This window comes from Parabacteroides sp. AF18-52 (assembly GCF_003479145.1).
Lineage (GTDB): Bacteria > Bacteroidota > Bacteroidia > Bacteroidales > Tannerellaceae > Parabacteroides > Parabacteroides faecis.
The window spans coordinates 173,015-230,685 of sequence record NZ_QUGR01000006.1 but is presented as its reverse complement, the minus strand read 5'-3'; the positions used below and the strand labels follow the sequence as shown (position 1 = coordinate 230,685).

Annotated in this window: 34 protein-coding genes and 2 pseudogenes (1 of these 36 cut by a window edge); 21 read left to right on the top strand and 15 right to left on the bottom strand. The window is 42.6% G+C overall.

Going from position 1 to position 57,671, the window contains the following annotated elements; translation table 11 throughout:
• Positions 1-177 precede the first annotated feature (177 nt).
• From DWX23_RS12460 to DWX23_RS12440, 4 genes are all read right to left on the bottom strand, one after another.
• Positions 178-1,029: a sugar phosphate isomerase/epimerase gene (locus tag DWX23_RS12460; RefSeq protein WP_122374730.1), complete on the bottom strand. Its 852-nt coding sequence runs from the start codon at positions 1,027-1,029 to the stop codon at positions 178-180.
• Positions 1,030-1,050: 21 nt separating this feature from the next.
• On the bottom strand, positions 1,051-2,562 hold the full coding sequence (locus DWX23_RS12455) for a Gfo/Idh/MocA family protein (RefSeq protein WP_122374729.1): 1,512 nt from the start codon (positions 2,560-2,562) through the stop codon (positions 1,051-1,053).
• Between the two features lie 334 nt (positions 2,563-2,896).
• Positions 2,897-4,189 (bottom strand): tyrosine--tRNA ligase, encoded by a 1,293-nt coding sequence (gene tyrS / locus DWX23_RS12445; protein ID WP_122353656.1) that lies wholly within the window; start codon positions 4,187-4,189, stop codon positions 2,897-2,899.
• A gap of 103 nt (positions 4,190-4,292) precedes the next feature.
• Positions 4,293-4,943, bottom strand: coding sequence for a TatD family hydrolase (locus tag DWX23_RS12440; protein WP_233587595.1), 651 nt, complete (start codon positions 4,941-4,943; stop codon positions 4,293-4,295).
• Between the two features lie 167 nt (positions 4,944-5,110).
• On the opposite strand from DWX23_RS12440, the gene DWX23_RS12435 reads away from it, so the two are divergent.
• Both DWX23_RS12435 and DWX23_RS12430 read left to right on the top strand, forming a co-directional pair.
• Positions 5,111-5,557, top strand: coding sequence for a hypothetical protein (locus DWX23_RS12435; RefSeq protein WP_122374727.1), 447 nt, complete (start codon positions 5,111-5,113; stop codon positions 5,555-5,557).
• Positions 5,558-5,668: 111 nt separating this feature from the next.
• Entirely contained in the window at positions 5,669-7,852 is a 2,184-nt protein-coding gene (locus DWX23_RS12430; RefSeq protein WP_122374726.1) for a hypothetical protein, read from the top strand.
• A gap of 15 nt (positions 7,853-7,867) precedes the next feature.
• Here DWX23_RS12430 and yidD read toward each other — a convergent pair whose 3' ends face one another.
• The 4 genes from yidD to DWX23_RS12410 are packed head-to-tail and all read right to left on the bottom strand — an operon-like array spanning position 7,868 to position 9,957.
• Positions 7,868-8,089 (bottom strand): membrane protein insertion efficiency factor YidD, encoded by a 222-nt coding sequence (yidD, locus tag DWX23_RS12425; protein ID WP_122353659.1) that lies wholly within the window; start codon positions 8,087-8,089, stop codon positions 7,868-7,870.
• Positions 8,089-8,475 carry a ribonuclease P protein component gene (gene rnpA, locus DWX23_RS12420; protein ID WP_122374725.1) on the bottom strand — a complete coding sequence of 129 codons (387 nt, stop codon included), beginning with the start codon at positions 8,473-8,475 and terminating at the stop codon, positions 8,089-8,091. The genes yidD and rnpA overlap by 1 nt, the downstream gene beginning before the upstream one ends.
• Positions 8,465-9,232 (bottom strand): uroporphyrinogen-III synthase, encoded by a 768-nt coding sequence (locus DWX23_RS12415; RefSeq protein ID WP_183670590.1) that lies wholly within the window; start codon positions 9,230-9,232, stop codon positions 8,465-8,467. Before DWX23_RS12415 ends, rnpA begins: the two co-directional genes overlap by 11 nt.
• Positions 9,229-9,957 carry a DUF4271 domain-containing protein gene (locus DWX23_RS12410; protein WP_122374775.1) on the bottom strand — a complete coding sequence of 243 codons (729 nt, stop codon included), beginning with the start codon at positions 9,955-9,957 and terminating at the stop codon, positions 9,229-9,231. The genes DWX23_RS12415 and DWX23_RS12410 overlap by 4 nt, the downstream gene beginning before the upstream one ends.
• 79 nt (positions 9,958-10,036) lie before the next feature.
• On the opposite strand from DWX23_RS12410, the gene DWX23_RS12405 reads away from it, so the two are divergent.
• Positions 10,037-11,266, top strand: a complete 1,230-nt coding sequence (locus tag DWX23_RS12405) for a zinc-dependent metalloproteinase lipoprotein (RefSeq protein WP_158607074.1) — start codon at positions 10,037-10,039, stop codon at positions 11,264-11,266.
• Between the two features lie 77 nt (positions 11,267-11,343).
• Here DWX23_RS12405 and lpdA read toward each other — a convergent pair whose 3' ends face one another.
• From lpdA to DWX23_RS12390, 3 genes are read right to left on the bottom strand one after another with little or no spacing between them, the layout of a single operon-like run.
• Positions 11,344-12,690, bottom strand: a complete 1,347-nt coding sequence (gene lpdA, locus DWX23_RS12400; protein ID WP_122374723.1) for a dihydrolipoyl dehydrogenase — start codon at positions 12,688-12,690, stop codon at positions 11,344-11,346.
• Between the two features lie 21 nt (positions 12,691-12,711).
• Positions 12,712-13,137, bottom strand: coding sequence for a PH domain-containing protein (locus DWX23_RS12395; protein ID WP_122374722.1), 426 nt, complete (start codon positions 13,135-13,137; stop codon positions 12,712-12,714).
• Position 13,138: 1 nt separating this feature from the next.
• A complete protein-coding gene (locus DWX23_RS12390; RefSeq protein ID WP_122374721.1) occupies positions 13,139-13,525 on the bottom strand; it encodes a hypothetical protein in 387 nt (128 codons plus the stop codon).
• Positions 13,526-14,634: 1,109 nt separating this feature from the next.
• Between DWX23_RS12390 and DWX23_RS12385 the strand changes: the two genes are divergently transcribed.
• The 3 genes from DWX23_RS12385 to DWX23_RS12375 all read left to right on the top strand — a co-directional run bounded on the left by DWX23_RS12385 (position 14,635) and on the right by DWX23_RS12375 (position 21,668).
• Entirely contained in the window at positions 14,635-17,835 is a 3,201-nt protein-coding gene (locus tag DWX23_RS12385; RefSeq protein ID WP_122374720.1) for a TonB-dependent receptor, read from the top strand.
• Between the two features lie 11 nt (positions 17,836-17,846).
• A complete protein-coding gene (locus tag DWX23_RS12380) occupies positions 17,847-19,871 on the top strand; it encodes a RagB/SusD family nutrient uptake outer membrane protein (RefSeq protein ID WP_122374719.1) in 2,025 nt (674 codons plus the stop codon).
• Positions 19,872-19,979: 108 nt separating this feature from the next.
• The gene (locus tag DWX23_RS12375) at positions 19,980-21,668 is read left to right on the top strand and encodes a DUF4091 domain-containing protein (RefSeq protein WP_122374718.1); all 1,689 of its coding nucleotides are present in this window, start codon (positions 19,980-19,982) and stop codon (positions 21,666-21,668) included.
• A gap of 206 nt (positions 21,669-21,874) precedes the next feature.
• Here the strand turns inward: DWX23_RS12375 and DWX23_RS12370 are convergent, their stop codons facing one another.
• The gene (locus DWX23_RS12370) at positions 21,875-22,570 is read right to left on the bottom strand and encodes a hypothetical protein (protein WP_122353670.1); all 696 of its coding nucleotides are present in this window, start codon (positions 22,568-22,570) and stop codon (positions 21,875-21,877) included.
• Between the two features lie 201 nt (positions 22,571-22,771).
• Here DWX23_RS12370 and nadB point away from each other — a divergent pair, with 201 nt between their 5' ends.
• From nadB to DWX23_RS12320, 10 genes are all read left to right on the top strand, one after another.
• Positions 22,772-24,346, top strand: a complete 1,575-nt coding sequence (gene nadB, locus DWX23_RS12365; RefSeq protein ID WP_122374717.1) for an L-aspartate oxidase — start codon at positions 22,772-22,774, stop codon at positions 24,344-24,346.
• 90 nt (positions 24,347-24,436) lie between these two features.
• On the top strand, positions 24,437-25,852 hold the full coding sequence (locus tag DWX23_RS12360; RefSeq protein ID WP_122374716.1) for a sialate O-acetylesterase: 1,416 nt from the start codon (positions 24,437-24,439) through the stop codon (positions 25,850-25,852).
• A 38-nt stretch (positions 25,853-25,890) separates the two neighbouring features.
• A complete protein-coding gene (locus DWX23_RS12355) occupies positions 25,891-26,742 on the top strand; it encodes an SGNH/GDSL hydrolase family protein (RefSeq protein ID WP_122374715.1) in 852 nt (283 codons plus the stop codon).
• Between the two features lie 216 nt (positions 26,743-26,958).
• The gene (locus tag DWX23_RS12350) at positions 26,959-27,903 is read left to right on the top strand and encodes a FecR family protein (RefSeq protein ID WP_122374714.1); all 945 of its coding nucleotides are present in this window, start codon (positions 26,959-26,961) and stop codon (positions 27,901-27,903) included.
• Positions 27,904-28,105: 202 nt separating this feature from the next.
• Positions 28,106-31,423: a TonB-dependent receptor gene (locus DWX23_RS12345; RefSeq protein WP_233587594.1), complete on the top strand. Its 3,318-nt coding sequence runs from the start codon at positions 28,106-28,108 to the stop codon at positions 31,421-31,423.
• Positions 31,424-31,434: 11 nt separating this feature from the next.
• Positions 31,435-33,066 (top strand): RagB/SusD family nutrient uptake outer membrane protein, encoded by a 1,632-nt coding sequence (locus tag DWX23_RS12340; RefSeq protein ID WP_229800935.1) that lies wholly within the window; start codon positions 31,435-31,437, stop codon positions 33,064-33,066.
• Between the two features lie 167 nt (positions 33,067-33,233).
• On the top strand, positions 33,234-36,518 hold the full coding sequence (locus DWX23_RS12335; RefSeq protein ID WP_122374712.1) for a glycosyl hydrolase: 3,285 nt from the start codon (positions 33,234-33,236) through the stop codon (positions 36,516-36,518).
• A gap of 77 nt (positions 36,519-36,595) precedes the next feature.
• Complete coding sequence (locus DWX23_RS12330; protein WP_122374711.1) at positions 36,596-39,877, top strand: glycosyl hydrolase; 3,282 nt, start codon at positions 36,596-36,598, stop codon at positions 39,875-39,877.
• A 3-nt stretch (positions 39,878-39,880) separates the two neighbouring features.
• Entirely contained in the window at positions 39,881-43,102 is a 3,222-nt protein-coding gene (locus DWX23_RS12325; protein ID WP_122374710.1) for a glycosyl hydrolase, read from the top strand.
• 8 nt (positions 43,103-43,110) lie between these two features.
• Entirely contained in the window at positions 43,111-45,138 is a 2,028-nt protein-coding gene (locus DWX23_RS12320; RefSeq protein WP_122374709.1) for a beta-L-arabinofuranosidase domain-containing protein, read from the top strand.
• A gap of 88 nt (positions 45,139-45,226) precedes the next feature.
• On the opposite strand, the gene DWX23_RS12315 is transcribed toward DWX23_RS12320, so the two are convergent.
• Both DWX23_RS12315 and DWX23_RS12310 read right to left on the bottom strand, forming a co-directional pair.
• Complete coding sequence (locus DWX23_RS12315) at positions 45,227-45,775, bottom strand: RNA polymerase sigma-70 factor (RefSeq protein ID WP_122353680.1); 549 nt, start codon at positions 45,773-45,775, stop codon at positions 45,227-45,229.
• 293 nt (positions 45,776-46,068) lie between these two features.
• Positions 46,069-47,295, bottom strand: a pseudogene (locus DWX23_RS12310) (response regulator); the annotation flags it as partial.
• A gap of 30 nt (positions 47,296-47,325) precedes the next feature.
• Between DWX23_RS12310 and DWX23_RS12305 the strand changes: the two are divergent.
• Positions 47,326-49,623 (top strand): annotated as a pseudogene (locus tag DWX23_RS12305) (two-component regulator propeller domain-containing protein); the annotation flags it as partial.
• 30 nt (positions 49,624-49,653) lie between these two features.
• Here the strand turns inward: DWX23_RS12305 and DWX23_RS25310 are convergent.
• Entirely contained in the window at positions 49,654-50,010 is a 357-nt protein-coding gene (locus DWX23_RS25310; protein WP_370450094.1) for a two-component regulator propeller domain-containing protein, read from the bottom strand.
• 418 nt (positions 50,011-50,428) lie between these two features.
• Here DWX23_RS25310 and DWX23_RS12295 point away from each other — a divergent pair, with 418 nt between their 5' ends.
• The 4 genes from DWX23_RS12295 to DWX23_RS12280 form a co-directional block, all read left to right on the top strand.
• Positions 50,429-53,578, top strand: coding sequence for a SusC/RagA family TonB-linked outer membrane protein (locus tag DWX23_RS12295; protein ID WP_370450089.1), 3,150 nt, complete (start codon positions 50,429-50,431; stop codon positions 53,576-53,578).
• Positions 53,579-53,590: 12 nt separating this feature from the next.
• On the top strand, positions 53,591-55,573 hold the full coding sequence (locus tag DWX23_RS12290) for a RagB/SusD family nutrient uptake outer membrane protein (protein ID WP_122374707.1): 1,983 nt from the start codon (positions 53,591-53,593) through the stop codon (positions 55,571-55,573).
• Positions 55,574-55,676: 103 nt separating this feature from the next.
• Positions 55,677-57,128 (top strand): sulfatase, encoded by a 1,452-nt coding sequence (locus tag DWX23_RS12285; RefSeq protein ID WP_122374706.1) that lies wholly within the window; start codon positions 55,677-55,679, stop codon positions 57,126-57,128.
• Between the two features lie 64 nt (positions 57,129-57,192).
• Positions 57,193-57,671 carry the 5' end (the start) of an alpha-L-fucosidase gene (locus tag DWX23_RS12280; protein WP_370450093.1) on the top strand. 853 nt of this gene lie beyond the right edge of the window, so only the first 479 of its 1,332 coding nucleotides appear in the window; its start codon is at positions 57,193-57,195; its stop codon lies beyond the right edge, outside the window.

The following is a 57,671-nucleotide window of genomic DNA, read 5'->3' as shown; positions in this document are numbered from 1 at the left end:
AAATATATTAGTTCCTCAAGAACTTCATACCAATACCTAAAACGGGGGAAATAACCGGAATCCTTTAATTTATATAGCCTGGAGAAACAGGCATAAAAAATGAGATACAAAGACTATAACAAAAATAGCTTTGCACCTCATTTTTTATGTGAATGGGATATTATTCTATATCCTTACTTATTCGGTCAGTTCATTGAAATATCGGATGCACTCTTTTATATCCGGCACGGAATTTTCCCAGTTGTATTCGTATTCAATAGAGAAAACACCTTTAAAATGTTGCCGTTTCAGTTCCTGCAACATTCCTTTTACATCGAGGATACCGGTTCCCCAAATGACGTCATGCTGTTCTGCTTCTCCCGCCTGTTTGGAGGCAATGTCCTTAAAATGCAGGGAGATGATACGGCCTTCCAGTTTTTTCAGGCAATCCAACTGGTTCAAACCTTCCCGGCGCCAATGTCCGACATCGGCACAGGAACCGATCATTTTACTACGTCCGTCGATTGCTTTCAGCAGATTATCCGGGGTCCAGTAATCGGAAGGTTTGGGATGATTGTGGACGGATATTTTTATGCCATACTGCTTGACCAGCTTCTCTACCAGGTCCCAGTCATCCAGAGCCGGTTCGCACGTGATGAACTCCATGCCCATCCCTTTGGCAAACCGGAACATCTTTTCCCAGTCTTCCGGCTTTTCCGCCACATATACCCCAGTAGCGATGATCTGTATGCCTTTGGAGGCGGCCAGTTCTTTCAGTTCTTTCTGCGTCCGGGCATCCAGGTTAAAATCGAAAACCTTCTCACCCCATTTTCCTCCCAGCTTATGGCCCGGATATACTTCTATATACTTCACACCCAGCTCCCGGGTCTTATCCAACGCCTCCGTCAACGGAAAGAGATGGAAGGTATAAGATTGGATCGCTATCCTCCAATCCCGTTTTCCGGTCTTTGCCTGTTCCCCGGCAGATAAAAAATACGTAAAGAACAGGCAGCAAACGATTAGCAACAGTATTTTATTCAGTCGTTTCATCTTATTACACTTTATCGGTTATTAAGGCATATCAGGTAAAGAGAATCCGTTCTCATACGTATGTTTGATCCATTCGGCAGCCATTTCAGCCGCATTGAAATCGGCATAACGGCGGTCGAAGCGCGGATCTCCGTCGATCACTTTGAAATCGTCTGTCGTCACGATCTTTATCTTGTCGTTTGGTGAGATATTGGTAAAACGCATATTCTCGCCATCCCATTGCAATTCACGATGCAACCCGTACAAGCCGGAGAGGCGCACGGCCAATACACCCATCACGACCATTTCATTGAACGGACCGGAGAACTGAAAATTAGACGAGGCTTCCGTCCTGTTCGCAGCCGATTCCTTACAAGCGCGAATCCAGTCCTGTTCATGTGCATTCGTATTCCATATATCGCCATTGCCGCCTTTGATGCGGGGTATGGTCGGTTTGGGCTGGTTGAAATTCTCCATGGCAGAGAAGGGTAACAAAGTCGGATTCATGCCGTAACAACCGGTCATGATCTTGCCTTTCGTACCGATAAAGATGATACCGCCGTTCTCATCACCCATCATTTCACCGTCCTTCAATTCTTCCGGACGGGGAGGAACCAGGCCGCCATCATACCAATAGACCTTTACTTCCGGCATTTTCACGTTCCCTTTCGGGGGACGGGCCGGGAAAGTATAAGTCACCACCTGGGCATGAGGAGGAGAATACAGGTTGCTAAGGGTGGAGCTTCCAATCACACTCGTAGGATATTTCAGGTCCAAGGCCCAATAGAGCGGGTCCATGATATGACAGGCCATATCGCCCAGGGCTCCGGTTCCGAAATCCCACCAGCCGCGCCAGTTCCAGGGAGTGTAAACCGGATTGTACGGACGTTTCCGGGCAGGACCGATAAACAGGTCCCAGTCCAGCGTCTTCGGACATTTCACGGCCGTTTTCGGTTCCTGCAGACCCTGCGGCCAGATAGGACGGTCGGTCCAGCAATGCACCTCATATACATCTCCTATTATGCCGGATTGTATCCATTCGGCTATCTGGCGGCACCAGTCAAACGAATTGCCCTGGTTACCCATTTGAGTCGCCACCTTATACTTCTTTGCCAGGCGGGTCAACAGACGGGATTCGTAAACAGAGTGGGTAAGCGGTTTCTGGGTATAGCAATGTTTCCCCAACGTCATCGCATGAGCTGTCACCCCTGCATGGGTATGGTCGGGAGTAGCCACCATCACGGCGTCGATCGAATCGCCCATCTCATCGAACATCACCCTCCAGTCCTTAAACTTACGGGCATTCGGGTAATCATTAAACGTCTTCCCGGCATACTGCCAGTCGATGTCGCAAAGGGCCACGATATTCTCCGTATTCATGTTCGCCAGATTGCGGCGTCCCATTCCACCGACCCCGATCCCTGCAATATTCAGTTTATCACTCGGAGCGGTAAATCCGAAATTACGCCCCAATACATGTCCGGGAACGATGGTAAGACCGGCGGCGGCAAAGACCCCGGTCTTTAGGAAAGTTCTTCTTGAAATGTTTGTCATGATACTTTGGTATTTATACTAGAAACACTTACAACAAGAAATTTTACTCAACTTCACTAAAGAAAAAGATAGATTAGATAAAGCTTTAATCTTTTTTAATAAAACAGATAAAACAAAGGTAAATAACTTTTATAAGAAGGGTATTTATGAAAAAAGGTCCGAGACATAAGTCTCAGACCTCTTCACTCTGTTGTCCCACGAGGACTCGAACCTCGTCAGACAGAACCAAAAACTGTAGTGCTACCATTACACCATGGGACAATCCGGCGCTTTATCTAAAGCGATGCAAAGGTAAGAATAAAATCTTACCCTGCAAGCGTTTTTCTTATTTTTCTTACTTTGCGATCAGCAGGTAATAGTTCTTTTTACCTCTCTGAACCAACAGATATTTTTCATCCAACAGGGAAGAACAGTCGATAACCGTTTCTGCATCAGCCAGTTTTTCCTTATTCAGACTGATACCGCCACTCTGTACCAATTTACGCATCTCACCTTTAGACGCAAAAACGGCAGCCTTTTCAGTAAGCAAGTCGATTGCCTTTACACCGGCACTCAACTCATCACGGCTGATCTCAAACTGCGGAACGCCATCGAATACAGCCAGCAACGTATCTTCGTCAAGCTTCTTCAATGCTTCGGAAGTTGAATTGCCGAACAGAATATTGGAAGCTTCAACAGCTGCTTCGTAATCTTCCAGAGAGTGAACCATTACAGTGATTTCTTTTGCCAGACGTTTCTGCAAAGGACGAAGATGAGCGGCAGCAGCCTGTTCTTCTTCCAGGGCAGCGATCTCTTCTTTGCTCAAGTCTGTGAAGATTTTGATATATCTTGCTGCATCGGCATCACTTACATTCAACCAGAACTGGTAGAATTTATAAGGAGAAGTGTAACGACGGTCCAGCCATACGTTACCCGATTCAGTCTTACCGAACTTACCACCGTCGGCTTTCGTGATCAACGGACAAGTAAGGGCAAATGCTTCACCACCCGTTTTACGGCGGATCAGTTCCGTTCCGGTAGTGATGTTACCCCATTGGTCGGAACCACCCATCTGCAAGCGGCAACCTTCGTTCTGATACAGGAACAAAAAGTCGTACCCCTGCAATAACTGATAAGAAAATTCAGTGAAAGACATCCCTACACTCGATTCGGAGCTAAGACGCTTCTTTACCGAGTCTTTCGACATCATATAGTTTACAGTCAAATGCTTACCGATATCACGGATAAAGTTCAGGAAGGAATAATCCTTCATCCAGTCGTAGTTGTTCACCAACTTGGCTGCGTTAGGAGCATCCGAATCGAAATCCAGGAACTTAGCCAACTGTTTCTTTATACTGTCCTGATTGTGACGAAGTGTTACTTCATCCAGCAGATTACGTTCTGCCGACTTCATTGAAGGGTCTCCGATCATACCGGTGGCACCACCGACCAGAGCGATAGGACGGTGTCCGGCACGCTGCAAATGCTTCAGCATCATTACACTAACAAGGTGTCCGATATGTAATGAATCGGCCGTCGGGTCAATGCCTACGTACGCAGAAGTCATTTCTTTCTGTAACTGCTCTTCTGTTCCGGGCATCATATCATGAATCATGCCCCTCCATCTTAATTCTTCAACAAAATTCATCGTTTTAATTATTCATTATTATATAGTTAATACGGGCAAAGATACGACTTTATGCGGATACACAAATTATAAAGTGAACATAAACGCAACATAAAAAGAACATTCATTTAACCAGAAACAAGCGACGTATTGTTTGTTCTACTTGCCTACTTAATTCTTCAACAGACACTTGGAGAGTAAAAGCAATACGTTGATAAATAGTCTGTATAGGGTAAGACGATTCATCTGTTTCCATCAACAGATGATCAGGCCATGCTTTTCGTAAAGCCGATTCCTGAAAATGTTCCCCAAAAGACAGATAAAAACCCTGTTTCAACAATTGTTCTGCCAAGTCTCCTTTCTTCCGGAAACCATGAATAATCCAAGGCATCGAGGGATTGTGCTTTTTACGAATTACGATCAATTCATCCCATGCCTTGACACAATGGATTATCAGAGGTTTTTTCAATTCTTCAGAAATAAGAATCTGCTCTTCAAAGACTTCTATCTGTAAATCTAACGATAAGGATACTTGCTTGTCCAAACCAGCCTCTCCAATCATGACAACCTGTTCATTACAGACTAATTCCCGTAATAGTCTTACCTGTTCCTCTATTGTATCCGCCTGAATATACCACGGGTGTATACCACAGGATACCAGTTGGCCAGAGTGTATATTTAATGAACTATCTTTTCCTACAGCTATATTGTAAACAGTCATAACTTCCTCCGAAACAGTAGTCTGCTTCGAATGAGTATGTACATCGTAATACATAAAAATCGATGGTGTTGTCAATCTTGTCATTATAAGAAACAAAAATAATGAATATTTTGAGCAAATAAAAAACCAATTTGTTTCATTACAAAAAATTCATAACAACATTATTTATATCTAAACAAATGTGTATATTGTGCTAATTAATAACTAATAATATTATATCTATGAAAAAGTTGGGACATTTTTATTTAATTTCAGTTTTGTTATTTGTGTCATTTTATGCACAATCACAAAATATTAAATGTGGACAACAAGAGACTTCAACATCTAGTCTTGTAAAGCCCCTCGGTGATATACCAACATTTTTTATTGGAGCTGAGAGCTATATTATCACTGAACCCGAATTTAAGTATAGTGGAACTATTCCTTTAAATTATGGACAAACTATGAATATAGGGCTACCTTTTGCTGCCGTATCCATAAGTGGCAACCACCTTAGTTTTACAATTAGTAATGAAGAGTTTATGCAGAAACTTTACAAATCCCCACATAAAGAAAATGGCTTTTTTGATGTCCAAGTTAATATTTCTGATAATATGTGGTCTGGATCAGGGTATATACCCTATCTAGTTAGAATTGGAATTATACGAATTATTTTCAAAGAATATTAGATTATGTATAAACTTGTATTGATATTAATTGGGTTATGCTGTTTACAGCTTGGTTCTGCCCAGACTTTTCGGGCAGAACAGATTTTTCTGTCACCAGAAAGAGAAAGTTGCATGCCAGGCGACACACTACGAGTTAGCGGACAGTTACTCTCAACAAACCATCAGGATTTTTATCCCTATAGCCGATATATCTATTTGGAATGTATCGATCAGAAAGATTCTCTTTTACTCCGGCAGAAAGTAGCATGCGATGAAAGAGGATATTTTTATACAGCAGTTCCGACACAATTCGAATGGGAATCAAATATCTGCTATTTACGGGCATATACCCGATTGATGCAAAACTATTCCATAGAAAGTTTTGCTGTAGCTCCTTTTCTATTAGGAGCCATACATCCGAAAAAAAAAGACATTACTCAAGATATTCATGGCGTCTTCTATCCTGAAGGTGGTAAATTATTGAACGGATTTCAACAGAATGTAGTATTCCGGTTAACCGATGATGACGGTTTTCCAATCTCTACTGCGGATGCTTTTCTGCTGGATGAGAAAAACGATACAATCAGACATCATATTATCGTATCTGAAAATGGATTGGGAAAGATGACCTTCCTACCGGAAGCAAGCAAACAATACCGATTGCTGGTGGAATATAACAACCGTTTTTTTACTTTTCCACTACAAACAGATTCCAAGGGAGCTTCTTTACAAGCAGTCATAAACAGAGAACGTTTGTCATGCCGTCTCCTGTCGAATGAGGAAGGAAAACATTATCGCCTGTTCCTCTATCATTCCCATAAAGGCCTACAGGAAATTCCTTTTCACACAGGGCAAAAAGTTGCCGCAGTCGAGCTATCCAACTATCCAAAAGGTATTCTTGTTGTCTTTCTAATGGATAAAGATTTAAATCTGCTGAGCGAGCGTCTTTTATGGCTAGAGAAGCCGGAAGTGTCGCAGACTACTTTCAATTGCTCATTATCACAGAGAATTGTTTCGCCACAATCTCCTTTGCAATTTCAGTTAGACTCACCACACAACAGCACAGTCTTTATCCGGATAGCCCAGCAGGATGATTTACTTGCCACACAGGCTTATTCCAGCTTTTGGTTGGGTGGAGAGATTCTGTCTCCAGTACGTTTTCCATTAATAAACAGTCAAATACAGGAAGAACAGGAAACAGAGTTAAATCAATGGCTATACACGGCCAGATTTATCCTTTTCTCACCAGAAACAGTATTAAAGGAAGGAATAAATTTTCCATATCCTATTGAAGACGGACTTTTTTTGAAAGGAACAGCCTGGAAAAGGAAAGATAAACCTTTCGGACCTGGTCTGATCGATGCACAAAACAAAAAAGACCTCTCCTTTTATACAGGTGAAATCAATCAGGAAGGAGACTTTGTTTTGCCTGTCGATAACTATCCAGAAGGCACTGGATTTTTACTGATCAGTAAAAACAATAAAGGGAAAACGGTAAACAGCTCATTTACTTTAGCAGAAGAAATATATCCGAAAATAATTATCCCAAACCCATTGTTCACAAAAACTCGTCTACAAACAGATATTATCGTGGGAGACACCATTATACGATATAGTGTAGACGAAGATCAGCAACGCATTTATCATATTGATAATATAACTGTACAATCTCGAAAATCTGCAAACATACAGGAGATGAGTCGAACACCCAATAATTTCATCGGCGAAGAAACATTAAAGAAATGGCCCGGTAAAAGTGTACGCTCCCTGCTAAACAATTTTACAGCTATTAAGATCACAAAAGGAGGCTCTGGCAGCGGTGAAGGAATAATAAAAAGACAAAACGCTCTTGCCAGAAACCAATCAAGGATATCCAATGGAGAAATGAGAAGAGAAGAGGGGGAAACAACCATAACCTGGAAAGCATCAGGAAAGTATTCCTTTTTTAATGGAGATATTGCGCCTCTAAATGTAGTCATCAACGGGGAAGTAATTTTCAGTAATATCGATCATATACTAGAGTGGGCTGCCGGAGATATTAAATCCATAGAATTAATCAGACCGACAGATACCCGTTGTACGATTTACGGAACACCCAACGGGGCAATTGCTATCGAAACATTAAAAGAACCTCGAATATATGAAAACGATCCACTAGGTGAAATGGTTTATCCTTTCGGACTCACTATCACAGATAAACAACCAGCCAAACATATCAAAGCACCGTCGCAACCGGGAAAATACCGCCTACTTATCGACGTGATAACAGATGACAAGAGAATCATCTCTTTCAACAAAGAATTTGAAGTAAAGTAAAGGATTGGGATCGGTTCAGGGAACCGGGTCATACCCGCTCCCACCCCAGGGATGGCATCGGAGCAGCCGTTTGACTGCGAGGTAAAGTCCTTTGACAGGACCATATTTTTTCAGGGCTTGCACAGCATATTCGGAACAGGTAGGTGTATACCTGCATGAAGCCGGTGTCATAGGAGAAATACAATATTTATAGAAATAGACCGGCAACAGGAGAAGTGCAGTAAAGAATTTCTTCATTATTCTTTTTCACGCAAGATCCGGATCGCTTTCGTCATCGCCTTTTCCATATCGGTGAAGGAATGTATTTCCTTATCCAGATAGAGGAAAGCAATCAGCATGCGTTTATTTTTTTCTGTCAACGGATCGATCAGATCGTATTTACGTACCCGGTAAGCTTCACGTACCTGACGTTTGATCAGGTTCCGTTTTACGGCACGTTTGAATTTCTTTTTGGGGACACTAATCAGGATAGAGACGGGAACAGACATCTCTTCCTCCAGCGGTAAATAAACGACCCGCAGTGGAAACGCTACAAACGATTGTCCTTTTTCAAATAACAGGTCAATGTAACGTTTCCACGACAGGCGTTCTTCTTTTGAAAGGGTATACCTTCTATTTTCCATTCTTTTTGTTTCCGCCCAACTCTTTCTTCAGATACAAATCCAAAGCAGCCGTCATTGAAGGAGCTTCAGGTGTTGGCGCTTCCACGTCTAATCGCAAACCGGCATCCTTTACAGCTTTTGCTGTCGTAGGGCCGAAACAACCGATCTTTATATCTTCCTGCTTAAAATTCGGGAAGTTTTTCAACAAAGAAGAAATACCTGAAGGACTGAAAAATACCAACATATCGTAATCGAACTCCTCATCTTTAGCAAATTCGTTACTTACCGTCCTATACATCACGGCCTTTGTATAGTTGATCTTCTTCGCTTCAAGCAAACTTAACAAATCATCTTTATGCACGTCAGAAACCGGCACCAGATATTTTTCTTTTGCATGTTTTGCAATAACAGTCACCAGATCTTCAGGCTTTCCGGTCTGACCGAAAAAGATTTTACGCTTCCTGTATACAATATACTTCTGAAGGTAAACTGCAATAGCTTCCGTCATACAGAAATACTTCATTGTTTCCGGAATAGTGACACGTAGTTCTTCACATAAATGGAAAAAGTGGTCGATAGCTGTACGGGCGGTAAATATTACTGCCGTATAGTCCAGAATAGAAATTCTCTGCTGTCTAAACTCTTTGGAAGAAAGAGCTTCTACTTTGATAAAAGGACGGAAGTCGATCTCGACCCCATATTTCTCTGCAATGTCGAAATACGGTGACTTCTCGGATGCAGGCTTCGGTTGTGATACCAGCAACTTTTTGATGTTCAATGCCATAGAGTACTCGTCTCAATAAAGTTATACAAAAAAATCATACCTTCATACAAAAATATAAGGGGTAAGATTTCTTGGGTGCAAAGGTACAAACTAATATATAAAAAACCGACATTATTCTTGTGAAATATACGTATTGTCTTATAAATTATTACAAAACGACACAAAAAATAGAAAATACAAAACATTATTACGGGAGCCAATGTTTTACTTCCTACGAACATCAACCACACTACCGGAATATATAACAAAATGCCCCATGCCCCCATAATGGCGTTATAATTTTTTTTCCAGAACTTGTACTTATCTGGTGCTGCAAACACAAATCCCAACAGATAGTAACTCAGTTGTTTGAACTGATAAAACAAGAACAGCACGCCAAAAAGGGCGGCAATAGCCAACAAGACCTCTTTCTCCCCCTGCAAACCGACCATTCCCCGTGTCCGGCCTATCGAAAACAAAGCGATACTACAAAGAAACAATGCCTGAAAAGTCATAAAATTGCGAAAGAAAGATCCGCTCTTCCCTATCGTTTCGTCAAACAGGTTCTGCCGCTCCTTCAGGTATATCACATCTTTCATCATCTTTATAAAATGCTGAAAATTAGATCGGAATATTATGGCAAAGGCAATAAGCAAGGATAGCAGCAGCGTGAAGATGACATCATCTATCAGCTGTCCGTCCCACAAACGAATGCCTACATATCCTTCAAACAAATCCATGTATTTTTTATTTCGTGCAAAGGTAGGGATAAAAACATTATCTTTGTATCATGTACTCTCAATAACAAAATTTCCAATTATGAAAACGAAATATTTATTCCTTATATGCACTTTATGCACCCTGGCGCTCTTTACCGTAAGCTGTAGTGACTCCGATTCTTCGGCAGTTGAATTATCGGCATCGGCATTCGACGAAGTCAGCAGCGAGGGTGCCTCCCTGACGGTGGATATCATCTGTAATTCTTCCTGGACGGCAGAAAGTTCGGCTAGTTGGTGCAGCATCTCCCAGACCGAAGGAACAGGAAATCAGACCCTCAGCCTTTCTGTCGGGGCCAACCTGAATGACAAACCGAGAAGGGCGACGATCATCGTGACATCCCACCGGACACAGAAAACCGTCACCGTCACACAAAACGCAGGTAACGGCGATATAGACGGATATGCTTACGAATTGCCAGTTTACTTCCACGTCCTGTACAATAACAGTGCGCAGAATGTTCCGCAAAGCAGGATAGAAACGATCCTGACTGCCGTCAACAAACTCTATCAGAATAATAATATGAATCTCACATTCAAAATAGCTGAAATAGAACCCGTTTCATCCGCCTCAGCTTCTATCAGTTGTAAAGAATTCATGAACAGTGAAAAAGGGACCGACCATTACAAGCTAATGAAAGATCCTAACTCATATATCAATGTATTCCTTTATGCTTTCGAGGAGGAGGATGTACTAGGTGTCTCACATTTACCGCTGACAACGCAACAAAATTATCTGGAAGGGCTGACACTGACAGACTATTCAAATATCCAGGCGTCACAACTTTCGAACATTTACTGTGTATCCATCAACACGACTTATATAAATGCAGGAGTTAGCCAATACAGTCCGAACGATCCGATTATTACCCTCGCACATGAGCTGGGGCACTATCTGGGCCTGCATCATCCTTTTGCTGAAGACGAGAACGGTGCAGCGGCCAATGAGTGCAAGGATACGGACTATTGTGAAGATACACCTTCCTACAACAAAGTCGAATATGATGCGTGGTTGGGAGGACTACCCGCAGGTAATTATGATCTCGAATATTTGTCGCAGCGGAGCAACTGTCAGGGAGAGGAGTTCATTTCCGACAATCTGATGGATTACGCATACAGTCTCACGAACAAATTTACGGAAGACCAGTACACAAGAGTACGCCATGTCTTAAATTACAGCCCCCTCATCCCGGGACCAAAAATCCAGACAAAGGCAGGCACTCGTACATCTTCGGAAGAGACGTTGCAAATACCTTTCCGCACAATACAATAACAAGAAGCGGTACTGCTAAAATAAAATATCCCGGCCATTCATCGAGTGACCGGGATATTCATGTATAAAAGGTTTTATTATAATGCTTCTTTTATAATTTCACCGACTGTCGGATGCGGGAATACGATCGATTTCAGTTCCTCGGCCGTCATTCCTTTTTCAATGGCGATGCCTGCGATAACCACCAGTTCGGAAGCCGGATTACCTAACAGATGCGCTCCTATCACCGTCTCGTCTTCCGAGAGGATTAGTTTACAAACGCCGTTACCCTGTTCGTTCTCCGCCACAAAACGGCCGGAAAAAGCCATCGGCAGCTTCTTCACGATATAAGGGATTCCTTCCGCCTGCAATTCTTCTTCCGTCTTGCCTACACCGGCTATTTCCGGATTGGTATAGACCACACCCGGAATTGCTTTATAGCTCATACCGGCCCCAGCCTTGCCCAAAATATGTTTAACCGCTACTTCCGCTTCACTGACTGCCGTATGGGCCAGCAGAGAGAATGCAGTGATATCCCCGCAGGCATAGACATTCGGAAGAGATGTCTGCATATATTGGTTTACTTTTATACCGTTACGGAAAGGTTCCGGAGATAAAGTCTCCAGTCCGAATCCTTTCGTCACCGGACGACGCCCCACGCTCAAAAGCACTTTTTCACCCTCGATCACGAAGCTCTCCCCATCTTTCTCTACGGTCACCTCGCCTCCGTGAACGGCTGTCACCTTATGCCCCAGATAAAACCGAATGCCTCTCTTGGCGTATTCAGCCTGAAGCATTTCAGAAAGCTCCTTATCCATCGGGCCCAGTATCTTATCCAGCATTTCCACCACATGGACTTCGGTTCCCATACTATTAAAGAAAGAGGCGAACTCCATACCTATCACCCCACCGCCGATAATGACGAGGGAAGCAGGAAGTTCTTTCGTCTGCAAGGCTTCCCGGCTTGTCCAATAGTCGGTTTCTGCCAATCCGGGGATAGGAGGAATAACCGTTTCCGAGCCTGTGCACAGCAATAAGTTTGCAGCTTCATACGTTTCCTCTCCACATACAATGGAGATCGTACCGTCGGCAGAACGCCCTTTTATCTCCGCTTCGCCGTTAACGACAACGACACCATGCTCCGTCATCTTCATACGGATACCGGCAGTCAGTTTCTTCACGACCTTATTCTTACGGGCAATGATTTTAGGAAAATCGAAAGTAGGGTTCTCCGCCTTGATGGCATATTTCTGTGCATGCTTTATGGTATCATACACTTTAGCCGAATAAAGAAGTGTTTTTGTAGGAACACAACCTTCATTAAGGCAGACACCGCCCAATGCATTCTTTTCAAACAACACAGTGGATAATCCACCCGCTGCCGCTTTTTCAGCAGCTGTATAACCGGCTGGTCCCCCGCCAATTATAGCAACATCGTATTTCATGTTATCAGATTTAATTAAGTTTTATATTTGGATTCCTTCATTGCGTTTGATCTCGATATCCGGATTGAACTTCTTCAGCAGCTTTACAAACTCTTTTTCATTCTGCGGAGATATCAGCATCCACATTTTACCTTCTTTCCAGATCACGATCCGGTCCAGAGATAAAGAATAACTGAAAACGGGAAGAATAGACGGTTGCAACGCCTCTATATCGGCTATGGCGATTTCTTTTTTAGGAAAAAAGCCACAGCGGAGCAACAACATTCCGTCAGTCGTAACCACATAGTAGGTATTGAAAAACACATGCAATGTCAACGCACTGGCAACTAATGTACTAACAATTGCTGCAACATTCTGATGCAATACGGATACGACACACAGGATTGCCAACACAATAATCAACAGATGGTACCACCATCCGATCTTAGATTTAAAGACTCTATCCATTTCACGAATTTTCGCGCAAGATAGTCATTTCTTCATTTACTTGTTGTAAAGCAGCCACAAAACCTTCGGTATCGACCGGATGGACGGTGTTGGTATACTCCTTGTCTTTATAAGGCTTGCCATAATAGATTACTACGCTGCCCGATTGCTTGATAAATAACTTCTCTATATCTTTTACCGGGATTGCCACAAAGTTACCCTGTGTCAGATAACCCTTGTCAATCTTATAAGGGTATAATGCAGGCACAATAAAAACAAGGATCAGAATATAGGCTGCCGGCTGCCGTATCTCATTCAAATACAGTAATCCAAAAAGGATAAGCATACTAACTGCTATCGCAACATGTTTTGGAGTCACTAGTCTCTTTCTAAACGTCTGCTTTTCCATAATCTCACCTATTAAAGTTAGTAATAAGCAATATTACGAAATTCTGCTCATATTAAAAAGTTTACGGGCTTTAATATCATCATATAAAAGCATAAATAACAAAATAAAGGCAAAGTACCGTATTTTATGACACAATACTCGAATAAAGCCTCTTTTCGTAACCAAGTCATCTGATAAAAAGTCCTTTTAGAATATTCAATTAAACATATATTAACTATAATCCTTTCTAAACCCATTCCTCAGCCTTTTCAATTTTTTTTGCAAACTCGTTTTAAACGAATTATTTTTTGTTTTAAATGAGTTGGTGATTCATTTTAAATGAAATATATGTTAATTACACTCAAAAAACGCATCAAAAAGTAACAAGACGAGAACACAATATATGTTTTTCAACAGGATTAACCATCTAAAACAAGACTAACAAAAGAGAGCATCCAAATTACATTATGACTACAATTTCACCACATAAGAATATAATCTGGGACAATAAACAGAAATACAACAAGCTAATTGAACGCATTATCCAAGTAAATAAATCTTTATGATATTCCTCAACTTCTTGAGAACAGCACAAAATCCGAATATCTTATAAGCGGTTCATTACAAACCAGCCATTAGAAGATAAAATAGCATTTTGACATATCAGTGATATATTAAAATGGAATAGTTTAATTATTAGATTTATTCTATATATGGCAAAAGAGATGAGTGTTTTTTTCAGAGTACAGCAGCAGAAAAGAAATTGCCCTAAAAATAGTATCATAGTTCTGATAGAACTATTTTTATTATCGGCACAAATATATAATATATTTTTTAATATTTCATCTTTTAACGCAAGATTTTATCAACAAAGGCTAGTGATTGTATAATTTATTTAAAATAAGCACCACATATATAATATAAATGATATCAACCCGGATAATTCCTCTATAACATAGAACATATAGGCTCATCATTCATACAAAGATTTATAAATAGAATAAGTTCTATCAGAACTTATATAGAGGAGAAGTATGAAATGAGCTGCGCTAGACGCGTAAACAACTGATTAACTTAGGGATACCTTAGAGTTAAAAGCTTTCAATTTAAACAAAATTAAAGACACTATTATGCTGAAAAAAACACAAACTGTTAGCTTTCTGCTGCTATCATTAGCCCTCTCTTTCGGAGGAAACGTGTATGCTTCTGAAGTGGGTACTGAAACTTCAATCACGCAACAGGCAGAAAAAATCACAGGGACCATTGAGGATGAGTTCGGTCCCGTAACCGGCGCTTCCGTGGTAGTAAAAGGAACAACGAACGGAACCGTCACAGACATGAACGGTAAGTTCAGTTTATCAAACGTGAAAAAAGGAGACGTCATCGTAATCTCTTTTATCGGTTATGTTACTCAAGAAGTAAAATACACCGGTCAGGATGCCATCAGAGTACAGTTAAAGGAAGACTCACAAACACTCGACGAGGTGGTTGTAGTCGGTTTCGGTACACAAAAGAAAGTCAATTTGACCGGTGCCGTGAGTATGGTCAATGCGGAAGTGATCGAATCGAGACCCGTTCAGAATGTATCTCAAGCCCTGCAGGGTGTTGTTCCCGGTTTGAACTTTACGGTGAACAGTAACGGAGGAACACTGGATAACACGATGAATGTAAACATTCGTGGTGCCGGTACGATCGGTGACGGTTCCGGTTCATCCCCTTTGGTCCTGATCGACGGTATCGAAGGTAATATGAACACGATCAACCCGGCCGATATCGAATCTATCTCCGTATTGAAAGATGCCGCCTCTTCTTCGATCTACGGTTCACGCGCCTCTTTCGGTGTGATCCTGATCAAGACAAAAGGGGGACAATCCGGAAAAGTAAATGTAAACTATACGGGTAACGTCCGCTTCACGGATGCACTGCAGATACCGGAAATGATGGATTCATATCAATTCGCCCAGTATTTCAATGCAGCCGCAGCTAATGCCGGACAAAGTGCCGTATTCAGTGCCGAGGTGATGCAGCGTATCCAGGATTACCAAGCTGGAAAAATATCGACTGTCTCGACACCCAACGCACAAGGTAAATGGAATATGTATTCAGGAGCGAATGCCAACACGAACTGGTTTAAAGAAGTATACCGCGACTGGGTACCTTCGCATGAGCACAATCTGAGTGTCAGCGGCGGATCAGAAAAAGTCACTTATCGTGTCAGCGGTAGTTTCCTGAACCAGCAGGGTCTGATACGTTTCGGGGAAGACCGTTTCAAACGTTACACCATGGACGCAAAGATCTCGGCAAAGTTGACAGATTGGGCAACGTTGAATTACACCAACAAATGGACACGCGAGGACTACAGCCGTCCTACTTATATGACCGGCTTGTTCTTCCATAATATCGCCCGCCGCTGGCCGACTTGTCCGGTATATGATGACAACGGTCACCTGACCGACGGTATGGAATTGATCCAGATGCAGGATGGTGGTAAACAGACACACCAGAAAAACTACTATACACAACAGATAGGATTGAAGTTCGAACCGATCAAAGACTGGACGATCAATGTGGATGGCAATATGCGTACGCATACCAATAACCAGCATTACGCCGTACTACCGGTTTCCGCCTATTACGCGGACGGATCTCCGTATTATGTCAGCTGGGATGGCGGCGCTTCTTATTCGCCGGGGGCCAGCCGTGTATATGAATATCGGTATACCGAAGATTATTTTACAACAAATATCTACACCGACTATTCTAAAACGATCAATGACCATTATTTCAAAGTGATGGCCGGTTTCAACGCGGAATTAACGAAATACGATACGACTTCAGGACGAGGCGACAAGCTGATCTCGGGAGAAACTCCTTACCTGAGCCAGACAACATCGGAACAGAAAGTGACCGGCGGCCGGGCAGAAAACTCGGTAGCAGGCTTCTTCGGACGTATCAATTACAACTATAAAGATCGCTATATGGTCGAGTTGAACGGTCGTTACGATGGTTCTTCCCGTTTCATCGGCGATAAACGCTGGGGATTCTTCCCTTCCGTATCAGGAGGATGGAACATTGCCCGTGAAGAGTTTTTCAGTGATTGGTCGAATCTTTTCAGCACTCTGAAATTGAGAGCTTCCTGGGGACAGTTGGGAAATACGGACACGAAAGATGCCTGGTATCCTTTCTATCAGACAATGCCGACAGGGACTGCTACAGGTACGTGGCTGGTCGACGGAACGAAACCGAACGTAGCCGGACTGCCGGGTATCGTCAGTTCTTTAAAAACATGGGAAACGATCGAATCGTGGGATGTCGGTCTGGATTGGGCTTTGCTCGGCAACCGTTTAACAGGTTCATTCGACTACTTTACACGTTACACATACGACATGATCGGTCCGGCTCCCGAACTACCGGGCGTACTGGGTGCTACCCCGCCGAAAATCAATAACTCGGATATGAAATCGTACGGTTTTGAACTGGAACTGTCCTGGAGAGACCGTGTCGGTGATTTCAACTACGGAGCAAAATTCGTATTGTCTGACGCCAAACAGAAGATCACCAGATACCCGAATGAGTCGAGATCGTTGGATATCGCTCACTACAACGGGAAAATGCTGAACGAGATCTGGGGATACACTACTGTAGGCATCGCCCAGTCGCAGGCAGAAATGGACGCACACCTTGCCAATAACAAGCCTAGTTGGGGAGCCAGCTGGAGTGCAGGTGATATCATGTATGCCGACCTGAACGGAGACGGCGTTATCAACAGCGGTGCCAATACGGTAGACGAACCGGGCGACCGTAAGGTCATCGGTAACAGCACGCCCCGTTATAACTTCGGTTTAACGCTGGATGCTTCCTGGAAAGGTCTCGACTTTTCCGTATTCTTCCAGGGAATAGCCAAACGTGATTACTGGTTAAGCGGCCCGTATTTCTGGGGTGCTTCAGGCGGAATGTGGCAATCGGCCGGGTTCACAGAACACTGGGACTTCTGGCGCGGAGCCGACGATCCTCTGGGAGCGAACCTGAACGCTTATTACCCGCGGGCTAGTTTTGACGGAGCTAAAAACCAATATGTACAGAGCGGTTACCTGCAGAACGCGGCATATATCCGTATGAAAAACATCCAGGTAGGCTATACATTGCCGAAACAATGGGTTTCAAAGGCGGGCATGTCTTCTGTCCGTGTCTACATCTCCGGCGACAACCTGCTTACGATATCTGACATTACCGGCGTATTCGACCCGGAAACTCTCGGCGGAGATTATGGAGACGGCAAGCTGTATCCATTGTGTAAAACTATATCTGTTGGTTTAAATGTTAATTTCTAAATTATCCGATCATGAAACTGAATTTTAAAAGCATATATATCTATTCGATTGTAGCGGCAGCCGGTCTGTCGATGCCGTCGTGCAATGATTTTCTGGACAGAGAGCCGATCTCCAGTATCACTCCCCAGCAATACTTCAATTCGGCAGAAGAACTGGGAGCCTATGCGATCAACTATTATAATTCGATCATCCCCAGTTATGCAGATGCCTATGCAGCCGGTCCGTTGAATGCGGACAGAAACACGGACAATATGGTTGTAGGGGAAGCCAATACGACTTATTTTGCTTCCAACCGCTGGTTGGTACCCTCTTCCGGCAGCCCTGATTTCTCGCTGATACGTGCCATGAACTATTTCCTGGAACAAGTTTTACCGAAATATGAGGCGGGCAGTATCTCCGGTACGGAGGAAAATATCCGGCATTATATCGGGGAGATTTATTTTATGCGTGCCTCGGTTTACTTCGACCGTTTAAGATCGTATGGCGATTATCCTATCATAACGACCGTACCGGTCGACGAAACGTCGGAACTGGTAGAGTTGAGCAAACGTTCCCCGCGTAATGAAGTGGCGCGTTTCATCCTGGAAGACCTCGACCGCGCTATCTCCATGCTGAAAAGCGGTACTGCTTTCAACAAGGTTCGTATCGGAAAGGAACTGGCTTATTTAGTAAAATCACGGGTAGCCTTATATGAAGGTACATTTGAAAAATATCATAAAGGGACACCCCGTGTTCCGGGAGAACAAGGTTGGCCGGGTGCCGACAAAGCTTACAACTCAGGGAAGAGCTTCAATATCGACGGTGAAGTCAGTTTCTTCCTGACGGAAGCGATGAACGCTGCGAAAGAAGTAGCCGACAACCATGAACTGACACAGAACACGATGGTGATAAATCCGGCAATCAACCAGATCTACGGATGGAATCCTTATTTTGAAATGTTCTCGATGCCGACTCCGGGCACGTTGGATGAAGTGATACTCTGGCGTGATTTCGATGCCGACCTGAGTGTGACCCACGGCTTTATGGCTTACATACAGCAGGGAGGAAACAACGGTATGACGAAAAGTTACGTCGATGCTTTCCTTATGGAGAACGGGCTGCCTATCTATGCCGCCAATTCAGGCTACAAGGGAGACATAACGATCGACCAGCAGAAAGAAGACCGCGACGGCCGTCTGCAGTTATTCTTATTCGGTGAAACGACTGTGCTCGGAAATGAAGATTCGCTTCAATATTATAACGCACCGGAGGTAGTCGGTCTGACAGAACATCGCGACCGTACCGGTTTCCGTCAGCGTAAATCCTTCTGTTATGATTTTGCGCAGATACGTAACGGGGTACGAGGTACGAACGGTATCGTAACCGCACGTGCTGCCGAAGCCTATCTGAACTATCTGGAAGCATCTTACCTGAAGAACGGATCGATCGATGCTACAGCGGCCTCTTATTGGAGAAAGTTGCGTGAGCGGGCGGGTATCGATGCCGATTTCACGAAAACGATCGCTGCGACCGACCTTTCCAAGGAACCGGACTGGGGCGTTTACTCCGGCTCGCAGAAAGTGGATCCTACCCTTTATAACATTCGCCGTGAACGCCGTTGCGAATTTATCGGGGAAGGAAGAAGATGGGATGACCTGATCCGCTGGCGTTCGTTCGATGCATTGTTCTCGGAAAACATGGGGCCGTACGTTCCCGAAGGTGTCAACTTCTGGACAGAGATGCACAAGAACACGGCTTACCTGAAGAGGAACGATGCCGGTGAACTGACGAATGAATCTGCCTTGATCGAACAGAAAGACGGACTTTCTTCTGCGAACATTTCAAACCGGAATGACAGCAAATATATACGTCCGTACCGTGTCGTAAAAGAAAACAACGAGGTATGGAACGGATATAACTGGATGAAAGCCTACTATCTGAGTCCTTATTCCATCCTGGAAATGACTCTGGCTTCTCCGGATTCCAGATTGGAGACATCCAACCTGTATCAGAATCCGTACTGGCCGACAGTAGCCAGCGCATCCGCACTGGAATAAAGTTTTTCAACATACATCGATAACTCAATAAACTCAGTAAGCATTCGGGAGAATCCTTACTGGGTTTTACCTATAATTTGTCAATCATAAGTTTAAAAGCTATACACCATGAAACATCTAGCCTATTTATCTTTCTGCATTTTACTTATGGCATGTGCAAACACATCGGATACGAAAGATACGATCAGTTTCGCACAGGTAGATCCTTTCCTGAAAGTATTCAGGGAATCAAACTTCTTTCCGGAATACAACGAGACGGAAGAAGTGGCGGCAGGCGAACATGCGACATTTCAGTTCGTTGTCCGTAGTGCTGCAACATTGAAAGACCTAGCGATAGAGGTGTCTCCTTTCACGAATGAACAGGGAGCTACTTTACCGGCTGTACGTTCAGGCTTTGTCGATTTTGTACGGGTAGGCCGCCAAACTCCTGACCGGGCAAAAGATGCGATCACCTCCTTATCCCATTACTATCCGGACCCGATCATCGAGAAAGACCGGTGGAATGTGGAACGGGATATGGCACAGCCTATCTGGCTGACGGCAAACATCCCTTCGGATGCCGCACCCGGCGACTATAAAGCGACGTTCCGGTTAACAGGCAAAGCTGGCGGCAAGCTCTTCCGCCAGGAGAAAGAAATACGGATCAAAGTATATCCGGTCATCATGGAAGAACCTTCTTTATGGGTGACCAACTGGTTTGGTACTTCACCTGAGAAAATGAAGATATTTAACGGTGGAAAAGAGGTAGAACTTTACTCCCCTGTTTACTGGGATATGATCAAGGAATTAGCCCTGAAACTGAAAGAATGCTATTCCAATGTCATCCTGATCTCCCCCTTGCAATACGTTGAATTTTCAGAGAAAGACGGGATATATACATTCGATTACACCCAGTTCGACAAGATGGTCTCTATATTCAAAGAAGCGGGTGCTCTAAAGATGATCGAAGGCGGACATATAGCGGGACGCACCGGCAACTGGGACAGCCAGTTCGAACCCTATGTTCCGGAATATAAAGACGGCAAAAAGACCCGGGTACAATACCCGATGTCTTCTCCCCGGGCACAAAACTTCTACAAACAGTTCATCCCTTCATTAACGGCTCATCTGAAAGAGCAGCAAATGGGAGAAATCTATGCCCAGCACATTGCGGACGAGCCGATCAGCTCCAATATAAAAAGTTATGTCGAGATTGCCCGGTTTATCAAACAACTGGCACCGGAGATCAAGATCATAGAGGCCTGTCATTCACACGACCTGGAAAATACTCTGGATATCTGGGTACCGCAGTTGAACTTCTATAAAGACGGATATGATTTTTACCGCGAACGACAGAAGCAGGGCGACGAAGTATGGTTTTACACCTGCCTGGCTCCGCAAGGAGACTTTGCCAACCGCTTCCTGGAACAACCGCTTATAAAGACCCGGTTAATCCACTGGCTGAACTTCAAATATGGCGCAACAGGGTATCTGCACTGGGGATTCAATCAATGGTTTGCCAATAATGATCCCTATAAAGAAACAACCCTGATGAACACGGAAAGCGGAAACACATTACCCGGAGGGGATAGCTGGATCGTCTATCCGGACAATGGCAAGTTATACGGTTCTATCCGTCTGGAAGCCATGCGTGACGGCATTGCCGATTATACCTTACTGAAGATGCTGGAACGGAAAGACCCGGAACTGGCTAAAGAACTGTGTCGCCTGACCGTCTTCCACTGGACACTCTACGATACGGAAGGCGATCATTTTCGGAAGACAAGAAGAGAAATACTGGAAGCGTTGTCGGAATAAATAGTTGTATCAAGAGATTATTCAGGAACGCGGAGTTATCCGCGTTCCTGAATTTTTTAGTTCTGTTATGATTCAATTGATCATTAAAAAAAGCGAAAATACGCCGCCACTTCACAGTAACGACGTATCCACTTAAACCGGTCAAACAATTCCCAAAAAGGAATATATTTTATGTAAATTCTCTTATTTCCTAAAATCGCATTGTATCATTTCACCTCTTCCAGTACTGAATAAGATTGTAATACATTATTATTATTGTATTGTTCAGTACGAACGACTCCGATATTCGGAGCATACCATTCATAACCGTAACCCTCGATCGTTTCTTTCGGAGAACGTGATTTGATTTTAAATTTTACTTTCGTACAGTCGAATGTACCTGCCGGAGTGGTGATCTCTTCTGTTTTCACATATTCACGATCGTAAATAGAGATGTTCTTCCTGTCCTTACGATTCTTCTTTGAATAAATGTTGATTACTGCATCGTCGAAATACACATCGTCCGGAGAAGCTCCTTTCGATACGCTCGGATAATTGATCACAGCATCGGTAGCTGCCACTGCGGTATTCGTTGTAGAGACAAAAGACGGATTAGTGAGGACCTCTTTCATATCCATAAAGAATTCGCCATCCTGGCAAAAAGCCTCCAGTTCACCTTTGTCGACAACTGTCCCGCTATTATTGGTGAACACGTAATCGGCTTCGACTTCCAGGCCGGATTGTTTACTTTCCACCTCATCCACAACATAAGTCATCACACCTGACAGGTTGCCTTTGCCATCATAACTCTTTTTCACCAGTTTAGTTCCTTTTGTCGTCGGGAAAAAGAATGTACAATCTTGTGCCATAGCCCCGCCTGCCAACATAGAGGCTAAAGCTAACAGTAAAACTTTAGATTTCATATTTATAACGTTTAAGTATTAATAATAAGCCGGATATCCAATGCGTTGTTAAAACAGAGGAAGCCTGCGAATGTTTATGGCTTTTCTTTTAAAAATAGCAAAAGAATAAGTATTTCGGGACTTTTTAACCGAAAGGGCACCCCGAATGGTACAACCATAAAAGTTAATTCCTAACTTTGGCGCTCTAAACAGTAATGTCTTATGGTACAAAGATTCGATTTCTTAGTGATAGGTTCCGGTATTGCAGGAATGAGTTTCGCTCTTAAAGTAGCCAATAAAGGGAAAGTAGCCCTTGTATGCAAAACTAATCTGGAAGAAGCCAACACCTATTTCGCTCAGGGCGGTATCGCCTCGGTAACCAACCTGATTGTTGACAATTTCGACAAGCATATTGAAGATACAATGATAGCCGGTGACTGGCTCAGTGACCGTGGTGCAGTAGAAAAAGTTGTGCGTAATGCCCCTCAGCAAATCAAAGAACTGATCAGCTGGGGAGTCGATTTCGACAAAGATGAAAAAGGGAACTTCGACCTGCACCGGGAAGGCGGCCACTCCGAATTCCGCATCCTACACCATAAAGACAACACTGGTGCCGAAATACAGGACAGCTTGATCCAGGCAATCCAGAAGCATCCTAATATCACCGTATTTGAAAATCATTTCGCAATCGAAATACTGACCCAACACCATCTGGGTGTTACCGTCACCCGCCAGACTCCGGATATCGAATGTTATGGCGCTTATATCATGGACCCGGATGGCCGGATCGATACTTTCCTTTCTAAAGTGACCCTGATCGCAACAGGAGGTGTCGGTGCCGTTTATCAGACAACCACCAATCCGTTGGTGGCAACCGGCGACGGCATTGCCATGGTTTACCGGGCAAAAGGAACGGTAAAAGATATGGAGTTCGTACAGTTCCATCCCACTGCCCTGTTCCATCCGGGCGACCGTCCCTCTTTCCTGATTACGGAAGCAATGCGCGGTTATGGCGGCGTGCTCCGTACGAAAGACGGGAAGGAATTCATGCAGAAATATGACAAGCGTCTTTCATTGGCTCCACGTGATATTGTGGCCCGTGCCATTAAGAACGAAATGGATACCCGCGGTGACGATCATGTTTATCTGGATGTCACGCACAAAGATCCGGAGGAGACAAAGAAGCATTTCCCCAATATCTACGAGAAGTGTCTGAGCCTGGGAATCGACATAACCAAAGAGTATATCCCGGTCGCTCCTGCCGCCCATTATCTTTGCGGAGGTATCAAAGTCGACCTGGACGCCCGTTCGTCTATCGACCGCCTGTATGCGGTAGGTGAATGTTCATGTACCGGCCTGCACGGAGGAAACCGTCTGGCATCCAACTCGCTGATCGAAGCAGTCGTTTATGCCGATGCAGCGGCAAAACACAGCCTGAGCATCATCGACTCGTTAAAATACCAGGAAAGCATACCGGAATGGAATGATGAAGGAACGACTTCCTTGGAAGAAATGGTATTGATCACCCAGAGTGTAAAAGAGGTCGGGCAGATCATGAGCACTTATGTAGGCATCGTCCGTTCCGATCTGCGCCTGAAACGCGCCTGGGACCGTCTGGATATCATCTACGAAGAGACAGAAAGCCTGTTCAAACGTTCGGTTGCCTCGAAAGATATCTGCGAACTGCGTAACATGATCAACGTCGGTTATCTGATCATGCGTCAGGCCATCGAACGAAAAGAAAGCCGGGGGTTACATTATACGTTGGATTATCCGCCGGTAAAAAAAGGACAATAAATATTTCATGATCCACTAGGGATTTCCAAACTTGCATTGTCTTTTCTTATGATTACCTTTACAATGAATACAAAATTAATAAGATAAATCATGAAAAGAATCATTAATCTGAGTCTTGGACTTCTGCTCTTTGCAGTGCTCTCCATTTGGCAGATCAAAGCCGATGTCAGACTTGCTACCATTTTCAGTGACAACATGGTGCTGCAACAACAGTCGGAAGTTGCTGTGTGGGGTTGGGCCAGGCCAAACACGAACATAAGTGTAAGCGGTTCCTGGAACAAGAAAAGCTATTCTGCCAAAAGCGATGCAACAGGTTACTGGAAAATTAAAATACAGACGCCTGCAGCAAGTTATACACCTTACACTCTTACCGTCAGCGATGGTAAAGCTGTTGGCCTCAAAAATATCCTAATCGGAGAAGTATGGCTCTGTTCAGGGCAGTCGAACATGGAAATGCCTATGAAAGGATACAATAATCAGCCGGTTGAAGGCGGTCCGGATGCTATAGCCTATTCACAGAATAAAGGGATACGTTGCTTCACAGTAAAGCAAGTCTCGACAACGATTCCTCAGGACGATTGCGAAGGCACATGGGATATTGCAGGACCGGAAACAACACCCAATTTCACCGCTACCGGCTATTTTTTCGGCAGATTGCTCAATAACGCATTGGATGTTCCGGTTGGACTTATCCATTGTAGTTGGGGAGGTTCCCGCATTGAAGCATGGATGACACCATTATCATTAAAAGATATTCCGGGAAAAGAGATACCTCAAACAGAAGCAGATATAAAAATCCCGAGCCAAGATCCAACCGTTCTTTATAACGGAATGCTCTACCCACTGATCGGATTTGGTATGCGTGGCGCTATCTGGTATCAGGGCGAGTCTAATCGTGAAGAACCGATTATTTACGTAAAAAAATTCGAGCGTATGGTCCATGAATGGCGTAATTTGTGGGGGTTAGGTGAATTTCCTTTTTATTATTGCCAGATAGCTCCTTACAATTACGGAGATAGGATCAATTCTGCTTATATCCGTGAAGCGCAAGCCAAAGGGATGGAGATCACAAACACAGGAATGGCTGTTCTTATGGATGCAGATAGTCCTGACTGCATCCATCCGCCCAAGAAAAAAGAGGCAGGCGAACGCTTAGCTTTATGGGCATTAGCGAATACATATGGAATGAAAAAAATACATTATCGTAGCCCTGAGGTCAAGTCTTTTGAAACGGAAGGGAGAGTGGCTGTGATTACTTTCGACTATACGGGTATCAACGGACTGACATCGTATGGCAAGGAGATAAAAAATTTCATGATTGCAGGAGCTAATAAACATTTCTATCCGGCAAAGGCTGCTTTGACAAGCGATAAAGTTTATCTCTTTTCTCCTTATGTATCTCAACCAATAGCCGTACGTTATTGTTTCGATGATACTTCTGCAACTGAAATATTCACGGTAGAAGGGAACTTACCTCTCTCTTCATTCCGTACAGATAACTGGTAAACAAACTGAAAGTATAAAATACACCTATTATTAATACCATGAACACAAAATATTCTGCAATTCTACTATCCGGCCTGATCTTATCAACCGATGTAAGTCCTTGTATCGCCGCTATACATTCACATCAAAAAGAACCTGTAGCAACGGAAGTCATACAAACCCAATGGAAGGGTAAAAAGGTCGCTTTCCTGGGCGATTCCATTACAGATAAATCGCATGTAGGGACAACAAAAAATTACTGGCAATATCTGGAAGAGATGCTGGGTTTGGAGGCACTGGTCTATGGTATCAATGGACATCATTGGATAGGTGTGCTGGAACAGGCGAAAAAACTGAAAGAAGAAAAAGGGAATCAGGTAGATGCGATAATCATTTTTGCGGGAACTAATGATTATAATGAAGGAATACCTTTGGGAGATTGGTTTCGCACGGAAAAGACCAGTGTAGAAGTGTCTGGTCCTTCCCGGGAAATACGCCTTAAACGCATCCCACAGACAGATGATACAAATTTCAGGGGACGTATAAACAATGTTATGGCGTATCTGAAAGAGAATTTCCCCACACAGCAGATCATTTTGCTGACCCCGATTCATCGTGCACAGGCTTATTTTGGAGAAGATAACATTCAGCCGGAAGAAGCCTTTCCTAATAAATCAGGATTATATGTAGACTCCTATGTCAATGTCATCAAAGAAGCATCCAACGTATGGGCAGTACCAGTCATCGACTTAAACAGTATTAGTGGACTTTATCCGATGCGTGATGCACAGACTCCTTATTTCCATAACGAAAAAACCGACCGGCTCCACCCGAATGCAGCAGGCCATTACCGGATGGCTAAAGCTTTAGCTTATCAGTTATTGGCATATCCTGCCGATTTCAAGTACTAAAGTATATTGTTGTGTCTACATAACAATTCATATAGCATTTCCAACATTATATTTGATTATCAATCGATCAGAAAACAATGATTTGACTGCCTGCTGACATTTGTAGGAGAAAAAAACAGTAAAACAGAAAAATATCTCATTTTCCTACTAGGGATTTTCAAACTTGTGTTGTCTCTTCTATACAAGACAAAATAGAACACATTAGTAGACCTATAAATGGATAAAGAGATATTACAAAGATACGTAGAAGGAAATGTCACCCCGGAAGAAATCATAGCCGTCGTTGACTGGTTAGATGCAGACGAAAATAACGTCCGGGAGTTTATGGCATTACATAAACTGAACGACATCTCCCTACTGAATCAACCGGATAAGCAGGTCGATATCCAAAAGGTAAAAAGAACTATCTCTTTCCAAAAGATAGGTTATGAACTGGCCAAAATAGCAGCAATACTGATCATATTCTGGGGAGGTACAAAATTATTCGAAACAAACAACATTACCGAAGAAAGTATTGCGACGTACCAAACACTATACATACCTGCCGGACAACGTGCCGAATTGATTTTGCCGGATAGTACACGAGTCTGGCTCAATGCCCATAGTAAACTTGTATACCCTGTCAGTTTCGGTAAAGGGACCCGCCAGGTAGAATTAAATGGAGAAGCCTATTTTGATGTTATCCATAATGAGAAACAACCTTTTATTGTGAAAACTCAGCAAATGGATATACAGGTGTTAGGTACAGAATTTAATGTGGCCTCCTATTCCAACTCTTCTGATTTTGAGGTATCTTTATTAAGAGGAAGTATAGAGCTATCTTCACCCAACCTCCCATCCAACTACAGGATGAAGGAGAAAGAACACGTCCAGTTAAAAGACAACAAGTTAATTATCGATCAAATAGCCGATTATGATTATTTCAGATGGAAGGAAGGACTCATCTGTTTCAATAACGAATCAGTTGCAACAATCATTGAGAAGCTTAAACTATACTACGATATTGACATCAAAATTTATAATAAGAGGATCCTAAACAGTCGATATTCCGGTAAATTCAGGACCAAAGATGGTATAGAGCAAGTATTGAAAGTATTGCAGATAGAACATAAGTTCAGCTATACCAAAAATAGTGATTTGAATCTAATAACTATAAAATAAATATGCCTATGAGATAAAAATGAGATGTAAAAATTAACCGGATCATGCTCCAACATAACCCGGTTATCACAGTCAGTACTCTGACACAACAGCAAATTGATTTTAGTACTAACTTTCTAGATTTTTCAAAGTTATGAAAAAAAAACCTATAGGGAAGAAGTATGCCCTATTATTATCGAATTTTAAACACATATTCAGACTTATGAAGTTAACCTTTTTATTATTTCTGTTATGTATTTCAAGTGTTTGGGCAAATAATGCCAATTCTCAGACGACTAAAGTAAATATCCAGGCCGAAAATGCACACATGAAGGATATTATCAGTCAGATCGAGTCACAAACAGATTATCTATTTGTTTACAATTATGAGAATGTAGATCTATCACAAAAAGTTTCCTTGAAGGCTTCGGACATCTCCGTTGCAGAAGTGCTGAAAATTCTTTTTAAGAACTCAGATGTAGTATATGCAGTAGAAGGCAACAATATCCTGCTAATGAAGAATGCTGCAGAAATGAAAAAGCAACAAAATGGTAAAAAGATCTCCGGTAAAGTAACCGATTCGAACGGAGAAGCCATCATTGGAGCAAATGTTGTAGAAAAAGGGACAACAAATGGTACCATAACAGGTATAGATGGTAGTTATACGCTAAATGTTTCTCCTTCTTCTACATTGCAGATATCTTTTATCGGTTATCTTACACAAGAGGTTTCCGTGCAAAATAAGACTTCATTAAATGTAACCATGAAAGAAGACTTACAGGCATTGGATGAAGTTGTAGTCGTAGGATACGGAACTCAGAAAAAGGAAGTGGTTACAGGAGCGATAACATCTTTAAAATCTGAAGATATTTCACTCAGTCCAACAGCAAATATGGCTTCCGGATTAGCAGGACGCCTTTCTGGTGTTATCATTAACACACGAAACGGAGAACCCGGAGCTGACGAATCTACCATACGTATCAGAGGCCAGAACTCATTAGTATCAAATGACCCGCTCTATGTTATTGACGGTGTCGTTCGTTCCGAAGAAGGAGGTATATTCAGCCGGTTCGATCCGGAAGATATCGAATCGATCACAGTATTGAAGGATGCTTCAGCAGCAATATATGGTTCTCGTGCCGCAAATGGAGTTATATTGATTACCACCAAACGTGGCAAAGTGGGAAAACCGACCATTTCACTCTCTTATAATCATTCATTTACACAACCTACCCGGACTGTAAAAATGGCAAACTCCGCTTCATATGCAAGAGCACAGAATCTGGCAAATGAAATCAGAGGAATCAGTCCTCGCTGGACAGAAGATGAGATACAAAAATTTGCCGATGGGTCAGACCCATTACATTATCCTAACACAAACTGGTATGATGTAGTACAGAAAAACTGGTCAGGTCAGGACAAAGCAAATATACAACTTACCGGAGGTATGGATAATTTAACTTATCTTGTTTCCGCAGGTTTCCTGGATCAAGGTTCTCCTTATAGAGAAAGTTCTATGAAGAATCGCATGTACAATGTCCGGTCAAACATAGATGCAAAAATAAACGATTACATTAAACTTACTTTTGACTTGTTCGGCAAAAACACAGACCGGACTTTACCGTATAATGGTCAGGCCAGCGGTAACGGGATGTACAGTTGGGTTGGTTTAAGTGCTCCTACAGCCCATGCATACTGGCCTGGAACAGATTATCCGACAAATCAAGGATGGGGTAATTATAATCCATTGGTTATCTCTACAGGAGATGCCGGTACTACTGCTTCCAAAACATGGGTGTTTAACGGACAATCCACCATCGACATATCGATACCCTGGGTGAAAGGTCTATCGGTAAAAGGAAGTATAGCCTATGACTATTTTGGTCAGAACTATAAACAATTCGAAGATGTATATTATGTATATAGTTACGATGAAAGTACTAATACTTACGAAAAATTAAAGGGTCATACTTCTGCCCCTCAGTTATTTATTGAGGAAAAACGGACTGAGTATATCAACGGAAATGTACGTGTCAATTATTTGAATACATTTGCTGATGTACATACAGTCGATGCCTTTGTCGGTTTCGAACAAAATCAAACCAAAAGCACGGCATTAGATGGTAAACGCACAAATTTTCCTACAGGTACGTTAGAAGAACTGAATGCTGGAGATGCCAATACACAGACAAATCACAGTAGTTCTTCAAAAACAGCCAGAAGAAACTATTTCGGACGTGTATTATATGACTATGACCATAAATACATGCTACAATTCCAGTTCAGATATGACGGTTCCCACAACTTCCCTTCCGGAAAACGGTTTGGATTCTTCCCTGGGATTTCAGGAGGTTGGACAATATCCAGAGAAAATTTCATGAAGGATATTACCTGGTTAAACAATTTAAAGCTACGTAGTTCATGGGGTAAAATGGGTAATGATTATCTCAAAGATTCATTCCAATACCTGACGATGTATACATTAGCAGACGGCTCAGTTTTTAACGGAACACAATATTCAGGAATTTCTCAGGCAAATGTGCCTAACCCCAATATTACCTGGGAAAAAGCCGAAACATACGATATCGGATTGGAAACTGGATTTTTGAATAACCGTCTGACATTTGACTTTGACTGGTTCAAAACAAACAGAAAAGATATCCTGACAAAGCGTAATGCATCAATTCCGGCATTTACAGGTTTGAACCTACCTGATGAAAATATCGGAGAGACCGAAAATAAAGGAGTTGAAATGATGCTTGGTTTCAGGGATGATCCCACCAAAGATTTTTCTTATTCTGTATCTGGCAACCTGACTTATGCCCGGAATAAAGTAATTTTCAAGGATGAAACGCCCATGGCGGAAATATACCAGAAAGAAGAAGGAAAACCTATTGGTGCAGCATTAAGATACGAAGCGATCGGAATATACAGCGAAGCTGATATTGCCAATCCGGATGTTCCCAAAAGACCCGGAACAGTAGCCGGAGACATCAAGATACGGGATGTCAACGGAGACGGTGAAATCAATTCACTCGACCAGGTTCGTCAGGATATGACCAATATTCCTGATATCACTTACGGTCTTAACATAAATCTCAGTTGGAAACAATTTGACCTGACGTTAGGATTCCAGGGACAGGCACGGGCAGTCTTTTACCTTCGTGAAGACTGGGTGAATCCGGCTACATCAAACGGTGGTGCAAATATACTACAGTGGTGGACGGAAGATACGATGACACCGGATAATCCGAACGGAACAAAACCACGGTTAGGTACGGCATATGGTATAGGTGGAACAACTTTCACTCAGATCAGCGCTAATTTCTTCAAACTCAAAAATGCAGAAATAGGATATAGAATACCTAAAGATATTATATCCAAAGTCGGTTTGTCAAGAGCTCGGGTATATGTGAGCGGAACGAACTTATTCTCTATCGACCATACCAGCAAATTCGGTATAGATCCGGAAGTTGCCAATGGAGGATGGGACTTGAATCCGATGCGATTAATAAATCTAGGTGTAAACGTTTCATTTTAAAAATACACATGATGAAAAAGATAATATATTTAGTAAGCATAACATGGATCATGTTATTATCTTCTTGCAGTGATGTGCTTGATATAACGCCAACAGACAGATATCCTGACCCGGCAGTCTGGCAGGATGAGAACCTATTGAAAATGTTTGTAAATGAACAATATAGTGGCATTTGTACGAAAGATAATTATTATAAAATAATGTATTTTGGAGATGATATTTTCTCCAAATACAATGAAGGAGGCTGTGATCTTATCCGGGAAAATATATTGACAGCCGATAATGTAGGTTCATTAAATAATATACTACATGTATGGGATAATTCGTATAAATTCATCCATAATATTAATGTGTTCTTTAATAACATAGGGGAATCATCAATTGATGATTCAGTAAAAAAAGAACTTATTGCCGAGATGAAATTCATACGTGCCTATATTTATGCCAAACTGATCTGGGCATATGGTGGTGTTCCTATTATAGAGGAAGCATTTGACATCAATAGTGACTGGTCACAGGTAGAAAGAAACACATGGGATGAATGTGTTACCTATATAGTTAAGAATCTGGATGAAGTGATAGCTGACCTTCCTGACAGACCTTCAGAAAGAAACAGAGCCAGTGGAAATGCTGCGCGCGCACTTAAATCACGAGTATTACTCTATGATGCAAGTATATTGAATAATCCGAGCAATGATAAGCAGAAATGGCAGAGAGCAGCTGATGCTGCTGCAGCTCTTTTTGACAAAGGATATACGCTGGCAGCAGACTATCAGAAAATGTTCCTGGATGTAAACTGCAGTGAATTTATATTCGCAAAAGAATTCAGTGAGACCTATTACTGTCAGTTGACCTTTTATATTGGTACTGCGGGTAATAGTGGACTCGCATTGGCAGTTCCTTCTTTGAATATAGTGGATGCTTACGAAACAATAGACGGTGAAGTACCGGTTACCGATAGCGAGTTGGGAACAATCAATCCTAAATCGATGTACGACCCATCCAATCCTTATGTGAACAGAGACCCTCGTTTCTATGCATCGATCTATTATAATGGTGCTGATTTTATGGATCGTAAAATAGAAACTTATAAAGGAGGTTATGATGTAACAAATCAGGATGCCACCATGACTGGCTACTATATAAGAAAATTCATAGAGGAAGATAAAGGCATTTCACAAACCCAACATTATACAGGTCCTTTCCCGTTATTCCGGTTATCTGAAATGTATCTCAATTATGCAGAAGCTCAATATCATTTGGGAAATGAAGATCTTGCACGTGAATACATTAATAAGGTAAGAGGTCGTGAAGGAGTAAAAATGCCTCCTGTAACAGCCACTGGAGAGGAATTGCTGAATAAAATATACCACGAGCGTATGATCGAACTTGCGTTTGAAGGACATCGTTATTTTGACGTACGTCGTTGGAAGATTGCTGAAAAAACAGAAACTACTCATATTATGGGTCAAGAGATCATAAAGAATAATGATGGAACATTAACTTATAATCGCCATAAATTGACTCAGGATTCCCGGAAAAATGAATGGAAAGATGCATTTTATCGCTTACCCATTGCTTTTTCTGAAATTCAAAGAAGTAATAATAGCCTGGAACAAAACTCCGGTTATGAGATAAAATAGTTTCAGTTTTAACTCTGAAAAATATGTTTAATCTAAGGACTGTAGTATTCTAATACAGTCCTTAGAACTTTATAAGCGTCCCGAACATGTGAAAAATGTTAATCTCTATATCCCCATAAGGAAAACTAATGTAATGCTTTATAAAAACAGTTTATCAAAATAGAACGATGAGTAAAAAAATAATATCTGTAATTATTGCTATCCTATTCTTTACCAGCCTAATATCGGAAACCGTTCATGCGGTAAAAAAATCAGATACAGAAATCGATAACTTTCTGAATCCACCCAAAGAAAACCGCCCGTGGGTGTTTATGTGGTGGTATGATAATGTAGATAAACCTGCTATAACAGAGCATTTGGAAGAACTTAGTAAAAAGGGAATAGGTGGAGTTCTTGTGTTTTATCATGGCGGAATGCCCAACGTCCCTTTTTTAGGTGAGGCCTGGCTTGAGCTATATCGCCATACCGTACGGGAATGTGCCCGCCTGGGCCTGGAATGTGGGGCTAATGTAAGTAGCGGCTGGCCTTCCGGTGGTCCCTGGATTGACCAGAAAAATGGGGCAAAACGTGTAGCCTCTAGTGAAACAATCCTTGAAGGACCATCTCAGTTTTCAGGGAAATTAAATACTCCAACCGGAATTACGGGATTATACAAAGACGATGCTGTTTGGGCTTATCCAGTCCATGATTCCATTTCATTTAAGCCTTCTATTTCAGTTAGCAGTAATGCCAAAGATATCAACAATATGTTGGACGGCGATTACAATACCGCCTGGAATCCGGAAAATGAGACGGAAGAGCCATGGATTCTTTTTGATTTTAAATCTCCCCAAAAGGTTGATTTTGTTTATCTTGAGCGAGAGGGGACAACAATACTCGAGTCTTCGGAAGATGGGAAAACATATCAACCAGTCGATACACTTCATTCGATTGGTGATGTCTATCAAAATGTTTTTCAACCCGTTCCCGAGCGTACAGCCCGTTTTTTCCGGCTTGTCCTGAAAAAGGGGAGAGGCGAATCTGTCCGTATGGTATCTCTCGGAACTAAAAGCGACGTTCATCAGGTAGCTTTAATGAATGCCAAACGCGGCCTGATGAATCCATTAACCCCCATTGGCACATCAAAACTAGAAGTAGAACAAGCTTTCCCTTTAACTCCATTACAAGCTTCTTCTAAAAACTCACCTCTTCGCATAGAAGACGCTATTGACTTGACCAATAAAATATCACCGGACGGAAGTTTAAACTGGAAAGTCCCGGAAGGAAAATGGAAAATCATTAGAGTAGGAACCGCTTTTGTTGAAATCCCGGCAGGCGGAGGTTTATTGCCCGACTATTTATCAGTAGAATCCACAGACTTTGATTTTGATCACAGCAGCGGAGTATTGATCCGCGAAGCAGAAAAACAAGAGGGAACAACTTTTAAATATTTACATGAGGATAATGTTGAAATTCATGGTATTTATTCATGGACAGAGAATATGTTGGAAGAATTCCGTAATCGACGGGGTTATGACCCAAAACCTTATCTTGCAGCTATGGCCGGCGAAATAGTTGAAAATACGGATATTACAGAACGTTTTTTGAATGATGTACGTCGAACAATTGCTGATTGCGTCGCTGACGGACACTATAAAATATGGGCAGACCGTGCCCATGAAAAAGGGGTACAGGTTCGTGCAGAAGCCGGAGGACAACATCTTCCAAGATTAATGATGAATGACGGTTTGAAAAATCTGGGAAGAATGGATGTTCCGGTCGGAGAATTCTGGTATGGCGGTCAATGGAGTGAAAACCAATGGATCCCGGCAGTGCATCACAGTGGATCACTTTCGGAAGAATGGTATGAAGGACGTCAGAACGTCAATACTAAACAGGCAGCCAGTGCCTCTCATTTATATGGAAAAGAAAAGACGGCTTCGGAGGCATTTACCAGTTTTACTCATTGGGTCAGTTCGCCTGCCACTCTATTGCCACGAGCCAATGTCGCTTTTTGTGAAGGCATCAACGACATAACCTTCCATGGTTCTGCTACATCCGGTCCTGCCAATGGTATGCCGGGAACTGTATTTGCAGCCGGAGTTCATTTTAATAACCGGATTACATGGTGGAACCGGGCAAAATCATTTACAGATTATCTGGCACGCTGCCAATACATGCTTCGACGCGGACATTTTGTCGCAGATGTACTTTATTATGAAGGAGATCTCGTACCTTGTTTCGTATCTCCGAAGAATATAGATCCTGACCGTGGTTTTGGATATGATTATGATGTATGTAATACAGAAATTATCATGAGCCGCTTATCCGTTCGGGATGGCCGGATTTACCTGCCTGACGGAATGAATTATCAAGTACTTGTTCTTCCTGAATCCGGGATTGTCCCGATTGAAGTCGCTCGTAAAATACTCGAATTAGTACAGGAAGGAGCGACCGTCATAGGTCCGCGATTCACAAAAACCCCCGGATTAAAAAACTTCCCTGAAAGTGAGAAAACGCTTCGTGAAATTACTGAAAAGCTATGGGGCAAAACAGAAGGTCCGGTGGATCGTACCGTTGGCAAAGGACGTGTCATCAGCGGACTCAAAATTGCAGAAGTATTGAAGAAAAAAGCGATTGAAAGGGATTTCTCATACATGAATGAGAATGAAATTGCAAGTTATGGAACGACTCCGGTAAAAATAGATTTTATCCATCGCAAAGAAGGAGAAACGGATATATATTTTATTATCAACCGTAGGAATACCACCGAAAATATAGATGCCAAATTTCGTATAACAGGAAAATTACCGGAATTCTGGAATCCGGTAGATGGTTCTTCCTGCTCAGCAAAAGCTTTTTCAATCAGTGGTTCCAGAACAACTATACCTATGGAACTAGCTCCATACCAGGGCATTTTTGTTGTTTTCCGGAAACCGACATCTGATACCCGGCTGGATGGAAATAATTATACAAATTATGAAGTACTTAAAACACTTGACAGTTCCTGGAGCCTTCATTTTGACCCGAAATTGGGTGGACCCGAAAAACCTATAATTTATAAGTCACTACAGGATCTGACAACAAGTTCTGTTCCCGAAATCAAGTATTATTCCGGCGCTGTAGTTTACCGCAAAGAATTCGATCTTGACAAAATTTCAAAGGAAAAGCTTTTCCTTGATCTTGGCACAGTCCACGATCTGGCTACCATTCGCCTGAATGGGAATGATCTTGGAACAGTGTGGTGTGCTCCATGGAGACTTGATATTTCTGAATATTGCAAAACTAAAGGAAATGTTCTTGAAATAGAAGTAACCAACACTTGGTGGAACCGACTGGTTTATGATGCTTCATTGCCTGAAAAAGAAAGAATTACCAAAACAAATATTGGTTTCTCTCCAACTTCCGGACTGATGCCTTCCGGTCTTATAGGACCTGTAACAATAAAAAAAGAGGACACTTCAAAACCATAGATCCCGATTACAAAATTTCTACTATATGGAAATAACGTATTCGAGATATATCTACCAATCACTAAAATAAATACATCATGAGATATTTAGATTTTTTGAGGAATTGTTTTACCGCTGCTGCTTTCCTTGTTAGTTCCTACGGAGCAGCCCAACATCCGGTACTACCTTCTGATAATGAATTAAACAGCCCTTTCGGAAATACAGATAGAAAGAACTTCCAATCTCCATCTAAAGTTTATTATCCGGAAACCTGGTTTCACTACATTGGAGGAAACGTTTCAAAAGAAGGGATTACCAAAGACCTGGAAGCAATATCAAAGGCCGGAATTTCCGGGATTCAATTGTTTCACGGACAGTTTGGAGGTCCGTGGCCGGGAGTAGAACCTCAAATAAAAAGTTTGAGCCCTCATTGGGATGATGCTGTACGCCATACCGCAGAAGAATGTAAACGTTTGGGATTACGTTTCACGATGCTGAACTGTTCCGGATGGGCAACATCAGGAGGGCCATGGATTGAAACATCGAATGCCATGCGTCATCTGGTATGGAGCCGGACTGATATCGATGGAGGAGTACATATAAACAAAAGATTATCTGTCCCACAACCAAGTGAAGAAATCTGGCGTGATTACAAAGACATTACAGTACTGGCATTCCCGACTCCCCTGGATGATACAAATAGCCCTCTCATCCCCACGGAAATAAGAAGTAACCATGAAATGGACTGGAATGATTTTTTTCAGGGAAAGATGAAACAACCTGTAAAACTCCAACCAACCACAGAAGATGCTCCGCATTGGTTTGAGGTCACATTTCCAGAGGCAACGCCCCTTCGAGCTGTAGAATTTCCCAGTATCAATTGGTTTAATCATCCTCAATGTTATGAGCCGGGAGTAACAGTAAATATACAAGCTGTTTTACCAGATGGTTCCGTGAAAGACATAATAAAAACAGATATACCTCAAGCCAATTCTCAAGACAACAAACCTTTTACCCTGGCCTGCTCCGATGTTTATGGAGTAAATAAATACCGGATATCTATTGTCAATAAACACAACATGTCTCTATCTTCGCTCCTCTTATACTCCGCCGCCCGTAAAAACAACTGGGAGTCAGAAGCCGGATGGACTTTACGAAGCATTGAACGCAACGGGGCTTTTCCTACGCAAGACAAAAAAGCCTTCATCGACATTGATCAAATTCAGGATATTTCATCTTTTATGGATAAAGACGGAAATCTGAACTGGACCGTACCTGCCGGTAAATGGACCATATTACGAATCGGGCACGTAAATACGGGACAAAAGAACAGTCCTGCCCCTCCCGAAGGAACCGGATGGGAATGTAATAAATTTGCCCCATCAGGAGCAGAGGCCCAATTCGACGGTTATATAGGACGCCTCATCAAAAATAACGGAGTACTGGCAGACGGATTACTGAATGGTATGTTGATAGATAGCTGGGAATGCTATACACAGACATGGACCGATAATATGGAAAATGAATTTAAACGTGTAGCAAATTATCAACTCCGTAAATGGTTACCTGCTGTATTCGGTTATGTTATTAAAGACCACGAAACGACTACACGTTTCTTACACGACTGGCGTGCTACTACAAACGATCTGTTCACTCACAACTTTTATGGAAGAATGACAGAACTGGCACATGAAAACGGCCTGTACATGACCTACGAGACAGCTGCCGGAGATGTATTCCCCGCTGATATACTTGAGTATTTCAAATTTGCAGATATACCCATGTGCGAATTCTGGCAACCGATGACTGAGAATTTTGTCGGTTCTTCAAATTTCAAACCTATCAAACCGGCAGCATCTGCTACACGCCTGTACGGTAAGCCACGTTTAGCAGCAGAAGCCTTTACCTCTTTCGACCTGACATGGGATGAACACATGAGCATGTTCAAAGAAGTGGCAAATGTGAATTATGCAGATGGCGTTACTCATCTTGTTTTTCACACCTATACACACAACCCGCAGAATCCGTTCTTTGCTCCGGGAACATCCTTCGGGTCAGGCATAGGCAGCCCATTCTTACGAGGACAGACCTGGTGGAAATATATGCCTGAATTAACGACCTACCTTTCACGTTGCAGTTATATGTTAGAGCGTGGAAAACCGGTTTCTGATGTGCTCTGGTATCTAGGAGATGAAATAAATCATAAGCCAAATCAAAATGCACCATTTCCGGAAGGTTTCAAATATGATTATTGCAACCCAGATATTTTATTGAACCGGCTTTCCGTTAAAGAGGGCAAGATAGTGACTCCTGAAGGAATCAGTTACCGTGTATTATGGCTTCCTGATACTCCGAGAATGCTACCGGAGACTTTAGAAAAAATATATGAACTGCTTCGGGCCGGAGCTACTGTAATAGGGAATGCACCCGAGAAGCTTGTAACTCTTACAGGAGGAAATACGGCTCAACAACGTTTTGACAAAGCAATTAAAAACATCTGGGGAAAAGCGAGTCAGAAAGGCATCAGAAAAGTCGGTAAAGGATATATAATTTCAAATACTCCACTCGACACGGCTTTAAAAGAATTAAAAATAACTCCGGATGTAACAGGAGGGAAAGCTTTATGGTCGCATCGACAGGTTGAAGATGCCGACTGGTATTTTGTATGTCCGCAAAAGGGAGAAGATTTCAACGGTATTCTCAATTTCCGTTGTGAAGGAGAGGTCGAACTTTGGGACCCGGTAACAGGAACTTCAAAACCGATCGAAAGTTCCAGTAACGGCAACCGTACATCTGTTAAGTTGGCTCTACCTGTCGCAGGCTCCTGTTTCGTCGTATTCCATCACTCAAAAAATAATAAATCCCAATATGAAATAGAGAAACAGAATAAAAAAGTTACATCTGTATTACTTTCTAATCCATGGACTCTGACTTTCCCTTCCGGATGGGGAACACCGTCTTCATTGGAACTTACAGATTTAAAACCGTGGAAAGATATGGACCTTCCAACCGAAGGTAAAGCCTTTTCAGGGACTGCTATTTACAAAACATCTTTCAATATAGATAAAATTGAAAAAGGGATGACTGTTTCTTTGGACCTGGGAAAAGTAGAAATGATAGCTTCCGTATCAGTCAACGGAAAACCTCTCCGTACATTATGGGCTCCACCATATAGTCTGGATATAACAGAAGCTGTGAAAACCGGAAAAAATACACTGACTGTAGAAATAACAAGTACCTGGTTCAATCGTCTTGTCTATGATGCCGGACAACCGGAAGAGATGCGTAAAACATGGACTATAAACGGCCCTTCAAATGATGCCCCTTTAAGAGATTCGGGACTTCTTGGGCCTGTTAAGTATAACATAACAAGTTTTTAAGCAATGAAAAAAATAATTTATACCTATTTTACACCACTGATAGTCTGTTGCCTTCTCTGTTGCTGTACAAAACAACAGAAGAATACCGTGGACTTCACAGAAGTTGAGAAAAACTTCAAGGATATCCCCGCTGATATACAGACCTCCATATACTGGTACTGGATCAACGATAATATATCCAAAGAGGCTGTAATAAAAGACCTGCACTCGATGAAAGAGGTCGGTATCAACCGGGCTTTTATCGGTAATATCGGACTATCTCCACAAGAAGCCCCCTACGGAAAAGTCAAGATCTTTACCGATGAGTGGTGGGATATTATGCATACTGCACTGAAAACCGCTACGGAATTAAACATTGAAATAGGACTTTTCAACAGTCCCGGATGGAGCCAGTCAGGAGGTCCATGGATCAAGCCTGAACAAGCGATGCGATATCTTACATATTCGGAAATCAAAGTAAAAGGCCCCAAAAAATTACAACAACATCTTACAGAGCCGACAAAGGATTTCCAGGATGTTAAGGTTATTGCCATGCCCGTAAATAAGGACTACTTAATTAATTTGTTGGAAAAAGGGACTTATACCATTTCACCTTCAAATATAAAAGCGGATCTGAACACTGGGAAAGAGTTGACCTTCAATGATAAAGAAATTACTATCGATATTACCTTACCGAAAGAGGCTACAGCGCGAAGCCTTGTTCTCTATCCGGCAGAACGACCAATAAGAGCGAAAATTGAACTGCAGGTTCAAGAGGGAGATTCCTTCAAAAACATTAAACAGTTCACCTTAAATCGCACTAACCCCGCATTGAATGTTGGTTTCGAACCTTATGCTCCCGTCGCTATCAGCTTACCGGAAGTAAAAGATCAGAAACTCCGTCTTGTGATGGAAGCCAATCCGGGAAGCGGTATCAAGCGTATCCTCTTATCTCCTTCACCTGTAATGGAAAGGTTTGCAGAAAAATCATTGGCAAAAATGCATCAGACACCACTTCCCTATTGGCATGATTATTTATGGGATGAACAACCCGATGTTACCAGTTACAAAATGACACAACCGGATGAAATCCTGGACATCTCTGGCTATATGGATGACCAGGGACTGTTAACCTGGGATGTTCCTGAAGGAGAATGGATTATTATGCGTACGGGAATGACACCGACAGGCGTCACAAACAGCCCGGCTTCTCCGGAAGGCACAGGACTCGAGGTGGATAAAATGAGCAAAGAACATGTAGCCAGTCATTTCGATGCCTATCTGGGAATGATCCTGGAGCGAATTCCAGCTGACGATCGTAAAACATTAAAAGTTGCGGTTCAGGATAGTTATGAAACCGGAGGACAAAATTTTACTGACGATTTTCTGAAAGAATTCCAAAAACGCTATGGCTACGATCCCGTGCCTTTTCTTCCCGTATTCAAAGGCCATATCATAGGTAGTCCTGATTTGTCTGATCGCTTCCTATGGGATGTCAGAAGGTTCGTTGCCGACAAAATATCCTATGATTATGTCGGAGGGTTAAGAAAAATAAGTCATGAACATGGAATGACCACCTGGCTTGAGAATTACGGGCATTGGGGATTCCCTGGCGAATTTCTGCAATATGGCGGTCAGTCCGATGAAGTCGGCGGTGAATTTTGGAATGAAGGTAACCTGGGGAGCATCGAGAATCGTGCAGCTTCTTCCTGTGCCCATATTTATGGAAAACCCAAGGTCTCTGCCGAGTCATTCACCTGCGGAGAAGGTTCGTACAGTCGTTATCCTGCAATCCTGAAACAACGTGGTGACTGGTCGTTCACTGAAGGTGTCAACAATACTCTTTTACATGTTTATATCCACCAACCTTACGAAAACAGACCACCCGGAGTCAACACCAGTTTCGGCAACGAATTTAACCGCCTGAATACATGGTACTCACATTTAGGTCTTTTTGTTTCTTATATCAAACGTGCCAATTATATGTTACAGCAAGGTCAGAATATAGCTGATGTCGCTTACTTTATTGGAGAAGATGCACCAAAGATGACAGGCATACGTGATCCTGAAATACCCAAAGGATATTCATATGATTACATTAATGCAGAAGTTATAGAACGTGACCTGACAGTAAAAGACGGAAAGTTGGTATTGCCACACGGCACATCTTACCGCGTACTGGTATTACCTAAACTGGAAACCATGCGCCCATCTGTCCTGAAGAAGATTGAACAGTTGGTTGCTGACGGGGCGGTTATCCTCGGTCCTCCCCCTAGCCGTTCACCCAGTATGGAGAACTACCCGGTTGCCGATCAGGAAGTAAATGCACTCGCAAAGAAAATGTGGGGCGATCTATCCGTAAAACAACGTTCTTATGGAAAAGGGACTATCTATACCGACGTGGAGTTAAAAGAGGTTCTGGACAGATCAGGCGTGATTCCCGACTGTCAGTTCGGAGAAAATGATCCGGTCCTTTATGTTCATCGCACAGCCGGAGATAATGAAATCTATTTTATCACGAACCAAAGTGACCGGACGATCACCGTTTCTCCACAATTCCGTGTACAAGGGAAAGTTCCCGAATTATGGGATGTCGTAACCGGGTCAATCAGACCATTACCTGCTTTCATACAGGGTAAAGAATCGACAACCGTCCCGTTGCAACTGGAAGCATACGAAAGTGGGTTTATCGTGTTCCGTAAAACAGGTAAACCTGCCGCTACCGGTGTGGAGGATAATTATCCGAAACCGGAAATTATTACTAAAATAGATCAGCCCTGGCAGGTTCTTTTTGAATCAGACCAATATAAACGGGGACCTGCTCAACCGGTTACATTCTCAACGCTCACGGATTGGAGTAAACATGAAGATGAAAGTATCAGATATTATTCAGGGACTGCCATATACAAAACAACATTTGACGTAAAAAAGAAGCCCGAAGGAAAACTTTTTGTAGATTTGGGGCAAGTTACGGCAATGGCCAAAATAAAGATCAATGGTAAATATGTCGGTGGTGTTTGGACAGCTCCTTACCGGATAGAAGTTTCAGATGTGATAAGAGACGGTATCAATGAACTGGAGGTAGAAGTAGTTAATACCTGGATGAACCGTCTGATCGGTGATTTGCGTCTGCCAGAGGCAGAACGTCCGACATGGGCGCATCATAATTCATGGAATGTTCATTCACCTTTACAGACCTCCGGATTATTAGGGCCTGTCAATTTGTTATCAATAAAATATAAATAGATACAATTATGAACAATAAATTCCTTTTATCATTAATACTTACAATAGGATTATGTAGCACTGTATCCCTTGCCAAGGCGGATAACCCCGACCACCCCAATAACCGTTATCCGCTCATAAGAAAACCCTACATGGAACTGCCATTGGGTAGCATCAAAGCCAAAGGTTGGCTTCTGGAGATGTTGGAGCGGCAAAAGAAAGGGGCGTCCAGTCAAATGGACGTCCTGTATCCGGAAGTGATGGGGGCACGTAACGGATGGCTCGGTGGTGACGGCGACCAATGGGAAAGAGGTCCGTACTGGATAGACGGATTATTACCCTTAGCCTATATCCTGGATGATAAGGAGTTGAAGCAAAAGGTACAGCCCTGGATAGAATGGACTTTGAAAAGCCAGCGTGAAGACGGTTTCTTCGGTCCTGCCAGGGATTATAGTCCCGAACCCGGCATTCAAAGGGATAATTCCGCAGACTGGTGGCCCCGGATGGTAATGCTGAAGATCATGCAGCAGTATTATTCGGCAACAGGGGATAAACGGGTGATCGACTTTATGAGTAACTACTTCCGTTATCAGTTAGCGACTCTTCCTTCTACCCCACTGGGTAACTGGACCTTCTGGGCCGAGTACCGTGCCTGCGACAACCTGCAGGCCGTATACTGGCTTTACAATATTACCGGAGAGAAATTCCTGCTCGATCTAGGAAATCTCTTACATAAACAAAGCTACGATTTCGTCGACATGTTCCTTAACCGGAATGACCTGACCCGTTTCAACACGATTCATTGTGTGAACCTGGCACAAGGACTCAAGGAGCCGGTTATCTATTACCAGCAAAACCCGGATAAGAAGTATCTGGATGCAGTAAAAAAAGGACTGGCCGATATTCGTCAATATAACGGACAGCCACAAGGAATGTACGGAGGAGATGAAGGATTGCATGGCAACAATCCGACCCAGGGTTCCGAATTATGCTCTGCCGTAGAATTTATGTATTCACTGGAAAAGATGATGGAGATAACGGGTGATCTGACTTTGACAGACCATCTGGAACGGATCGCTTTCAACGCCCTCCCTACCCAGATAACAGATGATTTTATGGATAAACAATATTTCCAGCAGGCCAATCAGGTAATGGTCACACGCCACGCCCACAATTTTTATGAGGATGCCAACCATGCAGAAACAGATATTATCTATGGGACACGGACCGGATATCCTTGTTGTTTCTCCAATATGCATCAGGGATGGCCTAAATTCACTCAAAGCCTTTGGTATGCTACACCAGATAATGGTATTGCTGCGCTGGCCTATTCTCCTTCGGAGGTGACGACAAAAGTTGGCAACGGCCATAGAGTAACTGTTACAGAGGACACTCATTACCCAATGGATGATAAGATACAGTTTACCGTCCGGCTACTCGACAAGACCAAAGAGGTTGACTTTCCGCTCCATTTGCGTATCCCCGGGTGGTGTAAAGAAGCGACTGTTACCGTCAATGGCGTTCCTGAATCTACTGCCAAAGGAAACAGTACGGCGATTATACGTCGAACATGGAAAACCGGCGACCAGGTCGTTTTACACTTACCGATGGAAGTAACGACAAGTAAATGGTATGAGAATTCAATCGCCGTTGAACGCGGTCCGCTGGTCTATGCACTGAAGATGGAGGAGAAATGGGAAAAGAAAAAATTTGAAGGAGATGATATTACACAGTTCGGCCAATCCTACTACGAAGTCACTTCACCGACCAAATGGAATTATGGAATACTGGCTTCAGCCCCCGAAAATACAAAGGAGAATTTCCAGATTACGATCGACAAAGCCAAACTGGCAGGTAATTATTTCTGGAACGTAGAGAATGCCCCTATCCAAATCAAGGTAAAAGCGAAGGAAATACCTTCCTGGCAACTATACAATGAAATGGCAGGCCCTCTCCCCTTCTCTACCGGCAGAAGTAAAAACCCTGTAGAAGAGATCACTCTGATTCCTTACGGGTGTACAACGCTACGTGTTTCAGAGTTTCCGTTAGTAAGATAATACGGGATCATTCCTGTCAACAATCCTTTCGCCGGACACGGTCATGTACTATGTTTGGCGAAAGGGTTTCCAGATAAGAAACAGCTCCTCACTTCAGAAAGAGTAAATAAAAAATAGGCAGGTAATCTTTCAAGGCAATCCTCAACACCTTCAAAGACCTGGTTATATGGTATTCAACACCTTTCGGGCTGATAGACAACTCCTCTGCTATTTCCTTTACAGTACGGCATTCATACCGGCTTAACTCGAAGACACGCCGGGTTTGTTCCGGCAAAGCCTCCAATGTTTCTTTTACGATACGGGTTATCTCTGAGGAAAATATTTCTTCCAGATCACAAGCCTGCAGAGTAGAGATCCGATAGCCCAGATCACGGGCCATTTTAGATGAGATCGAATCGGAGACGGACTGCTTTACATCCTGATGTTTCAGATAATTCAAAGCTCCGTTTTTCAGCATCATAACAAGTAAGGATAACGGATATTCCACCTTTTCCTTTTTGCTGGTATCCCACAAATTAATTAAAGCCTCAGACACAATATCTTCCGCAGCCATATCATCCCTGACATATGACTTTACAAACAAAAACGAACGTTTATAGTAGTTTGTGTATATCTCGCTGAAACTTATATTACTCATCTCCTCTGGAATCTAAAGAAGGCTCTCTCTCCATTTATCTCAATACCATACAAAAATAAGATTTATTCCATAATAGTCAATAGCTATTGGTAATAATTCTTTTTTAATACTTATATTGCTTATCACAACTGTATTCCTTTCATATCACAGTTGGATTCCGTTTGTTTCACAGATGGATTTCTTTTGTTTCACAACTGTGATATGCAAAGAAGGACGTAGTAATAAGATAAACGATACGCCGTATTAACAGCAACATCACCCTAGTGACAACACTCTCCCCGGACTAATGGAGACTATAAAGCATTATACCGTGACGGCGATACACCGAACTGATTCGTAAAATGCTTGCGGAATGTATTGATATCGTTATAACCGACCATTTCAGCCACCTCCTGAACAGAATATTTCTTCTGCATGATCAGGGAAGCGGCCTTGCTGATACGGATACTGCGAATCACTTCGATAATCGACAAGTTACTCTGCTGCTTCATCTTCCGGTATAAAGTAGGCTGGCTGAGGTTCAACAGGCCTGCCAGGCTTTTGGCACTGAAATCCGGGTTTGTCAGATTGGTTTCGACGATGCAGATCACCTGCTGCATGAAAAGGCTGGCCTGCTCTTCTTCCTCCGGCTTTTCTACCGTATGTTTCAGCATCAGAGTTTTCGTATAGATGCGTTTCAACTGTTCACGCATGCGGATTAGGTTCTCTGCTTTGGCCTTGAGCACTTCGGGATTGAAAGGCTTCATGATATAGTCGTCCGCACCGATCCGGGTACTTTTCAACAAATCCTCCTCCTCTGCTTTGGCCGTCAGCATGATGATCGGGATATGAGCCGTCTGCAATTCCTGCCTGATCTCCTGACAACAGGTAAAGCCGTCTTTGACCGGCATCATTATATCCGAAATGATCAGGTCAGGGATCTCTTCACTGGCGATCCGCACGCCCTCTTCACCGTCTCGAGCTTCCAGGACACGGTATTTTTTCTCGAATAGAGTATGAATATAATGTCTTATCTCATCGTTATCTTCAATGACCAGCAATTTCTTACCTGATTCGAGGGATCTCTCTTCATGAACCTTTTCCGGGGCAATGAATACTTCCTCCTTCTGGTCATCACGGGTATCCTCAACCTGTTGATATACATCTTCTTTAAAATGCTCACGTCCTAACGGAAGGTAAAGGATAAACTCGGAACCTTTACCGGGAACACTGTTCAGCAAGACTTTCCCATGATGGAGATCCATCGTGTTTTTAACGATACGCAAGCCGATACCCACCTTGGTAGAAAATGAGGGATCATTTTCGCCCGTTATAAAAGATTCAAAAATGCGTCCCTGCAAATTTTCAGCGATACCGGGTCCATTATCCGTAACAGATAATAAACAGAACATTTTCCCGTCCACCTCCTTCTCGGCGATCGCAACCCTTATCTTTCCGCCTTTCGGGGTATATTTGAGCGCATTCGAAAGGAGGTTCTTCAAAGCTGATTCTATTTTCGGGGCATCAATCCAGAGATAAAGAGATTGAATGCCAAAGTCCAAGATGTACTCATGCAAAACGATACGACTTTTTGGATGATATCCACTGATGTACTTTCGCTTATTTCAATCGCTTATCAGATGGATAAAATGGGGAATATAGACAAAGTGGACTTAAAAGTAGAAATGGAGTTTACTGGTCTGGCCGGGAACAATACAAACTATATGGCTATGTGTCAATCCCCTGACGGAATCATTTATATTGCGACCGATTGGGGAAATATAGTCACTTTCAATCCAAAAACACGTCAAATGACAAGCCAAGGCGATTTACCGAGAGTCAATAAAATTCACGTTCACCGCCTTCTTTATTCCGACGGTTCTGTCTGGATTGGAACCTGGGCCAACGGAGCGATCTGTTACAATCCGAAAACAGGTGTCTATACTCAATATAGCTATAAACCGGAGGATACGAAAAAAACTCTTTCCCATGGAGATATTTACCAGATGGTTTCTTTGGGAGACGGACGGTATTTAGCTGCTACATGGAATGGTTACACAGTTTTTATTCCTGATAAAGAAGAACCTACCCGCTATACAACAGAAGTCTATAACAACACTGCATCTCAACTTCATCGTAACTTGGAGACCCGAATGATCTCCGCTTATTATGATACGGAAGGTATCATCTGGATCGGAACACAAGGCGGAGGAGTGTATGCCTCCGATTTGCGAAAGCAATTTTATCAGCGCTTTCATCAGGAAACACATAATGAAATATGTGAAATGGCGACGGATGAAAATGAATATATCTGGTTAGCCACTTTCCATAAGGGTATTTTGAGAAGTACGGAACCTTTTAATCCTCAAAGCCGTTTGGAGTTTGAATCGGTCTCTGCCGGCTCGAGCAATACTGTTTTATGTGTGCTCAACGATAAAAAAGGAAACTTGTGGTTCGGAAACGGTCAGTCCGAACTAATTCAGTATAATTCCGAAAATAAAACCTTTACCGTTTATCCTGTCCGTATTAAAGACAAACCTGAGTGGTCTGGTTCCATCTGGTCTTTATTGATTGACAATCAAAATCGTTTATGGCTGGGAACTTCCAACGGGTTATTGTTGTTTGATCGCCAGACAAAAGATTTTGTCTATTACCCTGTCGGTTCCGGAACCATACGGGCAATGGCAGAAGTACCCGATAAATACTTCTTGTTAGGATTGTCATACGGCTTAGTAAAGTGTTCTTTGAATGGTCAACCTATTCGATCGGACTATGAAAAAACAGCTGATATTCCAGTCAGGGACATACGTTCCCTTTATGCTGCTTCAGACGGAAAGCTCTATATAGGTTATTCCGACGGATTTGGGGTAATGGATATTCAATCTGATTCAATCGAGAATTTTTACACAACCCATAATGGGTTAAGCAGTAATTATATAGGTTGTATTTGTGAAGATGCGGAAGGACGTATTTGGCTAGGTTCCGCTTCGAGTGTTTGTAACTACAGCAGACATCAGAAATTGTTCTATAATTACTATATATCCGGTAATAACCGCTCAGTCATCTTTTATAAGGATTTTCTGTTTTGGGGGAATAATAAAAACATAACCTATTTCCTCCCGAATGAAGCAATGAACAACCACTTTATTCCCGGTAAAGTAGTAATAACTCAATTGGAAGTAGATAATAAAACAGTTGAAATCGGGCAAAAGATAAATAATCAAGTCATTCTGAAACAAGGTATTCCCTATACTCACGGATTAACATTAAAGGCTGCTAATAATAGTTTTTCATTGATGTTCAGTAATCTGACCTACTCGGATGACCTGCAAAAATATAATTACCGGTTAAGTCCGGCTCAATCGAACTGGTTGACAATCAATGAAGGTGAAAAGGTTTCGTATGCAAACTTACCTCAAGGGAAATATGTTTTTGAAGTACAAAGTATTATGGCAGACGGTTCTAGCGGCTATCTGACATCCATGGATATCAACATCCTGCCTCATTGGTATGAAACAATTTGGTTCCGTCTTCTAATCATCATCACAATCGGTTTTATTATATATTATCTGATTCGCCGTGTAAAAAAGGAGCAGGCACGTCTGAGGCATGAAGAACGGTTAAAACACGAATTGTTTGTTGCCAATCTGGAACGTGAGAAAGAGAAGCAAATCAACCGGGAACGCAGCAATTTCTTTACGAATGTCTCTCATGAACTTCGTACACCTCTGACACTGATTCTTTCTCCTTTACAGGAGTTATTGCAGACGGAATGCCTTTCACAAATTCTATATGATAAGTTATCATTGGTTTACAATAATGCAACCTCATTATCTACCCTGGTAAATCAATTACTCTATGTACAAAAAATAGAAGCCGGAATGGTGCAATTAAAACTGTCAGAAGTTGATATATATGTGCTGGTTAAGAATGTTATCACATCTTTTAAGCATATTGCTGAGATAAAACAGACAGAGTTCATCTTGAACTCCGGTAAATTTCCCGTTTTCATTAATAGAAACAAAATGCTCCATACGGCGATCGAAACAGAAGAGTTGCCCGCTCACATTCAACCAAAGCAGATTATTTCCGGTTTCATGGATACTGGAAACTTTCATATAAAGCCCATCCGAACCGAAATTCTTTATATTTTTTCCATCATAACGGCTCAAACCATTATCTGTGCCAAACCACATAAAACCATCCATATCTTTATGAATACACAAGACTGTATTATCGGCCAGTCCGTTTTGCATGGTGAGCACCCTGATATCCTTTTCAAAAAAGGCATAACCGGAAAAACTATAAAAAATAGAGAATAGTATAGCGACAATAAATTTCCTCATCATCTAATTAACAAAGCTCCTCATTTAGATATTTCAAACATATACAAAGAAACAAAAAAAAGAGGATATTACCTCTAAACAAGACAAAGAAAAACAACATAAATATAATGCATGAATAATCTACCGACTATTCATGAATAAAACACCCAGTATCCTGTTTTTCAACAGAAAAAATAAAGAAAACGCCCATCGTTAATGAAGAAAACACGTGTTATCCCTTCCAGGCAGACCTGATACTTTTGCTTACAAAGATTTAATAAAATTAGTATTAACAACCTTAAAACTAAAAAGGATGAAGAAAAGAGTCACTTTTTTAATTGTGCTGCTAATGGTTAGTATATTTCATATATACGCGCAACAGCAAAACATTAGCGGTACTGTCATTGACAAGAACCTGAATGAACCCGTTATCGGAGCTTCCATTCAAATAAAAGGTACAACAAACGGGACTATTACCGATTTGGACGGAAAATTCTCTATCAATGCTTCGAAAGATGATATCCTGGTGATCTCCTACATAGGATACACTACACAAGAGATCAAACTTACCGGACAATCCAGTCTAAAAATAGAATTGAATGAAGACACTCAGGCACTGGACGAAGTAGTAGTAGTAGGGTTCGGTACCCAAAAGAAAGTTAATCTGACCGGAGCTGTAGCGACTGTCGATAAGAAGGTATTAGCATCCAGGCCGGTAACTTCCGTTTCACAGTCTTTACAAGGGGCAGTTCCCGGATTAAACTTATCCACCGCCGACCTGGGAGGACAATTGGGTCAGAACATGAACGTTAATATTCGTGGTACAGGAACGATCGGTAAAGGTTCCAAAGGCGAGCCACTTATCCTGATCGACGGCATGGAAGGAAACATGAACAACCTGAATCCGGAAGATGTTGAAAACATCTCTGTATTGAAAGATGCCTCCTCTTCCTCTATCTACGGTTCGCGGGCAGCGTTCGGCGTAATTATGATAACAACCAAAAAAGGTAAAGCCGGGAAAATGCAAATAAACTACAACAATAACGTCCGTTATTCCGGTCCGACCAATCTCCCTAATCAACTCGATTCATACCGTTTCGCAAATTTCTTCAATGAAGCTTCTATCAATCAGGGAGGTAGTGTCATTTTTGACGAAGAGACCATCGGTCGCATACAAAAATACATGGCCGGAGAATTAGCGGAAACGACTATTGCCAACGGTAACAACTGGCATTTTCATGAAAAAGCTAATGATAATGTAAACTGGTGGAAAAAACACTTCCAGTGGGCATGGTCGAACGAACATAATATCAGTCTGAGCGGCGGTACGGAAAAGATACAATACTACGCATCCGGAAGTTATCTGAACCAAAATGGCAACTTGCGTTACGGAGAAGATAATTATAAACGTTACAATGCAACAGCTAAGGTTAATACACAAATAAACAAATATGTAGATTTCAATATTAACACAAAGTTCGTACGTTTTGACCTCGACAACCCTATTTATTTGGAAGAAGGCGGACTTCTTTACCACGATATTGCCCGTATGTGGCCCATGATGCCTTTTAAAGACCCGAACGGTTATTATATGAGAAACGGAAAACTCAACCAGTTGGTAGACGGCGGACGTTCCAAGACCCATAACGATAATATTTATATGCAGGGACAGCTCGTAGTCCACCCGCTTAAAGGATGGAATATTTACGCAGAAGCCGGCATGAGAATTATCAATCAGAACAAGCAAACGAACTTGAATCCGATCTATGAACACGATGTAAACGGGAATCCGCAGGCATTAGCTTTTAGCGGAAGTTATTCTCCGGGAGCTTCGTTCGCACGCTCTGCTTACCTGAACAGTAATTTCTATACGACAAGCGTTTATACCGATTATACTTTACAGCTGAAAGACCATTACTTTAAGGCATTGATTGGTATGAATACCGAAGAATATGTCTATCGCGAATTAAGCGCCCAACGTCCCGATGTGATCAGTAGCCTTGTTCCGGAAATCAGTGCGTCTACCGGGGAGGATAAAATCAACAGTTCCAAATATAATGACTGGTCGACTGCCGGATTCTTCGGACGTATCAACTATTCATATAAGGACCGGTATATGGTAGAAATGAACGTTCGTTACGATGGTTCTTCCCGTTTCCTCAGAGACCAGCGCTGGAACGTGTTCCCTTCTTTCTCTTTAGGATGGAATGTAGCACGCGAATCGTTCTTCGAACCGATAAGTAACATCATCAATACGTTGAAACCGCGTGTTTCATGGGGTATGTTAGGAAATCAGAATACTGACTCATACTATCCGTTCTATCTGACACAAAGCGTAACGGCTAATGGCGGCAACTGGTTAATGAATGGCGGCAAACCGACAACGGCGGGAGTTCCGGGAATGGTCAGCAGCACACTTACCTGGGAAAAGATCTACAATACTAATATAGGTATCGACCTCGGCATGCTGGACAACCGCCTGAATGCAACTGCCGAGTATTTTATCCGCAGAACCAAAGACATGGTCGGACCGGCAGCCGAAGTGGGTGCCATATTAGGGACCTCTCTTCCGAACACGAACAATGCCGAACTGAAAAATAAAGGATGGGAAATACAACTGAACTGGAGAGACCAGATAGGAAAAGTGAATTACAATGCCGGATTTAATCTTTCAGACTATCGCGCTAAAGTTATTTCATACCCCAATGCTTCTAAAGCTCTTTGGGATGCAGACGGTAATACGCTTTACTACGACGGAATGACAATCGGAGAAATCTGGGGATACGAGACGGAAGGTATCGCTAAATCCGATGAACAAATGACCGAATGGCTGGCCAACAATGACCAGAGTAAAATCGGTTCAGCCTGGGGAGCCGGCGACATTATGTATCGCGACCTGAACGGTGACAAAGTAGTCGACAGTGGAAACAGTACAGCTATAGATCATGGCGACTTAAAAGTAATCGGTAACAATACGCCTCGCTTCCGTTTCGGCCTGAGCCTGGGAGCAGATTGGAAAGGTTTCGATGTACAGATGTTTTTCCAGGGAGTTATGAAACGTGACATTTGGTTAGGCGGTCCTATGTTTTGGGGAGCTGATGGCGGAGAGTGGCAATCGGTTGGCTTTAGTGAACACCTTGACTATTTCCGTCCGGAGAACACAACTTCCGTATTCGGAGCAAATCTCGATTCCTACTACCCCAAAGCTTATCTGGGTGATAAAGGAAACAAAAACAAAAAAACTCAGACACGCTATTTACAAAACGGAGCTTATATGCGTATGAAGAACCTGCAAATAGGATATACATTCCCCCGAGCCTGGATGAATAAAGCGAATATCCAAAAGCTCCGTATTTATGTTAGTGCAGAAAATCTTTTCACTATCAGTGGCATAGCTGATATGTTCGATCCCGAAGCAACTGCTGCCAACGGATTCAGCAATGGTAAGACATACCCTCTATCTAAAACTATTTCATTCGGTTTAAATATCACTCTTTAAAATACAAAAACAATGAAAAAAAATCTATTATACATCATAACATTGGCTGGTGCTTTATGCTCTTGTAACGATTTTCTTGACAAAGAACCGTTGGACGCTGTGCCCACCGACAAATATTTATTGACTGAAAGTGATTTGGCTGCTTATTCGGCTAATCTGTACGATCAGCTTCCCTCCCATACACCCGGACAATATAATATGGGGGTATTCGTCACCGACAACAATAGTGACAACCAGGCCGCAAGTAATCCCAATAGTTCATTTGTGAAGGGAGAAACCCGCGTAGCGCAAAGCGGAGGTGCCTGGGATTTTGGAAAGATCCGTAATGTCAACTATTTCATCGACAAAGTACGCCCCCGGCTGGAGAATGGGGAATTAAACGGAACAGAAGCTAACAATAAACATTATTTGGGAGAAATGTATTTCTTCCGTGCATATATCTACTATACCAAACTAGTTGCACTCGGCGACTTTCCCATATTGAAAAACTGGATTACAGAAGATTATGAGACTGTCAGGGAAGCAAGCAAAAGACGTCCGCGCAATGAAGTGGCACGTTTCATCCTGCAAGACCTGGACTCGGCCTATTATTACATGAAAGAAACTCCGCCCATGACCAACCGGCTGACTAAAGATTGTGCCGCCCTTTTGAAAAGCCGTGTAGCCTTATTTGAAGGTACATGGGAAAAATACCACAAAGGGACAGCACGCGTGCCGGGTGGTCCGGGATGGCCGGGAGCGAACAAAGATTATCTGAAAGATTTTTCAATCGACATCGATTCTGAAATAAGATTCTTCCTGACAGAAGCCAAAGAAGCTGCTCAAATAGTTGCCGATAAATATTCGTTATCCAACGATTATCCGTCTCTATTCAACAGCCAATCGTTAAGTAGCACTTCTGAGGTATTATTATGGAGAGCCTATGATGCAAGTCTTACTCCTGCTGTCAACCATTTTGTAGTGGGTTATATACAACGTAACGGAGGTGGAAATACCGGATGGACACGCAGTATGATGCAATCTTACCTGATGGAAAACGGATTACCGATCTATGCGAATAACTCCGGTTATCAAGGTGATAAGACCTATGAATCCGTAGCAGCCGATCGTGACCCACGTTTAGGATACAATACCATTTTGCCCGGTGAATTATTATCAGAAGGAGGAAGCAATATTGAATATCTTGTGAACGGATATGGTTATTATTATCGTGCACCTATCGTGCTGGGTCAGAATGAGAACAAATGCCCTACCGGTTATTCGGTAAAAAAAGGTCTGACAACAGATGCTGCACAAGGTCCGACGCTGCCTTCTACCACAGCTTGTGTAGTATTCCGGGCTGCTGAAGCATATCTGAATTATATGGAAGCTGATTATGAATTGAGCAACTCGTTAGATGCCAACAGTGGAAAATATTGGAGAGCTCTTCGTGCACGTGCCAATATGGATACCGACTATCAGAAAACAATAAATGCAACGGATTTAAATAAAGAATTGGATTTTGCCCGTTATTCCGGATCTGAATTAGTATCAACGACTCTCTACAACATTCGTCGTGAACGCCGCATCGAGTTTGCTGCCGAAGGACTTCGTCTGAATGACCTGAAACGTTGGCGTGCATTGGATATGATGCAGGGATATCACGTAGAAGGTTTCGATTTATGGAGTGAAAATTATGCACGTTATACAACGCCAACTCCCACTCCGGCAGCAGATGTTACTCTTTCGGTCGTTAATTTGATAGAATCAGGAAATACAAATGCAAACGTATCTGCAAAATCAGAAAGCCAGTATCTTCGTCCTTACCGTATCAATACGAATAATATTGCTTACAATGGTTACAATTGGAACCAGAACAAATATCTGAACCCGATTGCCTTCGACCATTTCCGACTGACAACAGAAACAGAGGGTTCCACTGATTATGCTTCCTCTACAATTTATCAGAATCCGGGATGGAAGATAGAAACCAGCAGTCTTCCTGAAGGCGATTAATGATCTATTCATGATAAAACAAGACCTCCATATTTTCTCCGGGAGGTCTTGTTCTTTCAAAATGATATTGTATTCCACTATAATTATGTAACTTTACTGCACCATGAAAAAAACTATCACTCACACATTATTGCTATTTCCTATATTAGCAATGGGAATACAAGCACAAGAGAAACAGTCTTCTCCAAACCTGATCTTTATTATGGCTGATCAATGGCGCGGAGATGCTTTAGGATGCCTGGGTAAAGAGGCTGTAAAAACACCTCATCTGGATCAATTGGCATCAGAAGGTGTTAACTTCACCAATGCAATCAGCAGTTATCCGGTATCTTCCCCGGCACGTGGCATGCTGATGACGGGAATGTATCCTGTACATAGTAAAGTTACCGGAAATTGTAATTCGGCAACAGCCCCTTATGGAGTCGAACTGCCTACCTCGGCACGCTGCTGGTCGGACGTCCTGAAAGATCAGGGATATGAATTGGGGTATATCGGCAAATGGCATCTGGATGCCCCTTACCAACCTTACATCGATACAAATAACAACAAAGGGAAAATAGCCTGGAACGAATGGTGTCCTAAAGATCGTCGTCACGGTTTCAGTCACTGGATCGCCTACGGGACGTACGATTATCATCTGAAGCCTATGTACTGGGATACGGATGCCAGCCGCGAGGAATTCTATTTCGTAGACCAATGGGGGCCGGAATATGAAGCCGACCGGGCCATCGACTATATCGCCAATCAAGATAATAAACTCCGCGACGGGGATAAACCCTTCGCCCTGGTCGTATCCATGAACCCGCCTCATACCGGGTATGACCTGGTTCCCGATAAATACAAAGAAGTATACCGGAATGTAGATGTCGAATCACTATGCAACTCTCCCATCATCGCACCGAAAGGAACGGAATACGGGAATTTCTACCGGAAGAGCGTACTGGATTATTATGCTTGCATGACCGGCGTTGACGATCAGGTCGGCCGCATTATCTGTGCACTGAAAGAGCGGGGGCTTTTCGAGAATACCATCGTGGTATTCACCTCCGATCATGGTGACAGTATGGGGATGCACGATCATATCGGAAAGAATATTTACTACGAAGAAGCCATGCGCGTCCCGATGATACTTACCTGGCCGGAGAAGATCGCACCGCGCCGCGACTCGACACTGATGATCGGTTTTGCCGATCTCTATCCTTCACTATTGTCATTAATGGGCTTCAGGGAAGAGATACCTGCCGAAGTGGAGACGTTCGATCTGTCTGCTTCTATCCTTTCTCCCGACAAGGGCCAGGAGGTAATACAGCCTTATTATCAAGTATCCTCTGAAAATTTAACGACTGGCTACAGAGGTTTCCGGACAAAAAAATATACATTTGCAGTACACGCTACAAACGGCCAGACTGACGAGTGGATACTGTTCGACCGCGAGCAAGACCCGTACCAACTAAACAATATTGCATCCGATCAGCCGGAATTGATTAAACAGTTTGCCAGCCGGTTAAAAGACTGGTTGAAGAAGACAAACGATCCTTTTACAAATAGCTTATAAACATAAACACATGAATACACGTTTTTATCTGGTAATCTTATTGATAGCAAGTTTTCTCCCGGCAATGGGACAACAAACGGAGATACCTCGCCCGGCACCTCATCAGTTGAAGTGGCACGAATCGGAAATGGGCGTCGTCTTCCATTATGACCTCCATGTCTTCGACGGCATTAAATACGGTCAGGGTAATAACCGTGTCCAGCCGATAGAGGATTATAATATCTTCAACCCGACCCAACTGAATACCGATCAATGGGTACAGGCCGCCAAAGCAGCGGGAGCCAAGTTCGCCGTACTGACGGCAACACACGAGACAGGCTTTGCCATTTACCAGAGCGATGTCAATCCGTATTGCCTGAAAGCATTGAAATGGCGCGACGGCAAGGGGGATATCATCCGCGACTTCGTCAATTCATGTAGAAAATACGATATAATGCCCGGCATCTATGTCGGCATCCGATGGAATTCACTTTTTGGCGTTCATAATTTCAAGGTACAGGGGGAAGGAGAGTTTGCCACCCACCGTCAACAATGGTATAAACA

Bases quoted from the DNA above. Each gene is read 5' to 3' on its own strand.
- DWX23_RS12460 (WP_122374730.1), bottom strand. From the start codon at position 1,029: ATGAAACGACTGAATAAAATACTGTTGCTAATCGTTTGCTGCCTGTTC.
- DWX23_RS12455 (WP_122374729.1), bottom strand. From the start codon at position 2,562: ATGACAAACATTTCAAGAAGAACTTTCCTAAAGACCGGGGTCTTTGCC.
- tyrS (WP_122353656.1), bottom strand. From the start codon at position 4,189: ATGAATTTTGTTGAAGAATTAAGATGGAGGGGCATGATTCATGATATG.
- DWX23_RS12440 (WP_233587595.1), bottom strand. From the start codon at position 4,943: ATGTATTACGATGTACATACTCATTCGAAGCAGACTACTGTTTCGGAG.
- DWX23_RS12435 (WP_122374727.1), top strand. From the start codon at position 5,111: ATGAAAAAGTTGGGACATTTTTATTTAATTTCAGTTTTGTTATTTGTG.
- DWX23_RS12430 (WP_122374726.1), top strand. From the start codon at position 5,669: ATGCCAGGCGACACACTACGAGTTAGCGGACAGTTACTCTCAACAAAC.
- yidD (WP_122353659.1), bottom strand. From the start codon at position 8,089: ATGAAGAAATTCTTTACTGCACTTCTCCTGTTGCCGGTCTATTTCTAT.
- rnpA (WP_122374725.1), bottom strand. From the start codon at position 8,475: ATGGAAAATAGAAGGTATACCCTTTCAAAAGAAGAACGCCTGTCGTGG.
- DWX23_RS12410 (WP_122374775.1), bottom strand. From the start codon at position 9,957: ATGGATTTGTTTGAAGGATATGTAGGCATTCGTTTGTGGGACGGACAG.
- DWX23_RS12405 (WP_158607074.1), top strand. From the start codon at position 10,037: ATGAAAACGAAATATTTATTCCTTATATGCACTTTATGCACCCTGGCG.
- lpdA (WP_122374723.1), bottom strand. From the start codon at position 12,690: ATGAAATACGATGTTGCTATAATTGGCGGGGGACCAGCCGGTTATACA.
- DWX23_RS12395 (WP_122374722.1), bottom strand. From the start codon at position 13,137: ATGGATAGAGTCTTTAAATCTAAGATCGGATGGTGGTACCATCTGTTG.
- DWX23_RS12390 (WP_122374721.1), bottom strand. From the start codon at position 13,525: ATGGAAAAGCAGACGTTTAGAAAGAGACTAGTGACTCCAAAACATGTT.
- DWX23_RS12385 (WP_122374720.1), top strand. From the start codon at position 14,635: ATGCTGAAAAAAACACAAACTGTTAGCTTTCTGCTGCTATCATTAGCC.
- DWX23_RS12380 (WP_122374719.1), top strand. From the start codon at position 17,847: ATGAAACTGAATTTTAAAAGCATATATATCTATTCGATTGTAGCGGCA.
- DWX23_RS12375 (WP_122374718.1), top strand. From the start codon at position 19,980: ATGAAACATCTAGCCTATTTATCTTTCTGCATTTTACTTATGGCATGT.
- DWX23_RS12370 (WP_122353670.1), bottom strand. From the start codon at position 22,570: ATGAAATCTAAAGTTTTACTGTTAGCTTTAGCCTCTATGTTGGCAGGC.
- nadB (WP_122374717.1), top strand. From the start codon at position 22,772: ATGGTACAAAGATTCGATTTCTTAGTGATAGGTTCCGGTATTGCAGGA.
- DWX23_RS12360 (WP_122374716.1), top strand. From the start codon at position 24,437: ATGAAAAGAATCATTAATCTGAGTCTTGGACTTCTGCTCTTTGCAGTG.
- DWX23_RS12355 (WP_122374715.1), top strand. From the start codon at position 25,891: ATGAACACAAAATATTCTGCAATTCTACTATCCGGCCTGATCTTATCA.
- DWX23_RS12350 (WP_122374714.1), top strand. From the start codon at position 26,959: ATGGATAAAGAGATATTACAAAGATACGTAGAAGGAAATGTCACCCCG.
- DWX23_RS12345 (WP_233587594.1), top strand. From the start codon at position 28,106: ATGAAGTTAACCTTTTTATTATTTCTGTTATGTATTTCAAGTGTTTGG.
- DWX23_RS12340 (WP_229800935.1), top strand. From the start codon at position 31,435: ATGAAAAAGATAATATATTTAGTAAGCATAACATGGATCATGTTATTA.
- DWX23_RS12335 (WP_122374712.1), top strand. From the start codon at position 33,234: ATGAGTAAAAAAATAATATCTGTAATTATTGCTATCCTATTCTTTACC.
- DWX23_RS12330 (WP_122374711.1), top strand. From the start codon at position 36,596: ATGAGATATTTAGATTTTTTGAGGAATTGTTTTACCGCTGCTGCTTTC.
- DWX23_RS12325 (WP_122374710.1), top strand. From the start codon at position 39,881: ATGAAAAAAATAATTTATACCTATTTTACACCACTGATAGTCTGTTGC.
- DWX23_RS12320 (WP_122374709.1), top strand. From the start codon at position 43,111: ATGAACAATAAATTCCTTTTATCATTAATACTTACAATAGGATTATGT.
- DWX23_RS12315 (WP_122353680.1), bottom strand. From the start codon at position 45,775: ATGAGTAATATAAGTTTCAGCGAGATATACACAAACTACTATAAACGT.
- DWX23_RS25310 (WP_370450094.1), bottom strand. From the start codon at position 50,010: ATGCAAAACGGACTGGCCGATAATACAGTCTTGTGTATTCATAAAGAT.
- DWX23_RS12295 (WP_370450089.1), top strand. From the start codon at position 50,429: ATGGTTAGTATATTTCATATATACGCGCAACAGCAAAACATTAGCGGT.
- DWX23_RS12290 (WP_122374707.1), top strand. From the start codon at position 53,591: ATGAAAAAAAATCTATTATACATCATAACATTGGCTGGTGCTTTATGC.
- DWX23_RS12285 (WP_122374706.1), top strand. From the start codon at position 55,677: ATGAAAAAAACTATCACTCACACATTATTGCTATTTCCTATATTAGCA.